The organism is Citrobacter sp. CK198, assembly GCF_030333295.1.
GTDB lineage: Bacteria > Pseudomonadota > Gammaproteobacteria > Enterobacterales > Enterobacteriaceae > Citrobacter_B > Citrobacter_B koseri.
Genome location: NZ_JAOWGE010000036.1, coordinates 119,140 through 176,810 on the forward strand (window position 1 = coordinate 119,140; position 57,671 = coordinate 176,810).

The 57,671-nt window shown below is 55.2% G+C and carries 48 protein-coding genes and 2 tRNA genes (1 of these 50 running past the window's edge); 30 read left to right on the forward strand and 20 right to left on the reverse strand.

The features are described from left to right. Positions 1-95 precede the first annotated feature (95 nt). From OGY62_RS21575 to mutH, 4 genes are all read right to left on the reverse strand, one after another. Positions 96-1,136: an NADP(H)-dependent aldo-keto reductase gene (locus tag OGY62_RS21575; protein WP_047461513.1), complete on the reverse strand. Its 1,041-nt coding sequence runs from the start codon at positions 1,134-1,136 to the stop codon at positions 96-98. Between the two features lie 119 nt (positions 1,137-1,255). Then, positions 1,256-1,474, reverse strand: a complete 219-nt coding sequence (gene ygdR, locus OGY62_RS21580) for a lipoprotein YgdR (RefSeq protein ID WP_012134951.1) — start codon at positions 1,472-1,474, stop codon at positions 1,256-1,258. Between the two features lie 145 nt (positions 1,475-1,619). Beyond that, positions 1,620-2,333, reverse strand: a complete 714-nt coding sequence (locus OGY62_RS21585) for a TerC family protein (RefSeq protein ID WP_012134949.1) — start codon at positions 2,331-2,333, stop codon at positions 1,620-1,622. Positions 2,334-2,411: 78 nt separating this feature from the next. Beyond that, complete coding sequence (gene mutH, locus OGY62_RS21590) at positions 2,412-3,104, reverse strand: DNA mismatch repair endonuclease MutH (protein ID WP_047461516.1); 693 nt, start codon at positions 3,102-3,104, stop codon at positions 2,412-2,414. Positions 3,105-3,290: 186 nt separating this feature from the next. Between mutH and OGY62_RS23445 the strand changes: the two genes are divergently transcribed. From OGY62_RS23445 to recD, 13 genes are all read left to right on the forward strand, one after another. Then, positions 3,291-3,437, forward strand: a complete 147-nt coding sequence (locus OGY62_RS23445; RefSeq protein WP_047461519.1) for a hypothetical protein — start codon at positions 3,291-3,293, stop codon at positions 3,435-3,437. Positions 3,438-3,788: 351 nt separating this feature from the next. Beyond that, entirely contained in the window at positions 3,789-4,319 is a 531-nt protein-coding gene (gene rppH / locus OGY62_RS21595) for an RNA pyrophosphohydrolase (RefSeq protein WP_024130909.1), read from the forward strand. A gap of 13 nt (positions 4,320-4,332) precedes the next feature. Continuing rightward, entirely contained in the window at positions 4,333-6,579 is a 2,247-nt protein-coding gene (ptsP, locus tag OGY62_RS21600) for a phosphoenolpyruvate--protein phosphotransferase (protein ID WP_012134945.1), read from the forward strand. 462 nt (positions 6,580-7,041) lie between these two features. Further along, complete coding sequence (lgt, locus tag OGY62_RS21605) at positions 7,042-7,917, forward strand: prolipoprotein diacylglyceryl transferase (protein ID WP_071257899.1); 876 nt, start codon at positions 7,042-7,044, stop codon at positions 7,915-7,917. A gap of 6 nt (positions 7,918-7,923) precedes the next feature. Beyond that, on the forward strand, positions 7,924-8,718 hold the full coding sequence (thyA, locus tag OGY62_RS21610; protein ID WP_012134943.1) for a thymidylate synthase: 795 nt from the start codon (positions 7,924-7,926) through the stop codon (positions 8,716-8,718). 184 nt (positions 8,719-8,902) lie between these two features. Next, on the forward strand, positions 8,903-9,373 hold the full coding sequence (locus OGY62_RS21615; RefSeq protein WP_058668041.1) for a prepilin peptidase-dependent protein: 471 nt from the start codon (positions 8,903-8,905) through the stop codon (positions 9,371-9,373). Beyond that, complete coding sequence (locus OGY62_RS21620; protein WP_286460532.1) at positions 9,364-9,927, forward strand: prepilin peptidase-dependent protein; 564 nt, start codon at positions 9,364-9,366, stop codon at positions 9,925-9,927. Before OGY62_RS21615 ends, OGY62_RS21620 begins: the two co-directional genes overlap by 10 nt. After that, complete coding sequence (locus OGY62_RS21625; protein WP_153257821.1) at positions 9,924-10,331, forward strand: DUF2509 family protein; 408 nt, start codon at positions 9,924-9,926, stop codon at positions 10,329-10,331. The genes OGY62_RS21620 and OGY62_RS21625 overlap by 4 nt, the downstream gene beginning before the upstream one ends. Next, positions 10,316-10,639: a prepilin-type N-terminal cleavage/methylation domain-containing protein gene (locus OGY62_RS21630; RefSeq protein ID WP_286460533.1), complete on the forward strand. Its 324-nt coding sequence runs from the start codon at positions 10,316-10,318 to the stop codon at positions 10,637-10,639. Before OGY62_RS21625 ends, OGY62_RS21630 begins: the two co-directional genes overlap by 16 nt. Positions 10,640-10,651: 12 nt before the next feature. Further along, entirely contained in the window at positions 10,652-14,020 is a 3,369-nt protein-coding gene (recC, locus tag OGY62_RS21635; RefSeq protein ID WP_286460534.1) for an exodeoxyribonuclease V subunit gamma, read from the forward strand. A 181-nt stretch (positions 14,021-14,201) separates the two neighbouring features. After that, positions 14,202-17,090: a pitrilysin gene (gene ptrA, locus OGY62_RS21640; RefSeq protein ID WP_286460535.1), complete on the forward strand. Its 2,889-nt coding sequence runs from the start codon at positions 14,202-14,204 to the stop codon at positions 17,088-17,090. After that, entirely contained in the window at positions 17,083-20,628 is a 3,546-nt protein-coding gene (gene recB, locus OGY62_RS21645) for an exodeoxyribonuclease V subunit beta (RefSeq protein ID WP_286460536.1), read from the forward strand. Before ptrA ends, recB begins: the two co-directional genes overlap by 8 nt. Further along, positions 20,625-22,451, forward strand: coding sequence for an exodeoxyribonuclease V subunit alpha (gene recD / locus OGY62_RS21650; RefSeq protein WP_058668037.1), 1,827 nt, complete (start codon positions 20,625-20,627; stop codon positions 22,449-22,451). The genes recB and recD overlap by 4 nt, the downstream gene beginning before the upstream one ends. 93 nt (positions 22,452-22,544) lie before the next feature. Here recD and argA read toward each other — a convergent pair whose 3' ends face one another. Then, entirely contained in the window at positions 22,545-23,876 is a 1,332-nt protein-coding gene (argA, locus tag OGY62_RS21655) for an amino-acid N-acetyltransferase (protein WP_024130906.1), read from the reverse strand. Between the two features lie 233 nt (positions 23,877-24,109). Between argA and amiC the strand changes: the two genes are divergently transcribed. After that, positions 24,110-25,363, forward strand: a complete 1,254-nt coding sequence (gene amiC / locus OGY62_RS21660; protein WP_024130905.1) for an N-acetylmuramoyl-L-alanine amidase AmiC — start codon at positions 24,110-24,112, stop codon at positions 25,361-25,363. A 72-nt stretch (positions 25,364-25,435) separates the two neighbouring features. Here amiC and OGY62_RS21665 read toward each other — a convergent pair. Continuing rightward, a tRNA-Met gene (locus OGY62_RS21665) sits at positions 25,436-25,512 on the reverse strand. Positions 25,513-25,663: 151 nt separating this feature from the next. Then, positions 25,664-25,740, reverse strand: a tRNA-Met gene (locus OGY62_RS21670). 208 nt (positions 25,741-25,948) lie between these two features. Between OGY62_RS21670 and mltA the strand changes: the two genes are divergently transcribed. Continuing rightward, positions 25,949-27,046 (forward strand): murein transglycosylase A, encoded by a 1,098-nt coding sequence (gene mltA / locus OGY62_RS21675; RefSeq protein WP_012134931.1) that lies wholly within the window; start codon positions 25,949-25,951, stop codon positions 27,044-27,046. Between the two features lie 139 nt (positions 27,047-27,185). Continuing rightward, entirely contained in the window at positions 27,186-27,992 is an 807-nt protein-coding gene (gene tcdA, locus OGY62_RS21680; RefSeq protein WP_012134929.1) for a tRNA cyclic N6-threonylcarbamoyladenosine(37) synthase TcdA, read from the forward strand. 77 nt (positions 27,993-28,069) lie between these two features. Here the strand turns inward: tcdA and csdE are convergent, their stop codons facing one another. After that, entirely contained in the window at positions 28,070-28,516 is a 447-nt protein-coding gene (csdE, locus tag OGY62_RS21685; RefSeq protein ID WP_115614460.1) for a cysteine desulfurase sulfur acceptor subunit CsdE, read from the reverse strand. Next, the gene (gene csdA, locus OGY62_RS21690) at positions 28,516-29,721 is read right to left on the reverse strand and encodes a cysteine desulfurase CsdA (protein ID WP_058668035.1); all 1,206 of its coding nucleotides are present in this window, start codon (positions 29,719-29,721) and stop codon (positions 28,516-28,518) included. The genes csdE and csdA overlap by 1 nt, the downstream gene beginning before the upstream one ends. 198 nt (positions 29,722-29,919) lie before the next feature. Between csdA and OGY62_RS21695 the strand changes: the two genes are divergently transcribed. The 4 genes from OGY62_RS21695 (at position 29,920) to rlmM (ending at position 32,921) form a co-directional block, all read left to right on the forward strand. Further along, a complete protein-coding gene (locus OGY62_RS21695; RefSeq protein WP_024130904.1) occupies positions 29,920-30,147 on the forward strand; it encodes a YgdI/YgdR family lipoprotein in 228 nt (75 codons plus the stop codon). 349 nt (positions 30,148-30,496) lie between these two features. After that, a complete protein-coding gene (gene gcvA / locus OGY62_RS21700; protein ID WP_012134925.1) occupies positions 30,497-31,414 on the forward strand; it encodes a glycine cleavage system transcriptional regulator GcvA in 918 nt (305 codons plus the stop codon). Positions 31,415-31,432: 18 nt separating this feature from the next. After that, on the forward strand, positions 31,433-31,828 hold the full coding sequence (locus OGY62_RS21705) for a DUF423 domain-containing protein (RefSeq protein WP_012134924.1): 396 nt from the start codon (positions 31,433-31,435) through the stop codon (positions 31,826-31,828). Continuing rightward, on the forward strand, positions 31,821-32,921 hold the full coding sequence (rlmM, locus tag OGY62_RS21710; RefSeq protein ID WP_104868247.1) for a 23S rRNA (cytidine(2498)-2'-O)-methyltransferase RlmM: 1,101 nt from the start codon (positions 31,821-31,823) through the stop codon (positions 32,919-32,921). The genes OGY62_RS21705 and rlmM overlap by 8 nt, the downstream gene beginning before the upstream one ends. Before the next feature lie 82 nt (positions 32,922-33,003). On the opposite strand, the gene fucR is transcribed toward rlmM, so the two are convergent. The 5 genes from fucR to fucP all read right to left on the reverse strand — a co-directional run bounded on the left by fucR (position 33,004) and on the right by fucP (position 38,848). Next, positions 33,004-33,726, reverse strand: a complete 723-nt coding sequence (gene fucR, locus OGY62_RS21715) for an L-fucose operon activator (RefSeq protein WP_012134922.1) — start codon at positions 33,724-33,726, stop codon at positions 33,004-33,006. Between the two features lie 58 nt (positions 33,727-33,784). After that, positions 33,785-34,207, reverse strand: coding sequence for an L-fucose mutarotase (gene fucU, locus OGY62_RS21720; protein ID WP_012134919.1), 423 nt, complete (start codon positions 34,205-34,207; stop codon positions 33,785-33,787). 1 nt (position 34,208) lies between these two features. Beyond that, the gene (fucK, locus tag OGY62_RS21725; RefSeq protein ID WP_286460537.1) at positions 34,209-35,627 is read right to left on the reverse strand and encodes an L-fuculokinase; all 1,419 of its coding nucleotides are present in this window, start codon (positions 35,625-35,627) and stop codon (positions 34,209-34,211) included. Between the two features lie 103 nt (positions 35,628-35,730). Next, positions 35,731-37,506, reverse strand: a complete 1,776-nt coding sequence (gene fucI, locus OGY62_RS21730; RefSeq protein ID WP_112001597.1) for an L-fucose isomerase — start codon at positions 37,504-37,506, stop codon at positions 35,731-35,733. 31 nt (positions 37,507-37,537) lie between these two features. Next, positions 37,538-38,848 carry an L-fucose:H+ symporter permease gene (gene fucP / locus OGY62_RS21735; protein WP_012134914.1) on the reverse strand — a complete coding sequence of 437 codons (1,311 nt, stop codon included), beginning with the start codon at positions 38,846-38,848 and terminating at the stop codon, positions 37,538-37,540. Positions 38,849-39,403: 555 nt separating this feature from the next. On the opposite strand from fucP, the gene fucA reads away from it, so the two are divergent. Beyond that, positions 39,404-40,051, forward strand: a complete 648-nt coding sequence (gene fucA / locus OGY62_RS21740) for an L-fuculose-phosphate aldolase (protein ID WP_012134912.1) — start codon at positions 39,404-39,406, stop codon at positions 40,049-40,051. 25 nt (positions 40,052-40,076) lie between these two features. Then, the gene (gene fucO, locus OGY62_RS21745) at positions 40,077-41,225 is read left to right on the forward strand and encodes a lactaldehyde reductase (protein WP_047461569.1); all 1,149 of its coding nucleotides are present in this window, start codon (positions 40,077-40,079) and stop codon (positions 41,223-41,225) included. A gap of 80 nt (positions 41,226-41,305) precedes the next feature. Here the strand turns inward: fucO and xni are convergent, their stop codons facing one another. The 5 genes from xni to queF all read right to left on the reverse strand — a co-directional run bounded on the left by xni (position 41,306) and on the right by queF (position 47,841). Next, complete coding sequence (xni, locus tag OGY62_RS21750; RefSeq protein WP_058668031.1) at positions 41,306-42,061, reverse strand: flap endonuclease Xni; 756 nt, start codon at positions 42,059-42,061, stop codon at positions 41,306-41,308. A 170-nt stretch (positions 42,062-42,231) separates the two neighbouring features. After that, on the reverse strand, positions 42,232-43,599 hold the full coding sequence (sdaB, locus tag OGY62_RS21755) for an L-serine ammonia-lyase II (protein WP_012134908.1): 1,368 nt from the start codon (positions 43,597-43,599) through the stop codon (positions 42,232-42,234). Between the two features lie 60 nt (positions 43,600-43,659). After that, complete coding sequence (sdaC, locus tag OGY62_RS21760) at positions 43,660-44,949, reverse strand: HAAAP family serine/threonine permease SdaC (RefSeq protein WP_049009488.1); 1,290 nt, start codon at positions 44,947-44,949, stop codon at positions 43,660-43,662. Positions 44,950-45,513: 564 nt separating this feature from the next. Beyond that, entirely contained in the window at positions 45,514-46,878 is a 1,365-nt protein-coding gene (gene ppnN / locus OGY62_RS21765) for a nucleotide 5'-monophosphate nucleosidase PpnN (protein WP_024130903.1), read from the reverse strand. Positions 46,879-46,992: 114 nt separating this feature from the next. Further along, positions 46,993-47,841 carry an NADPH-dependent 7-cyano-7-deazaguanine reductase QueF gene (queF, locus tag OGY62_RS21770; RefSeq protein WP_058668030.1) on the reverse strand — a complete coding sequence of 283 codons (849 nt, stop codon included), beginning with the start codon at positions 47,839-47,841 and terminating at the stop codon, positions 46,993-46,995. Between the two features lie 68 nt (positions 47,842-47,909). Here queF and syd point away from each other — a divergent pair, with 68 nt between their 5' ends. The 8 genes from syd (at position 47,910) to OGY62_RS21810 (ending at position 56,404) form a co-directional block, all read left to right on the forward strand. Continuing rightward, a complete protein-coding gene (gene syd / locus OGY62_RS21775) occupies positions 47,910-48,455 on the forward strand; it encodes a SecY-interacting protein (RefSeq protein WP_047461575.1) in 546 nt (181 codons plus the stop codon). Positions 48,456-49,088: 633 nt separating this feature from the next. After that, entirely contained in the window at positions 49,089-49,418 is a 330-nt protein-coding gene (locus OGY62_RS21780) for a YqcC family protein (RefSeq protein ID WP_071257913.1), read from the forward strand. Next, positions 49,418-50,200 carry a tRNA pseudouridine(65) synthase TruC gene (gene truC / locus OGY62_RS21785; protein WP_012134901.1) on the forward strand — a complete coding sequence of 261 codons (783 nt, stop codon included), beginning with the start codon at positions 49,418-49,420 and terminating at the stop codon, positions 50,198-50,200. The genes OGY62_RS21780 and truC overlap by 1 nt, the downstream gene beginning before the upstream one ends. 18 nt (positions 50,201-50,218) lie before the next feature. Continuing rightward, positions 50,219-50,668, forward strand: coding sequence for a flavodoxin (locus OGY62_RS21790; RefSeq protein WP_012134900.1), 450 nt, complete (start codon positions 50,219-50,221; stop codon positions 50,666-50,668). Between the two features lie 456 nt (positions 50,669-51,124). Next, positions 51,125-52,477 (forward strand): galactarate/glucarate/glycerate transporter GudP, encoded by a 1,353-nt coding sequence (gene gudP / locus OGY62_RS21795; RefSeq protein WP_012134898.1) that lies wholly within the window; start codon positions 51,125-51,127, stop codon positions 52,475-52,477. 2 nt (positions 52,478-52,479) lie between these two features. Continuing rightward, positions 52,480-53,820 (forward strand): enolase C-terminal domain-like protein, encoded by a 1,341-nt coding sequence (locus OGY62_RS21800; protein ID WP_012134897.1) that lies wholly within the window; start codon positions 52,480-52,482, stop codon positions 53,818-53,820. Between the two features lie 19 nt (positions 53,821-53,839). Beyond that, a complete protein-coding gene (gudD, locus tag OGY62_RS21805; RefSeq protein ID WP_024130902.1) occupies positions 53,840-55,180 on the forward strand; it encodes a glucarate dehydratase in 1,341 nt (446 codons plus the stop codon). 81 nt (positions 55,181-55,261) lie between these two features. After that, on the forward strand, positions 55,262-56,404 hold the full coding sequence (locus OGY62_RS21810) for a glycerate kinase (protein ID WP_047461590.1): 1,143 nt from the start codon (positions 55,262-55,264) through the stop codon (positions 56,402-56,404). 88 nt (positions 56,405-56,492) lie between these two features. Here the strand turns inward: OGY62_RS21810 and barA are convergent, their stop codons facing one another. Next, on the reverse strand, positions 56,493-57,671 hold the end of the coding sequence (barA, locus tag OGY62_RS21815; RefSeq protein ID WP_049009494.1) for a two-component sensor histidine kinase BarA. The gene runs 1,578 nt beyond the window's last position; 1,179 of the gene's 2,757 nt are visible here — the last part of the coding sequence; its start codon lies beyond the right edge, outside the window; it ends in the stop codon at positions 56,493-56,495.

Sequence of the window (57,671 nt, forward strand, 5' to 3'; positions counted from 1 at the left end):
ATGGCGGCGCAGGCGCCTTATCCGGCCTACGGTATGGTGCTGCCGGTAGGCCTGATAAGCGCAGCGCCATCAGGCAGAAGTGCCGGATGAGCGCATTACGGTGCCGGGTAGGTATAAACCTGATGCACCGCTTCGATCTCCGCCAGCACCTCTTCGCTTAACTCCAGATGCAAACTCTCAACGTTGGTTTTTAACTGCGCCATCGTCGTTGCGCCCAACAGGGTGCTGGCGACGAACGGCTGACGACGCACAAACGCCAGCGCCATCTGGGCCGGATCGAGGTTGTGGCGTCTGGCGATGTCGACGTAGGCCGCAACCGCCTTTTGCGCCTGCTCGCCGCTGTAGCGCGTAAAGCGGCTAAACAGGGTGTTGCGCGCGCCAGCGGGTTTGGCGCCATTCAGATATTTACCGGTCAACGTACCGAATGCCAGGCAAGAGTAGGCCAGCAGCTCGACGCCTTCATACTGGCTGACTTCCGCTAATCCCACCTCATAACTGCGGTTCAGCAGGCTGTAAGGATTCTGGATAGTAACAATGCGCGGCAGGTCATGTTTATCCGCCAGATGCAGATAGCGCATGACGCCGAAGGCCGTTTCGTTAGAGACGCCGATGTAGCGAATTTTGCCCGCGCGCTGGAACTCCGTCAGCGCATCCAGCGTTTCGAGCAGCGTGACAACCGGTGCCGAATCCGTCCAGCTGTAGCCCAGCTTGCCGAAGCAGTTGGTCGGGCGCTGCGGCCAGTGAACCTGATACAGATCCAGATAGTCGGTTTGCAGGCGTTTGAGGCTGTCGTGTAAGGCCTCACGGATATTTTTACGATCCAGCGCCTGATTGGGGCGAATTCCGCTGTCGTTATTACGCGATGGGCCGCTTACCTTGGAAGCGATAACCAGCTTCTCACGGCTGCCGTGTTTAGCAAGCCAGTTACCGACATAGGTTTCCGTTAGTCCCTGGGTTTCCGGGCGTGGAGGCACCGGATACATTTCGGCGACGTCGATCAGGTTAATGCCCTGATCCACGGCGTAATCGAGCTGTGCATGTGCGTCGGCTTCGCTGTTTTGTTCACCAAACGTCATTGTGCCCAGCCCCAGTGTACTTATTTCAAGCGAGCTGTGGGGTATACGGTGATAGTGCATAGCCGTTTCCTTCTTATTATGAAGTCAGTAAATCCCGACAAAGGAATATAAAAATGGCAGAGGGAAGAGAAAAGGGAAAGAGAAAATTCTAAGGCCAGCAGGGCTGCTGACCTCAACAATTAGCGTTCAATGATCTGAGAGACTTCGTCACGATTGATTTGCATCGCGTTGCCTTGCTGATCGTGGTAGCTCACCAGACCCGTATCATCGTCAATTTCTGGTTTACCGTCGGTCAGAATCATCCGACCATCTTTGGTCGCCATTACATAATCGCTGCTACATCCAGAAACAGCAAAAGCCAGTCCTACAGCGGAAATCACAACTGCCCATTTTTTCATCCATTTATCCTCACGTGGCCTGCGTCTGATAATAGTCTAGTAATAACCTGAAGTTATGTCTGATAAAAGCAGTAAAATCTTAAACTGTGAGGAACGGGAGCGGCATTGCGGGTATTCGCTCCCCTTACAGGGAGCGAAGAGTGAATCAGAGAGGGTTCTTTTTATTGCGCATCAGGTTCAGGCTCTCTACGGCGATAGAGAAGAACATGGCGAAGTAGATGTACCCTTTCGGAACGTGTACATCGAAACTTTCCAGAATCAGGGTAAAGCCGACCAGAATCAGGAAAGAGAGCGCCAGCATTTTTACGGAAGGGTGGCGGTCAACAAACTCGCCGATAGGGCGCGCCGCGAACATCATTACGCCGACGGCAATCACAACTGCCGCCATCATGATAAACAGATGATCCGAGAGGCCCACCGCCGTGATGACGGAATCAAGGCTGAAAATAATATCCAGCATCATGATCTGGACAATTGCGCCCAGGAAGGAGGAGACGCGCGTTTTCAGCCCTTCTTCCTCGCCTTCAATCGATTCGTGAATTTCTTTACTGGCTTTCCAGATCAGGAACAATCCACCCAGCAGCAGGATCAGATCGCGGGCGGAAATCGCTTCGCCGAAAATCTCGAACAGCGGGTTTGTCAGGCGTGTGACCCAGGCGATAGAAGCCAGCAAAGCCAGACGCATCACCATCGCCGCCGCCAGCCCAAGGCGTCGGGCGTGATTCCGTTGCGCTGTAGGAAGTTTCGCCACCACCAGAGAGAGGAAAATAATATTGTCGATCCCAAGAACGATCTCCAGCAGCGTCAGCGTACCGAGCGCGAGCCAGGCGTTAGGATCGGTTACCCATGCAAATAACATCGAACAAAGTCCTGCCAAAAAAAAGAAGCGCTAATTATAGGCGCGCAATGCGGCAGGTGAAAGTCCAGTCTGTGCCTGTTAGCCTTGTAACAGGAAATGGCGGGCCAGCAGCGTGCGAGTGAAGTTCTTTTTCAGATAAAAGCCGCGCGGCAACGTCAGAATGGTCTCTCCCTGCGCGCCAATTGCTTCGGTAAGGGCTTTGGCATTCGCCGCTTTTGGCCGCAGTTGTAAAAATTCGCCATGCCGGGCGGTGATCCGCTCAACCTGACCCAGCACAATCATGTCCATCAACTCTTCCCAGTCGAGGCGAAGCTGCTGATCTTCTTCTTCATTTGGGCTCCACAGCAGTGGGGAACCGACGCGCCGATCGGCTAACGGAATACTGCGATCCCCCTCTACGGGGACCCATAACACGCGTTTTAATTTGTGGCGGACGTGACTTGTTTCCCACGTCACGCCGCTGTTGCCGGTTAGCGGCGCGACGCAGACAAACGTGGTTTCCAGCGGGCGGCCAAGGCTATCGACGGGAATGGTTTTCAGCTCCACGCCAAGCGCGGCGAAATCTTGTTCCGGTTTGCTACCGGCGCTGGCGCCGAGCCAGATCTCCAGCAGCACGCCAATCCAGCCTTTATCCCGTTTCAAATCTTTAGGGGCCACTAAACCGGCCAGCGCCGCCAGTTCGCCCAGCGAGTAACCTGAAAGCTGCTGCGCCTGGGCAAGCAAAAGGGCTTCAGATGCTGGCGGAGAAAGTAGCGGGCGGAGTCCGGGCATGACGTTATACCTTAGGCGAAAAAGTGAACAATGATTTTATACCGTATGAACAGAGTTTAACGATTTCCACACGCGATGTTCAATCGCATGATTTATATTGGTTTTTAGGATCTGATCCTGCAAGTTGCGCAACAGAGAAATGGGTTTTCCAAATCTGGTCACTGAAAATAAACAGGATCTTACACCATGTTATCCACAGAAAGATGGGATAACTGTGAAAAACCGCCACTACTGTTTCAATTTACAGCCTTGACGTGCGACGAAAATCGAATTTTTACACAAATTGTGCCTAACTTATTGGCACAATCTGTGGATAAAAGCGACGGTGGTTGATCTTTCATCAGCCTGACGATCTTCAATGTGATGGCTGTCACGATTTAGCACGAATGGTCGCAGGTTTTGCATTTAACTTAATGAATTTACGAGGCTATTTTTTGATGGTGTTTGCCGCCCAATTCAGACTGTTCCGGGTTTTCCCGTAGTAATTCCGTACTTCTTCACAACTATATCCACAGAAAAGGTGAATAAAATCGTCTGTGAACACACCTCTCTGTTTATAACTCGGCTATTTGCTGTGAGTTATTCAATTGTTATTAGTAGCGCGTACGCCTAACAGAGTGGTTTACCGTCTCTCTGGAGTGTGAAACAATCATTCATATATAAGGTTTATGTTGAGGTAGTCCGGTGATTGATGACGATGGCTACCGCCCAAATGTAGGTATCGTAATTTGTAATCGCCAGGGGCAGGTTATGTGGGCCCGGCGATTTGGTCAGCACTCCTGGCAATTCCCGCAAGGCGGGATAAATTCAGGGGAGTCAGCAGAACAAGCGATGTACCGGGAACTGTTTGAAGAAGTCGGGTTGAGCCGTAAAGATGTGCGGATACTTGCTTCTACTCGCAACTGGTTGCGTTACAAGTTACCGAAACGTTTGGTGCGTTGGGACACAAAGCCGGTTTGTATCGGCCAGAAACAAAAATGGTTTCTTCTGCAATTGATGAGCGCTGATGCGGAAATCAATATGCAAACCAGCAGCACCCCTGAGTTTGATGGCTGGCGCTGGGTAAGTTACTGGTACCCGGTCAGGCAGGTGGTGTCATTTAAACGCGATGTCTACCGCAGGGTGATGAAAGAGTTCGCAAGTGTCGTGATGGCGCTTCAGGAGAGTACGCCGAAGCCACAAAACGCACCTGCCTGGCGACGTAAAAGAGGTTAAAGCTACGCAAATTATGCTCACCCGCCTGCGCGAAATAGTGGAAAAGGTGGCCAGTGCGCCGCGCCTTAACGAGGCGCTGAATATTCTGGTCACTGATATCTGTCTTGCGATGGATACAGAGGTCTGTTCGGTCTATCTGGCCGATCACGACCGACGTTGTTACTACCTCATGGCGACGCGAGGGCTAAAAAAACCGCGTGGCCGTACTGTCACACTCGCATTTGATGAAGGTATCGTCGGCCTGGTTGGCAGGCTGGCGGAACCGATCAACCTTGCCGATGCGCAGAAACACCCCAGCTTTAAATACATCCCGTCAGTAAAAGAGGAGCGTTTCCGCGCTTTTCTGGGCGTGCCGATTATTCAGCGCCGCCAGCTACTGGGGGTGCTGGTGGTACAGCAGCGTGAACTGCGCCAGTACGATGAAAGCGAAGAGTCTTTCCTCGTTACGCTGGCGACCCAGATGGCGGCTATCCTTTCTCAGACGCAGCTAACCGCGTTATTTGGTCAATACCGCCATACGCGCATCCGTGCGCTGCCCGCCGCGCCCGGCGTGGCGATAGCGGAAGGCTGGCAGGATGCAACGTTGCCGCTGATGGAGCAGGTCTACGAAGCCTCCACCCTTGACCCGGCGCTTGAGCGCGAGCGGCTGACCGGCGCGCTGGAAGAGGCCGCTAACGAATTTCGTCGTTACAGTAAGCGCTTTGCCGCTGGCGCGCAGAAAGAGACGGCGGCGATCTTCGATCTGTATTCACACCTGCTTTCTGATGCCCGACTGCGTCGTGAACTGTTTGCCGAAGTCGATAAAGGCGCGGTGGCGGAGTGGGCCGTCAAAAAAGTCATCGAAAAGTTTGCCGAGCAGTTTGCCGCCCTGACGGATGGCTACCTCAAAGAGCGTGCCGGAGATTTACGCGCGCTGGGCCAGCGTCTGTTATTCCACCTGGATGACACCATTCAGGGGCCGAACACATGGCCCGAGCGTTTTGTGCTGGTGGCGGACGAACTCTCAGCCACCACGCTGGCGGAACTGCCGCAGGACAGACTGGCCGGCGTCGTGGTTCGCGACGGCGCGGCTAACTCGCATGCGGCGATTATGGTGCGCGCGCTCGGTATTCCGACCGTGATGGGCGCGGATATTCAGCCTTCGGTTCTTCATCACCGCACGCTGGTGGTGGATGGCTATCGCGGGGAACTGCTGGTCGATCCTGAACCGGTATTGTTGCAGGAATATCAGCGGCTTATCAGCGAAGAGAATGAACTAAGCCGGCTGGCGGAAGATGATGTCAATCTGCCCGCGCATCTGAAAAGCGGCGAACGCGTTAAGGTGATGCTTAACGCAGGGTTAAGCCCGGAACATGAAGAGAAGCTGGGCAGCCGTATCGACGGTATCGGGCTTTATCGCACCGAAATTCCGTTCATGTTGCAAAGCGGTTTCCCCTCGGAAGAAGAGCAGGTGGCGCAGTATCAGGGGATGCTGCAAATGTTTAACGACAAACCGGTGACTCTGCGTACGCTGGATGTCGGCGCGGACAAGCAACTGCCCTATATGCCGATCAGCGAAGAAAACCCGTGCCTGGGCTGGCGCGGCATTCGTATTACGCTCGATCAGCCGGAGATCTTCCTGATCCAGGTGCGCGCGATGCTGCGCGCCAACGCCGCGACCGGCAACCTGAGCATTTTACTGCCGATGGTCACCAGCATTGATGAAGTGGATGAAGCGCGACGCCTGATTGAGCGTGCCGGACGTGAAGTCGAAGAGATGATCGGTTACGCGATCCCCAGACCGCGCATTGGGATCATGCTGGAAGTGCCGTCGATGGTATTTATGCTGCCGCAACTGGCGAACCGGGTCGATTTTATCTCCGTTGGCACCAACGATCTGACGCAGTATATCCTGGCGGTTGATCGCAACAATACGCGTGTGGCCAGTATTTACGACAGCCTGCACCCGGGGATGTTACGTGCGCTGGCGATGATCGCTCAGGAAGCCGAAAAACAGGGGCTTGATTTGCGGTTATGCGGTGAAATGGCGGGCGATCCGATGTGCGTGGCGATCCTGATAGGCCTGGGATTCCGCCATCTGTCGATGAACGGTCGCTCCGTCGCGCGGGTGAAATACCTGCTGCGGCACATTGATTATGAAGACGCGCAAACGCTGGCGCAGCGCAGTCTGGAAGCGCAAATGGCGACGGAAGTGCGTCATCAGGTGGCGGCGTTTATGGAGCGCCGTGGCATGGGGGGCCTGATACGCGGGGGGTTGTGACAGGCGCAGTGCCCTTGATTGCCGGATGGCGGCGCACGCGCCTTATCCGGCCTACGGCGCGGTGCCGTCTGTTGACCTGATAAGCGTAGCGCCATCAGGCAAAGGTGTTGCGCCGTCTGTAGGCCTGATAAGCGTAAGCGTCATCAGGCAAAGGTGTTGCGCGGTCTGTAGGCCTGATAAGCGCAGCGCCATCAGGCAAAGATGTTGCGCGGTCTGTAGGCCTGATAAGCGTAAGCGCCATCAGGCAAAGGTGTTGCGCGGTTCGTAGGCCTGATAAGCGTAAGCGCCATCAGGTATTCCTGGGATTGTCATTGATAGCCTATACAGATCTTTTACATCTTCCCGGCATCACCGATGCACCCCTTGTGCTATCATTCGCTCCTTTGGAGCGCCTGTGAACGGCTGGCGCGCATATCAATTGCTGTCTATTTTCAGCGAAATAACAAGAACTTGTGGTGACAGATGACCAGTAGCTATCTGCATTTTCCGGAATTTGATCCGGTCATTTTCTCAATTGGGCCCGTTGCGCTGCACTGGTACGGCATGATGTACCTGGTCGGTTTTGTCTTTGCAATGTGGCTGGCGATTCGCCGGGCAAACCGTCCGGGCAGCGGCTGGACCAAAAACGAAGTTGAAAACTTACTCTATGCCGGTTTTCTCGGCGTTTTCCTCGGTGGCCGTATTGGTTACGTCTTGTTCTACAACTTCCCGATGTTCCTGGAAAATCCGCTCTATCTGTTCCGCGTCTGGGATGGCGGCATGTCCTTCCACGGCGGCCTGATCGGCGTCATTCTGGTGATGGTGATCTTCGCCAGACGCACTAAACGTTCTTTCTTCCAGGTATCCGATTTTATCGCGCCGCTGATTCCTTTTGGTTTAGGCGCTGGGCGTCTGGGGAACTTTATCAACGGCGAGCTGTGGGGGCGTGTCGATCCAAGCTTCCCGTTTGCCATGCTGTTCCCGGGCTCTCGTGCGGAAGATATCGCGCTGTTGCCGTCAAACCCGCAGTGGCAGTCGATCTTTGATACCTATGGTGTTCTGCCTCGCCATCCGTCCCAGCTGTATGAGCTGGTGCTGGAAGGTATCGTGCTGTTCATTATTCTTAACCTGTTTATCCGCAAGTCGCGCCCGATGGGGGCTGTCTCTGGCCTGTTCCTGATTGGCTATGGCGCGTTTCGTATCATTGTTGAATTCTTCCGCCAGCCGGATGCGCAGTTTACCGGCGCATGGGTACAGTACATCAGCATGGGGCAGATTCTCTCTATCCCGATGATTGTCGCTGGTGTGATCATGATGGTTTGGGCTTACCGCCGCAGCCCACAGCAACACGTTTCCTGAGGAACCATGAAACAGTATTTAGAACTGATGCAAAAAGTGCTGGATGAAGGCACACAGAAAAACGACCGTACCGGAACCGGAACGCTTTCCATTTTTGGTCATCAGATGCGTTTTAACCTGCGGGAAGGATTTCCGCTGGTGACGACGAAGCGCTGCCATTTACGCTCCATCATTCACGAGCTGTTGTGGTTCCTGCAAGGCGATACCAACGTCGCTTACCTGCATGAAAACAATGTGACGATCTGGGACGAATGGGCCGATGAAAACGGTAATTTAGGCCCGGTATATGGCAAACAGTGGCGCGCATGGCCTGCGCCGGACGGTCGCCATATTGACCAGATCACCACGGTCATGAACCAGTTGAAAAATGACCCGGACTCCCGCCGTATTATTGTTTCCGCCTGGAACGTCGGCGAGCTGGATAAAATGGCGCTGGCGCCGTGTCATGCGTTCTTCCAGTTCTATGTTGCGGACGGCAAGCTCTCCTGCCAGCTGTATCAGCGCTCCTGCGACGTCTTCCTGGGGCTGCCGTTTAATATCGCCAGCTATGCGTTACTGGTGCATATGATGGCGCAACAGTGCGACCTGGAAGTGGGCGACTTCGTCTGGACCGGCGGCGACACGCACCTGTACAGCAACCATATGGAACAGACGCACCTACAGTTAAGCCGCGAACCGCGCGCGCTGCCGAAACTGGTGATCAAACGTAAGCCTGACTCTATCTTCGACTACCGTTTTGAAGATTTTGAGATTGAAGGCTACGACCCGCATCCTGGCATTAAAGCGCCGGTCGCTATCTGACCTGAGCTCATCCTGTCATAACCGACGCCCTTGCGCGTCGGTTTTTTTTATCCCGTACGCCATTCTTCGGCGCTGATTCCCGAATTTTTGCAACGTGCTGTAATACGATAACTATTTCTCGTAACGCGCCGAATAATCTGCATTCTTGCCTCGTCATTTTCTCCGCCCCCGGCATACTGCCGCTATGAAAAAACAACAGGGCTATACGCTCATTGAAACAATGGTCGCAATGCTTCTTATGGTTAGCCTTAGCGCCACAGGGCTCTATGGCTGGCAGCGTTGGCAACAGCAGCAACGGTTATGGCAAACCGCCAGCCAGCTGCGGGATTATTTGCTGCAACTGCGTGAGGATGCGAACTGGCACAACCGGGATCACATTGTTCAGGTCATCAGAGAACGCGGCGGCTGGTGCTTTGTCAGCGCTGCTGCGGCGCAAGGTGCCTGTACGCCAGACGCGCCGTTCGTCTTTATTCCAGCATGGCGCGATATCGACATGGTGGAGATCACCCCCTCGCTGGCGTTTTTTGGTCTGCGCAATACCGCCTGGGCCGGGCATATCCGCCTGAAAAACGCTGCGGGCGAATGGCGTCTGGTGGTTTCGTCCTGGGGGCGAATCCGGCTCTGTGAGGGACGCGAGGCCGAAGCATGCCGATGAACGAGCGCGGTTTTTCTCTACTGGAGGTACTTATCGCGATGGCGATAAGCAGCATGCTACTGCTCGGCGCGGCACGATTTTTACCCGCGCTACAGCGTGAGATTCTACAGACCACGCGGCAGCTGTTGCTGGAAGATGAGATCTGGCAGCGTGCTTATACCGTGGCAAAACACCTGCAACGCGCGGGATATTGTCGGGGAAACTGCACAGGGAAAGGACTGGTGATTGCCGGGCAGGGGGAGTGCGTTATCGTACAGTGGGACGCCAATAATAACGGGCGCTGGGAGACTGCGCCGGGAAAAGAGGCCGAACAGACCGGGTTTCGTTTAAACAATAAAACGCTGGAAACACTGCGTGGGGCAACATCATGCGCAGATAAAGGGTGGGATAAAATGACCGATCCCGATACGGTACAGATTGAGGCATTTAACGTTGAGCGTCAGGAGATGCCCGGTTTTGCGCCGGTACTGACGCTGTCTCTTCAGGGGCGCAGTAAAGCGGCTTCTAAAACCGCTGTTAAGGCGCAATACAGCGTCACCGGGTTTAATCTGTGAAGCGTGAACGGGGTGTGTCTTCTCTGGCGATGGTGCTTTTGCTGCTGGTATTGGGCAGCCTGCTGCTTCAGGGGGCAAACCAGCAGCAGGCGAGTTTTTCCACTCTGGTGGCGACAGAAAGCCGGGCCTTGCAGCGTCAGGCGGTGGCGCAGTCGGCGCTGGAATGGGGAAGGATGCAGTCATGGTCGGCGCAGGCTGCGGTTGAGTGTCGGCAATACACCACGCCGAATGCCCGCGTTTGCCTGCGCCTGCTCGCGAACAACACCGCTTTATTGATTGCGCAGTATGATGGCGCATCGGTCTGGCGTCTGGGAGCGCGGGAGGAAAGCGGCGTTGTATTTTCTCCGCATGGATGGAGCGATTTTTGCCCGTTGAGTGAGGTGGCGTTATGCCAGATACCCTGAACAGGCAGCGTGGTTTTAGTCTGCCGGAAGTGATACTGGCGATGGCGCTGCTGGTGATAACCGTCACCGCGTTATCGGGTTATCAGCGGGCGTTGATGACGAGTCTTGTCGTCAGGGCGCAATATCAACAGCTCTGGCGGTACGGCTGGCAGCAAACGACGCTGTATTCATTTTCACCTCCCGAAAGCTGGCAGGCCAACCGAATGCAGACAACACAAGCGGGATGTGTCAGCATCAGCGTTAAACTCATTTCCCCTTTGGGCAGGCAAGGCCAGATGTCGCGCTTACACTGCCCGAAAAGTCAGTAGTCAGGAGTTGCTATGTTAAGGGTCTACCACTCCAACCGTCTGGACGTGCTGGAAGCGTTAATGGAATTCATCGTTGAGCGCGATCGGCTTGACGATCCCTTTGAACCCGAAATTGTGTTGGTTCAAAGTACCGGTATGGCGCAGTGGCTGCAAATGACCCTTTCGCAGAAATTTGGTATCGCCGCGAATATCGATTTTCCGCTACCCGCGAGTTTTATCTGGGATATGTTTGTACGCGTGCTGCCTGATATCCCGAAAGAGAGCGCGTTCAGCAAGCAAAACATGAGCTGGAAGCTGATGACGCTGCTGCCGCAACTGCTGGAGCGTGAGGATTTTACGCTACTGCGCCACTATCTGACGGACGACGCTGACAAGCGCAAGCTATTCCAGCTTTCCTCGCGTGCCGCCGATCTTTTCGATCAGTATCTGGTCTATCGCCCCGACTGGCTTACCCAGTGGGAGGCGGGGCAGATGGTTGATGGGTTAGGGGAGGCTCAGATCTGGCAGGCGCCGCTGTGGAAGGCGCTGGTGGAATACACGGCTGAACTGGGGCAGCCGCGCTGGCACCGTGCGAATGTGTATCAGCGTTTTATCCAGACGCTGGAAAATGCGACAACCAGCCCGACGGGGCTACCTTCGCGCGTCTTTATTTGTGGTATTTCCGCGCTGCCGCCGGTGTATCTCCGGGCCTTACAGGCGCTGGGAAAGCACATCGAAATCCATCTGCTGTTCACTAACCCCTGCCGTTATTACTGGGGGGATATCAGAGATCCTGCCTGGCTGGCAAAACTGGTGGCTCGTCAGCGTCGTCACAGCTTTGAGGTGCGCGACTTACCGCTGTTTCGCGATAACCAACGCGCCGGGGAGTTATTTAATAGCGACGGCGAGCAGGATGTCGGGAACCCGATGCTGGCGTCCTGGGGGAAACTGGGGCGGGACTACATCTACTTGCTTTCCGAACTGGAAAACACACAGGAACTGGATGCGTTTGTCGATATTCCCCCGGACAATCTGCTTCATAACATTCAGGCGGACATCCTTGAGCTGGAAAGTCGCGCCGTGGCTGGGGTGAACCTCGAAGAGTACGCCCGAAGCGACAACAAGCGTCTGCTTGACCCGAATGACGCCAGCGTGACCTTTCACGTATGCCATAGCCCGCAGCGTGAAGTGGAGATCCTGCACGATCGTCTGCTGGCGATGCTGGAGGCCGACCCGACGCTGATGCCGCGCGATATTATCGTCATGGTGGCGGATATCGACAGCTATAGCCCCTTTATTCAGGCCGTATTTGGCAGTGCGCCTGCCGAACGCTATTTACCTTATGCTATCTCCGATCGCCGGGCGCGTCAGTCGCATCCCGTTTTGCAGGCGTTTATCAGCCTGCTGTCGTTGCCGGACAGCCGTTTTGTCTCTGAAGATGTGCTGGCGCTGCTGGACGTACCGGTTCTGGCGGCTCGATTTAACATCAACGAAGAAGGGCTGCGCTATCTTCGCTTATGGGTCAATGAGTCGGGTATCCGCTGGGGGATTGATGACGACAACGTGCGCGAGCTGGCGCTTCCTGCAACGGGGCAGCATACCTGGCAATTTGGCCTGACGCGTATGCTGCTGGGTTACGCGATGGAAAGCGCGCAGGGCGAATGGCAGTCCGTGCTGCCTTATGACGAGTCCAGCGGGCTGATTGCGGAGCTGGTCGGGCATCTGGCGTCCCTGCTTATGCAGTTGAACCTCTGGCGTCGCGGGCTGGCGCAGGCGCGTCCGCTGGAAGAGTGGCTCCCGGTTTGCCGCGACATGCTCAATGACTTTTTCCTGCCCGATGCGGAAACGGAAGCCGCAATGACCCTTATCGAGCAGCAATGGCAGGCTATTATCACCGAAGGGCTTGAGGCGGAGTATGGCGATGCGGTGCCGCTGTCTCTGTTACGGGACGAGCTGGCGCAAAGGCTGGATCAGGAACGCATCAGCCAGCGTTTTCTGGCGGGGCCGGTAAACATCTGTACGCTCATGCCTATGCGTTCTATCCCCTTTAAGGTTGTGTGTCTCCTTGGTATGAATGACGGCGTCTATCCGCGTCAGCTGGCGCCGCTCGGTTTTGACCTGATGAGTCAGAAACCGATGCGCGGGGATCGTAGCCGTCGCGATGATGACCGCTACCTGTTCCTTGAGGCCTTAATCTCTGCGCAGCAGACGCTCTATATCAGCTACATCGGGCGCTCTATTCAGGATAACAGCGAACGTTTCCCGTCAGTCCTGGTGCAGGAACTGATGGATTATATCGGGCAAAGTCACTATTTGCCGGGAGATGAAGAACTGACCAGCGATGAGAGCGAGGCCCGCGTGAAAGTGCATATCGCTCGCCTGCACACGCGGATGCCGTTTGATGCGCAAAACTATCTTCCCGGTGAACAGCAAAGCTACGCGCGCGAATGGCTGCCTGCTGCAAGTCAGTCAGGCGAGGCCCATTCTGATTTTGTGCAGCCGTTGCCCTATGAACTCCCTGAGACGTTGACGCTGGAAAAACTTCAGCGCTTCTGGGCGCATCCGGTGCGGGCGTTTTTCCAGATGCGGCTACAGGTGAATTTTCGCGCGGAAGAGAGTGAAATTCCCGATACGGAGCCGTTCATTCTGGAAGGGCTAACCCGCTATCAGCTTAATCAGCAGTTGCTTAATACGCTGGTCGAAGAAGAGGATGCCGGGCTTTTATTCCGTCGCTTCCGGGCGGCGGGCGATCTCCCGTATGGCGCTTTTGGCGAGATCCTCTGGGATACGCAGCGTCAGGAGATGCAGTCGCTGGCGGACAGGATTATCGCGTGTCGTCAGCCGGGGAAAAGTATGGAAGTTGATCTGCTCTGCAATGGCGTGCAGATCACGGGGTGGTTGCCGCAGGTGCAGGAAGACGGTTTGTTGCGCTGGCGCCCATCTTTAATAAGCGTTGCGCAGGGAATGCAACTTTGGCTGGAACACCTTGTCTATTGTGCCTGTGGCGGAAAAGGCGAAAGTCGTTTGTTCCTGCGTAAAGAGGGAGAGTGGCGCTTCCCGCCGTTAGAGGCTGAACAGGCGTTAACTTACCTCGCACAGCTGATTGACGGTTATCGGGAAGGGATGTCATCCCCACTGCTGGTTCTTCCTGAAAGCGGCGGCGCATGGATAAAAGCTTGTTATGACGCGGCGAATGATGCCATGTTAGATGATGCTGACACGCTGCAAAAAGCCCGGACGAAGTTCTTACAGGCTTATGAAGGTAACATGGTGATACGCGGAGAAGGGGATGATATCTGGTATCAACGGTTGTGGCGACAGCTGGAGCCGAAGACGATAGAGAGCATTATTTCTCAGTCTCAACGTTATCTGTTACCGCTATTTCGTTTTAATCAGTCGTGAGGATTGTATAAAAATTGCGCAATTAAATGGCTTCATTTATGATGCGTTTTCTGTCACGGACTGATTTTACAATAAGAGATGCTGACTCGTTTAGCACACAGTTTTGTCCTGCTCAATAAGCGCCAGCGTCGCGCTCGCGCTTCACCTGAGCGGGAAAGAAAGTTAATGATGAGGTTCGTGAATGCCCCGCAGCACCTGGTTCAAAGCGTTATTGTTGTTTGTCGCCCTTTGGGCACCCTTAAGTCAGGCAGATACCGGTTGGCAGCCTTTGGCGGAAACCATCCGTAAAAGCGAGAAAGATACGCGTCAGTATCAGGCGATTCGTCTGGACAATGACATGGTGGTTTTGCTGGTATCCGACCCGCAAGCGGTGAAATCGCTTTCCGCGCTGGTGGTGCCTGTTGGATCGCTGGAGGACCCCGATGAACATCAGGGGCTGGCGCACTATCTCGAACATATGAGCCTGATGGGGTCTAAAAAATATCCCCAGCCTGACAGCCTTGCCGAATACCTTAAAATGCACGGCGGCAGCCATAATGCCAGCACCGCGCCGTATCGTACCGCCTTCTATCTGGAGGTGGAAAACGACGCCCTGTCAGGTGCGGTCGATCGCCTTGCCGATGCCATTGCCGCCCCGTTGCTGGATAAAAAATATGCTGAGCGTGAGCGCAATGCGGTCAATGCCGAACTGACGATGGCGCGTACGCGAGACGGTATGCGTATGGCGCAGGTCAGCGCAGAAACCATCAACCCGGCGCACCCGGGTTCGCGCTTCTCTGGCGGCAATCTGGAAACCTTAAGCGACAAACCGGGCAATCCGGTTCAGCAGGCGTTGCAGGCGTTTCACGAAAAATATTATTCAGCGAACCTGATGAAAGCGGTGATTTACAGTAACAAACCGCTGCCGGAACTGGCGCGTATTGCGGCTGAAACCTATGGCCGGGTGCCGAATAAAAATATCAAAAAGCCGGAAATTACCGTGCCGGTAGTAACGGACGCGCAAAAGGGCATCATCATTCATTATGTGCCTGCTCTGCCGCGTAAAGTGCTGCGCGTAGAGTTTCGTATTGATAACAACAGCGCGCAGTTTCGCAGCAAAACCGACGAACTGGTGACCTACCTGATTGGCAACCGTAGCCCGGGAACGCTCTCCGACTGGCTGCAAAAACAAGGATTAGTGGAAGGCATTCGTGCGGACTCCGACCCGGTGGTTAACGGTAACAGCGGCGTACTGGCCATTTCCGCTACCCTGACGGACAAAGGGCTGGCGAACCGGGACGACGTTGTCGCCGCCATCTTCAGCTATCTCAACCTGTTACGTGAAAAAGGCGTGGATAAACGCTACTTCGATGAGCTGGCGCATGTGCTGGATCTCGACTTCCGTTACCCCTCTATCACCCGTGATATGGATTACGTCGAATGGCTGGCGGATACGATGATTCGCGTTCCGGTGGAACATACGCTGGATGCGGTGAATATCGCCGATCAATACGATGCGGCGGCGGTGAAATCACGCCTGGCGATGATGACGCCGCAGAATGCGCGTATCTGGTACATCAGCCCGAAGGAACCGCACAACAAAACGGCCTATTTTGTCGACGCGCCTTATCAGGTGAATAAAATCGACGACAAAACGCTCGCCGACTGGCAGCAAAAAGCGCAGGGCATTGCGCTGTCATTACCGGAGCTTAACCCCTATATTCCAGACGATTTCACGCTGCTCAAACCGGAGAAGGAATATCCTCACCCGGAGCTGATTGTCGATGAACCGGATTTGCGCGTGGTTTATGCGCCGAGCCGTTATTTTGCCAGCGAGCCTAAGGCGGATGTCAGCGTTATTCTGCGTAACCCGAAAGCAATGGACAGCGCCAGAAACCAGGTGATGTTTGCGTTAAACGATTATCTCGCGGGGATCGCGCTCGACCAGTTAAGCAACCAGGCATCGGTCGGCGGGATTGGCTTTTCCACCAACGCCAACAATGGTCTGATGCTTAACGCGAACGGTTACACGCAGCGCTTGCCGCAGCTTTTCCAGGCATTGCTGGAAGGGTATTTCAGCTACACCGCGACGGAAGAACAGCTGGAACAGGCGAAATCCTGGTATGCGCAGATGATGGATTCCGCAGAAAAAGGGAAGGCCTACGATCAGGCGATTATGCCGGTACAGATGCTTTCTCAGGTGCCTTACTTCCAGCGTGATGAACGCCGTAAGCTGTTGCCTTCGATCACGCTGAAAGAGGTCATGGCTTACCGCGATACGTTAAAAGCAGGCGCGCGACCGGAGTTTCTGGTGATTGGCAATATGCGCGAAGCGCAGGTGAAAACCATGGCGCGGGATATCCAACAGCAGCTTGGCGCCAACGGTTCAGAGTGGTGTCGCAATAAAGACGTACTGGTGGATAAAAAGCAGTCGGTCATCTTTGAGAAGGCGGGAAGCAGCACTGACTCCGCGCTGGCGGCGGTATTCGTTCCAACCGGTTACGATGAATATGCCAGTTCAGCCTACAGCGCGATGTTAGGGCAAATCGTTCAGCCGTGGTTCTATAATCAGTTGCGTACTGAAGAACAGTTAGGTTATGCGGTGTTCGCTTTCCCGATGAGCGTCGGGCGTCAGTGGGGGATGGGTTTCTTGCTGCAAAGCAGCGACAAGCAACCGTCTTATCTCTGGGAGCGTTACAAAGCATTCTTCCCAACGGCGGAAGCGAAGCTGCGGGCGATGACGCCGGAAGAGTTTGCGCAAATTCAGCAGGCGATCATCGCGCAGATGTTGCAAGCGCCGCAAACGCTGGGCGAAGAAGCGTCGAAATTAAGCAAAGATTTCGATCGCGGCAATATGCGCTTTGATTCACGTGATAAAATCGTGGCTCAGATTAAACTGCTGACGCCGCAAAAACTTGCCGATTTCTTCCATCAGGCGGTGGTTGAGCCGCAAGGCATGGCGATACTGTCACAGGTTTCCGGCAGTCAGAACGGGAAAGCAGAGTACGTGCGCCCGGAAGGCTGGAAAGTGTGGGAGAACGTCAGCGCGTTGCAGCAAACCTTACCCCTGATGAGTGAAAAGAATGAATGATGCCGCTGAGTCCCTTGATCCTTTACGCTTGCCCCTTACGGGCGAGCGTCTGATTGAAGCCTCTGCGGGCACTGGCAAAACGTTTACTATCGCCGCGTTGTATCTGCGCCTGCTGCTCGGATTGGGCGGCTCTGCCGCCTTTCCCCGACCGCTGACCGTGGAAGAACTGTTGGTCGTGACGTTTACCGAGGCGGCCACCGAAGAGTTACGCGGCCGCATCCGCAGCAACATCCATGAACTGCGCATCGCCTGTCTGCGTGAAACTACCGATAACCCGTTATATGCTCGCCTGCTGGAAGAGATCGAGGATAAAAAGCAGGCGGCGCAGTGGTTACTGTTGGCGGAAAGACAGATGGATGAGGCGGCAGTATTCACCATCCACGGTTTTTGCCAGCGCATGCTCAGCCTGAATGCGTTTGAGTCCGGCATGCTGTTCGAGCAGCAATTAATCGAAGATGAATCCCTTCTGCGCTATCAGGCCTGCGCCGACTTCTGGCGGCGTCACTGTTATCCGCTGCCACGCGAAATTGCCCAGGTTGTCTTTGAAGCGTGGAAAGGCCCCCGGGCGCTACTGAAAGATATCGATCGTTATTTGCAGGGCGAAGCGCCGGTCATCAAAGCACCGCCGCCGTCAGACGAGACGCTGGCGTCTCGCCACGAACACATTTTGTCGCGTATTAACGCCCTGAAGCAACAATGGTGCGCGTCCGTTGATGAACTGGATGGGGTGATAGAGTCGTCGGGAATCGATCGCAGAAAATTCAATCGCGGCAACCAGACGAAATGGATCGAGAAGATCACGGCGTGGGCGCAGGCGGAAACGCAAACCTATCAATTACCCGACGCGCTGGAGAAATTCTCCCGGCGATTCCTGGAAGAGAGAACCAAAGCGGGCGGCATAACCCCGCAGCATCCGCTGTTTGTCGCCATTGAGGAACTGCTGGCTGAACCGTTGACGATAAAAGATCTGCTGATTACCCGTGCGCTGGCAGAAATCCGCGAGACGGTTGCGCAGGAAAAACAACGCCGGGGTGAATTAGGTTTCGACGACATGCTGAGTCGTCTGGATGTTGCGCTGCGTAGTAATAGCGGCGATGCGCTGGCAAGCGCAATTCGTGGCCGTTTCCCGGTGGCGATGATTGATGAATTTCAGGATACCGACCCGCAGCAGTACCGCATTTTCCGCCGCATCTGGCGGCATCAGCCGGACACCGCGCTGTTGCTGATTGGCGATCCGAAACAGGCGATTTATGCGTTTCGCGGCGCGGATATCTTCACCTACATGAAAGCCCGCAGCGAGGTCAGCGCCCATTATACGCTGGATACCAACTGGCGTTCCGCACCGGGCATGGTCAACAGCGTGAATACGTTGTTCAGTCAGATGAACGACGCCTTTACGTTCCGCGAAATTCCATTTGCGCCGGTTAAATCGGCCCAGAAGAACCAGTCGCTGCGCTTTGTGCTGAACGGCGAGACGCAGCCCGCCATGAACATGTGGTTGATGGAAGGGGAAAGCTGCGGCATTGGCGACTATCAGAGTTACATGGCGCAGGTGTGCGCGACGCAAATTCGTGACTGGCTGAAAGCCGGGCAAACTGGCGATGCGCTGCTTGTTAGCGAGAAAACCTCACGCCCGGTTCGAGCCTCGGATATCAGCGTGCTGGTGCGAAGCCGCCAGGAAGCGGCGCAAATTCGTGATGCGCTGACGCTGCTGGCGATTCCGTCCGTTTATCTCTCCAACCGCGACAGCGTATTTGAGACGCTGGAAGCGCAGGAGATGCTGTGGATCTTACAGGCCGTCATGACGCCTGAGCGTGAAAATACGCTGCGTAGCGCGATGGCGGCCTCGATGATGGGGCTGACCGCGCAGGACATCGAAACGCTGAATAACGACGAAAATGCCTGGGATACGGTGGTCGAAGAGTTCGACGGCTATCGTCAAATCTGGCATAAGCGCGGCGTCATGCCCATGCTGCGCGCGCTGATGTCAGCGCGGAATATTGCCGAAAACCTGCTGGCGACGGCGGGAGGCGAGCGCCGCCTGACCGATATTCTGCACATCAGCGAATTGTTGCAGGAAGCCGGTTCGCAGCTGGAAAGCGAGCATGCGCTGGTGCGCTGGCTGTCGCAGCATATTCTTGAGCCGGACAGCAATGCCGCCAGCCAGCAACTGCGGCTGGAAAGCGATAAACATCTGGTGCAAATCGTCACCATCCATAAATCAAAAGGACTGGAATACCCGCTCGTCTGGCTGCCTTTTATTACCCATTTCCGCGTGCAGGATCAGGCGTTTTATCACGATCGCAATTCGTTTGACGCGGTGCTGGATCTCAGCCACGCCGAGGAGAGCGTTGAACTGGCGGAAGCAGAGCGTCTGGCGGAAGACCTGCGTTTGCTTTATGTGGCGCTGACCCGTTCGGTGTGGCATTGCAGCCTCGGCGTTGCGCCGTTGGTGCGTCGTCGCGGAGATAAGAAAGGCGATACCGATGTACACCAGAGCGCGCTCGGGCGTCTGCTGCAAAAAGGTGAGCCGAAAGATGCCGCCGGGCTTCGCGCCTGCATTGACGCGCTTTGCGGGGAGGATATCGCCTGTCGGACGCCAGACGAACCGGACAGCGAACGCTGGCAGGTAACGGAAGCGTCGCGTGCGGCGCTAAGCGCCAGAGCGTTACGCCGAACGCCTGCCGACAACTGGCGAGTAACCAGTTATTCCGGCTTACAGCAGCAAGGCCATAGCGTCGCCCAGGATTTAATTCCGCGTCTGGATGTGGATGCCGCTGGAGTGGGGGACGTGGTGGAAGAGCCGGAGCTGACGCCGCACCAGTTCCCGCGAGGGGCATCGCCGGGTACATTCCTGCATAGCCTGTTTGAAGACCTCGACTTTACGCAGCCCGTTGACCCGGCCTGGGTGCGGGAAAAACTGGAGCTTGGCGGTTATGACGCGCACTGGGAGCCGGTTTTAACGCAGTGGCTGGACGCTGTTTTGCAGGCTCCCCTGACCGAACGCGGCGTGAGTCTGCGTCATCTTTCCGCCCGTGAAAAACAGGTGGAGATGGCGTTTTATCTGCCGATCGCACAGCCGCTTATCGCCAGTCAACTGGATGCGCTGATTCGCCGGTTTGATCCGCTCTCGGCGGGCTGCCCGCCGCTCGACTTCATGCAGGTTCGCGGCATGCTGAAAGGGTTTATCGACCTGGTGTTTCGCCATGAAGGGCGGTATTACCTGCTCGATTACAAATCAAACTGGCTGGGCGAAGACAGCACGGCCTACACTCAGGAGGCGATGGCCTCAGCGATGCAGACGCATCGCTATGACCTGCAATATCAGCTGTATACGCTGGCGTTGCACCGCTATCTGCGCCATCGCATCGCCGATTATGACTATGAACGTCATTTCGGCGGCGTGATCTACCTTTTCCTGCGCGGCGTTGACCGTGAATATCCACGGCAGGGCATTTTCTCGACCCGGCCGGACGGCGAACTGATTGCGTTAATGGATGAGATGTTTGCAGGCGTTGTAGCGGAGGAGGCGCAATGACAATTCAGAAGCGATTACTGGAGGCCGTAGAACAAAAGCTGTTGCGGCCATTAGACGCTCAGTTTGCGCTGGCGGTTGCCGGGCAGGACGATCCATGCGTGACGCTGGCCGTTGCATTGCTCAGCCGCGATGCGGGGGAAGGGCATGTCTGTATGCCGCTTTCGCGCCTGGCGATAACGGAAGAGTCGCATCCGCTACTGGTCTCCTGGTTTAGCGAGAGGGACGCGCCTGAAGACTGGGCATCGTGTCTGCTGGCTTCCGGGGCGGTCAGTCGGGGAGAGCGGCCAACGCCGTTGATTCTGCATGAAGATCGCCTTTACCTGAACCGGATGTGGAGTAACGAGCGCACGGTAGCCCGCTTTTTTAGCGAGGTTAACCAGGCGATCGCGGTAGATGAACAGCAACTGGCCCGCACGCTGGATGCGCTTTTCCCGCCGACGGATGACGTCAACTGGCAAAAGGTGGCGGCGGCCGTGGCGTTGACGCGCCGTATTTCCGTCATTTCCGGCGGGCCTGGCACCGGTAAAACCACTACCGTGGCGAAGCTGCTGGCCGCGTTGATTCAGATGGCGGACGGCGAGCGATGCCGTATACGACTGGCGGCGCCGACGGGGAAAGCGGCGGCGCGTCTGACCGAGTCGCTTGGCGCGGCATTGCGCCAGCTTCCGCTCACGGATGAGCAAAAAAAACGCATCCCGGATGACGCCAGTACGTTGCACCGGCTGTTGGGCGCACAGCCCGGTAGCCAGAGGCTGCGCCATCATGCGGGAAACCCGCTGCATCTGGACGTGCTGGTGGTGGATGAGGCATCAATGATCGATTTGCCGATGATGTCGCGGCTAATTGAGGCGCTGCCGCCGCACGGACGCGTGATTTTTCTCGGCGATCGCGATCAGCTGGCTTCCGTTGAGGCGGGGGCGGTGCTGGGCGATATCTGCGCCTGGGTAAATGCCGGATTTACCGCCGGGCGCGCGCAGCAGCTGAGCCGACTGACGGGAAGCCCCATTCCTGCGGGCGCAGGCACGGAGGCGGCCTCTTTGCGCGATAGCCTGTGTTTGCTGCAAAAAAGCTATCGCTTCGGGCATGATTCCGGCATTGGTCAACTGGCGGCAGCCATTAATTGCGGCGATAAAGCGGCGATGAAAACGGTCTTTCAGCAGGGATTCAGCGATATTGAAAAACGAACGCTACAGAGCAGCGAGGATTACGCCGCCATGCTCGATGAGGCACTGGCCGGTTATGGGCGTTATCTGGCGCTTGTTCGCGAGGGCGCGGAGCCGGGGGCGATTATTCAGGCTTTCAATGAGTACCAGTTGCTGTGCGCGCTGCGTGAAGGGCCGTTTGGCGTTGGCGGTCTGAATGAACGCATCGAACAGGTTATGCTGCAAAAGCGCAAAATTCAGCGTCACCCGCACAGCCGCTGGTATGAAGGGCGTCCGGTAATGATTGCGCGCAATGACAGCGCGTTGGGGTTGTTCAATGGCGATATCGGCATTGCGCTCGATCGCGGCCAGGGGTTGAGGGTGTGGTTCGCCATGCCGGATGGCAGCATTAAGTCGGTGCAGCCCAGCCGTTTGCCGGAGCATGAAACAACCTGGGCGATGACGGTGCATAAATCGCAGGGATCGGAGTTCGATCATGCGGCGCTGATTTTACCCAGCCAGCGCTCGCCGGTTGTGACCCGTGAGCTGGTGTATACCGCCGTGACGCGCGCACGTCGTCGCCTGTCTCTCTATGCCGATGAACGGGTTTTGAGCGGGGCAATTGCGACGCGCACGGAGCGACGTAGCGGACTGTCCGCGTTTTTTAATAACGGGCTGTGAGGCAAGTTGCCGGATGGCGCCTGCGCTTATCCGGCCTACAGCATCCCCGTAGACCCGATAAGACGCTTTAGCGTCGCCGTCAGGCAAAATGGGTTATCCCAAATCTGCCATCAACACCTTTGAACGACGCTGATAGTTGTACATCTCTTTTTTGCTCTCGGGCAGCAGTTCGATATCCACCGGCGTAAACCCACGTTCCTGGAACCAGTGAATACTGCGCGTTGTCAGCACAAACAGCTTGCTGAGGCCCATCTGTCTTGCCTGCACGGCGATCCGCTCCAGCAAGACTTCGCCACGCGATGAACTGCGATAATCTGGATGTACCGCCACGCAGGCCATTTCGCCGATTTTTTCTTCGGGGAAAGGGTACAGCGCGGCGCAGGCGATGGTCAGATTATCTCGCTGGATAATCGTGAATTTGTCGATCTCCATCTCCAGTTGTTCACGGGAGCGGCGCACCAGAATCCCCTGTTGTTCCAGCGGGCGAATCAACTCCAGGATCCCGCCGATATCGTTAATGGTGGCGCGGCGAATCTGCTCGGCGCTCTCCATCACGATTTGCGTCCCGATCCCGTCGCGTGAGAACAGCTCCTGCAATAGCGCGCCGTCTTCCTGGTAGCTAATCAGATGGCAGCGACGCACGCCGCTGCGACAGGCTTTCACCGCGCCGCGCAGGAACCGCACGGTGCCTGAATTGTAATCGCCTTTTTCTTCCTGCGCTTCAACGCGTGCCTGCGCTTCGTTCGGGAAAAGTTCGGAAACGATGTCGCCTTCGTCGTTAGTTACCCCTTGCGACGAACAGAAGCCGATCATCTTCTCCGCCTTCAGTTTGATGGCGAGCTGCGTGGCGATCTCTTCTGAGGTCAGGTTAAAACTTTCGCCTGTGACGGAAACCGCGACCGGCCCCATCAGCACAATTGCGCCGCTGTCTAACTGGCGATGAATCGCCTCTTCATCAATACGGCGAATGCGTCCGCTGTGGCAGTAATCCACGCCGTCATCCACGCCCAACGGCTGTGCAATAATAAAATTGCCGCTGACGACGTTGATGTGCGCGCCCTGTAAGGGGGTGTTGTTCAGGCTCATCGACAGACGGGCGGTGATATCCAGCTGCAACGTGCCTGCCGCTTGCTTAACCAGTTCCAGCGTTTTGGCGTCCGTCACGCGGGTATTTTTGTGGTACAGCGGCTCATGATGATGTGCGGCAAGGTTCGCGTCGATTTGCGGACGCGCGCCATACACCACCACCAGGCGAATGCCCAGACTGTGCAGAAGCCCGATGTCATTGACGATACTGGAGAAATTTTCATGCTCAATGGCCTCACCGCCAAGCATAATGACAAACGTTTTTCCCCGATGGGTATTGATATAGGGAACAGAATGGCGGAATCCCTGTACCAGTTCGGTTCTACGTTCCTTCACCACGGCACACCCTCATTGCATGATTATTCGAAATTAATGTATTTTTATTCTGTTTTTCCGTCGTGCGCAAGCGCAAATTTTAATCCCGCTGAAGTTTTCTCTCAGTAATACCGTGAATACAAAAAGAAAGTTTACCCTTTTATAGATGACAGATTATGCGTCATTCGCTAAAGTTTCCGGTCAATTTAGACGTTTTGTACATCAGCACCGTTAAGTTTGTTTTGCTCGGGAGAAGCATGTCGGGATCCAACTCAGCAATCAGTCGCCGTCGTTTACTACAAGGGACGGGCGCCATGTGGCTATTGAGCGTAAGTCAGGTCGGTTTGGCTGCCGTCAGCCAGGTCGTCGCGGTACGCATCTGGCCTGCGTCCAGCTATACCCGCGTCACGGTGGAATCGAACCGTCTGCTGAAATACAAACAGTTTGCCCTGAGTAACCCTGAGCGCGTGGTGGTGGATATTGAAGGCGTGAATCTGAACTCGGTGCTTAAAGGCATTGGCGCGCAGATCCGCGCGGACGATCCGTATATCAAGTCAGCGCGAGTGGGGCAGTTTGATCCACAGACGGTGCGGATGGTGTTTGAGCTGAAGCAAAACGTGAAACCGCAGCTGTTTGCCCTTGCGCCTGTGGCGGGCTTTAAAGAACGCCTGGTGATGGATCTCTACCCTGCCAATGCGCAGGATATGCAGGACCCGTTGCTGGCGCTGCTGGAAGATTACAACAAAGGCGATCTGGATAAGCAGGTGCCGCCTGCGCAGAGCGGGCCGCAGCCGGGCAAGGCGGGGCGCGATCGCCCGATCGTGATCATGCTCGATCCCGGTCATGGAGGAGAAGATCCCGGCGCCGTGGGGAAATACAAGACGCGCGAAAAAGACGTGGTGTTGCAGATTGCCCGCCGCTTGCGCGCGTTAATTGAGAGAGAAGGCAATATGAAGGTCTACATGACGCGTAATGAGGATATCTTCATTCCGCTGAAAGTGCGCGTGGCGAAAGCCCAGAAGCAGCGCGCCGACCTGTTTGTCTCTATCCATGCGGACGCGTTTACCAGCCGACAGCCCAGCGGTTCATCCGTTTTTGCGCTCTCGACGAAGGGCGCGACCAGTACGGCGGCAAAATACCTCGCGCAAACTCAGAACGCCTCGGATTTGATCGGCGGCGTGAGTAAAAGCGGCGATCGCTATGTCGATCACACCATGTTCGACATGGTGCAATCGTTGACCATCGCCGATAGTCTGAAGTTCGGTAAAGCGGTGCTCAACAAGCTGGGAAGGGTTAATAATCTGCACAAAAATCAGGTTGAGCAGGCCGGCTTTGCGGTGCTGAAAGCGCCGGATATCCCCTCTATTCTCGTGGAAACCGCCTTTATCAGTAATATTGAAGAGGAGCGTAAGCTCAAAACGGCGAAGTTCCAGCAGGAAGTGGCGGAGTCGATTCTGGCGGGTATTAAAGCCTACTTTGCCGATGGGGCGACGCTGGCGAGAAGGGGATAATAAAAAAGCGCTGAAAGGCGCTTTTTTTACGGACCGCAGAAACGAAAAAACACCCGTTAAGGTGTTTAATATTGGTTGCGGGGGCCGGATTTGAACCGACGACCTTCGGGTTATGAGCCCGACGAGCTACCAGGCTGCTCCACCCCGCGTCCGTCTTTCTGCTTCGTATTTCAAACCACATCTGCGTTGGCTTTCCTCGTTCACCTCAGTCACTTACTGAAGTAAGCTCCTAAGGATTCACTGCGTCGCCGCCTTGTTGTGATTCGAACTACTTTGCAAAATATTACATCAGATTTTAATTGGTTGCGGGGGCCAGATTTGAACTGACGACCTTCGGGTTATGAGCCCGACGAGCTACCAGGCTGCTCCACCCCGCGTCCGTGGATGCGCACTATACTCTGCTAACATTTTCATGCAACCCTTTTTTCACCCGGATCACGAAATTGGGGTGATTGTGTGCAAAAACAACGCGCTTTGGTACGTTTTTTGTGCGTAATTTGCGTCAGGGGAGCGCTTCGCATTTCATTAGGTTCGGGGGTTTGTTATCTTCATAGCGCAAGATTTACAGCTAAAAGACGAGAACTCATGAAAGGACGTTGGGCAAATTACCTTCTTATGGGGGCGGTGGTTGCAATGCTTGCCGCCTGTTCCTCTAAACCGACCGATCGCGGCCAGCAGTATAAAGACGGGAAGTTTACCCAGCCTTTCTCACTGGTGAACCAACCTGACGCCATTGGGGCGCCTATCAACGCAGGCGATTTCGCCGAGCAGGTCAACCAAATCCGCAGCGCGTCGCCGCGTCTGTATGGCAACCAGAGTAACGTCTATAACGCCGTGCAGGAGTGGTTACGTTCCGGTGGCGATACGCGAATGATGCGCCAGTTTGGTATTGATGCCTGGCAGATGGAAGGGGCGGATAACTACGGCAACGTCCAGTTCACCGGTTACTACACGCCGGTTATCCAGGCGCGCCATACCCGTCAGGGCGAGTTCCAGTACCCTATTTATCGCATGCCGCCAAAACGCGGCCGCTTACCGTCTCGTGCCGAGATCTATTCCGGCGCGCTGAGCGACAGCTACATTCTGGCGTACAGCAACTCGCTGATGGATAACTTCATCATGGACGTTCAGGGCAGCGGCTATATTGATTTTGGCGACGGCAGCCCGCTGAATTTCTTCAGCTATGCCGGGAAAAACGGCCATGCTTACCGCAGTATCGGCAAAGTGCTGATCGATCGCGGTGAAGTGAAGAAAGAAGATATGTCGATGCAGGCCATTCGCCACTGGGGAGAAACCCACAGTGAAGCGGAAGTGCGCGAGCTGCTGGAACAAAACCCGTCATTCGTCTTCTTTAAGCCGCAATCTTTTGCCCCGGTGAAAGGCGCCAGCGCCGTGCCGCTTATCGGCCGTGCGTCTGTGGCTTCCGATCGCAGTATTATCCCGGCAGGAACAACCCTGCTGGCGGAAGTCCCGCTGCTGGATAACAACGGCAAGTTTAACGGCCAGTACGAATTGCGCCTGATGGTGGCGCTGGACGTGGGCGGCGCGATTAAAGGCCAGCACTTTGATATTTATCAGGGGATTGGCCCGGACGCCGGGCACCGCGCAGGCTGGTATAATCACTATGGGCGCGTCTGGGTGCTGAAAAACGCCCCGGGAACCGGTAACGTATTTAGCGGCTGATTGCCTGATGGCGGCTTCGCTGAAGATTTAAATCGTAGGCCTGATAAGCGTAGCGCCATCAGGCAAATCATGCCGGATGGCGTCGCAAGCGACGTATCCGGCCTACGATCGTATTACCCCTTTTTAATTCTGAGGTCGTATGTCTGTTGTAATTAGTGATGCCTGGCGCCAGCGTTTTGGCGGCACCGCCCGTCTGTATGGTGAAAAAGCGTTGCAGCTGTTTGCCGGTGCGCATATTTGCGTGGTCGGGATCGGCGGCGTCGGCTCCTGGGCGGCAGAGGCGCTGGCGCGTACCGGCATTGGCGCGATCACGCTCATCGATATGGATGACGTATGCGTCACCAACACCAACCGGCAAATTCATGCGCTGCGCGATAACGTCGGTCTGGCGAAAGCCGAGGTGATGGCCGAGCGTATTCGTCAGATCAACCCGGAGTGCCGGGTGACGGTGGTGGATGACTTTGTCACGCCGGATAACGTCGCGGAGTATATGAGCGCAGGGTTTTCGTATGTCATTGATGCCATCGACAGCGTGCGGCCAAAAGCCGCGCTGATTGCCTGGTGCCGCCGAAATAAGGTTCCGTTAGTCACCACCGGTGGGGCGGGTGGGCAGATAGACCCGACCCAGATTCAGGTAACGGATCTGGCGAAAACCATCCAGGACCCGCTGGCGGCGAAACTGCGCGAACGGCTGAAAAGCGACTTTGGCGTGGTGAAAAACAGCAAGGGCAAACTGGGCGTGGACTGCGTGTTCTCAACGGAAGCGCTGGTTTATCCGCAGGCTGATGGTTCCGTATGTGCGATGAAAGCGACGGCGGAAGGGCCGAAACGAATGGATTGCGCCTCTGGATTCGGCGCAGCCACGATGGTAACTGCGACCTTTGGCTTTGTTGCTGTGTCTCATGCGCTGAAGAAGATGATGGCGAAGGCGGCGCGTCAGGCTTGATTGTGTCGGATGGCGCTATGCTTATCCGACCTACGGTTCGTGCGGTGTTGTAGGCCGGATAAGACGCATCAGCGTCGTCATCCGGCTTGCTGGGCAGCCTCAATAATCGCGTTATTCAGCGCATGCAGCCCCTGGCTGCGCGATGCGCTAAGTTGTATTGTTAAGCCTAACTCATCAAACAACCCCAGCGGCGAGTGCGCCAGCAGTTCCGCCGGGGTCTTTCCCTCTACCGCCGTGAGTAAAACCGCCAGCAAACCGCGTACAATACGCCCTTCGCTGTCACCGAAAAAGTGCAGCGTTCCCTTCTCTGACAGGGTATGCCCCAGCCAGACGCGGTTCTCACATCCTGCGATCTCTTTTGCCTGCGTTTTTAGCTCATCCGGCAATGCCGGGAGTTGCTTACCCAACAGAATAAGCTGGCGATACTTGTCCTCCCACTGCGAGAGCGGGATAAAGAGAGCGCGTAACGTCTCTTCCGTTACGGTCGTGCCAAACGGGTGTCCGGCAAAAAGAGGGCTTGTCATTAATCCACCAGTATTTCCAGCGCGCGGTCAACGGCGCTGACCAACGCATCCACATCATGCTTTGTATTATACGGCGCAAAAGAGGCGCGCAGGGTGCCCGTTACGCCAAGCGCCGCCAGTAGCGGCTGCGCGCAGTGCTGCCCGGCGCGCAGGGCGATACCGTATTCGGCCAGTAACGTCACCATATCGCTGTGATGAACGCCGGCAAAATCGAAGGCCAGCAGGCTGGAGTCCTGGCAACGGAAAGAACGGAAACCCGGGCGCTTCGCCAGCGCGTCTTCCGCCAGCGTCGCCAGACCGCGACTCCAGCTTTCGGCCTGCGCCATATCCACTTCCGCCAGCCACTCCAGCGCGGCGCTAAGGCCAATAACCCCAGCCACGTTTGGCGTGCCGGCTTCCAGACGCCAGGGAACGGCCTGGGTTGTGAATCCTTCAAAATTGACTTCAGCGATCATCTTACCGCCGCCGAGCCACGGGGACATCTCTTCCAGTAAGGCCGGTTTACCGTACAGCGCGCCGATGCCCGTCGGGCCGTACAACTTGTGGGCGGAGAAGGCATAAAAATCAATATCCAGCTGCTGTACATCGGCGGGGAAATGCACCGCGCCTTGCGCGCCGTCAACCATCACCACCATCCCTGCCGCGTGCGCCAGCGTGATAGCGCGCGCCAGGTCCGGGCAGCCGCCCGTGACGTTCGACATCTGTCCCAGCGCCAGAATCCGGCTGCGTGGCGTGATGAGTTCAGGCAGACGCTCCACGTCGGGGAGGAAAAGGGCATTCAGGGGCAGTTTGACGATTTTTGCGCCCGTCTGCTGAGCGACCATCAGCCAGGGAACGAGATTCGCGTGATGCTCCGCTTCACTGACGATTATCTCATCGCCGGGTTGCAGGCGCGGGCGGGCATAGCATTGCGCCACCATATTGATGGCTTCCGTGGTGCCGCGTGTCCAGACAATCGATGCATCATCAGGCGCGTTCAGCCACTGCGCCACTTTGCCGCGCGCCGCTTCATAGCGTGCGGTTAGTCGCTGTGCCTCGGCGAACTGGCTGCGATGGACGTTTCCGGCGCTCAGGCTGTAGAACTGATGCGTGGCGTCGATCACGGCCTGAGGCTTAAGCGCCGTCGCGGCGCTGTCGAGATAAACGCCCGCATCGGTAAGGGCAGGAAATTGCGCGCGAAACTGCGCAGGATTGAAAGCGTTCATGGTATTCCTCAATTCAGTATACCGATCGTGGCGCAAAAAGGGCTGTGATACAAGGTTTGTCCTAACCATCGGAATTGTCTGGTTATCCTGGTGAAGTCAGGGAAGCAGGTTATGCTAAATAGTGTTAGGCGAATGTTTTTGCCTGTTACGGAACCCGTTTTATTTAGCATAAACAGCTTTAAGGAGAAGAAGATGAAAATGAAAAAGACTGCCGCAATGATCTCTGCATGTATGCTGACTTTTGCCCTGAGCGCCTGTTCCGGTCCGAATTATGTGATGCACACAAATGATGGCCGTACTATCGTGTCAGACGGTAAGCCAAAAACCGATGATGAAACCGGCATGATTTCTTATAAAGACGCTAACGGCAACAAACAGCAGATCAATCGTACTGACGTTAAAGAGATGGTCGAACTGGATCAGTAACCGGTCGGTCATGGACAAAAAAAAGCACCGCAATTGGCGGTGCTACATTAATCACTATGGACAGACAGGGTAAATGTACAGGAAGTGAAAAAGGGTAGCTTCGCTACCATGGTCTGAATCGCAGACCAATTGCAAACACAACAACACAACATCACAACCGTAAGCCAAAAGCCCATCAGAACACGCATTCCGATAAAACTTTTCGTTCCGGCTCAGGAAGTGTCGCCACTATAGGTATTTGCTGGTAGAACCTCAACGGACAAATTATAATGGCTCAGATTAAAAAAACTAATAGGTTACACAAGGTTACCTAATTGTTAAATTTATTTAACATCAAAGTCTAAAAGCCATGTCAAAACGATTACCACCCTTAAATGCATTACGTGTTTTTGATGCCGCAGCGCGGCATTTAAGCTTCACTCGCGCAGCAGAAGAGCTTTTTGTGACACAGGCCGCAGTAAGTCACCAAATCAAGTCACTTGAGGATTTTTTGGGGCTAAAACTGTTCCGTCGTCGCAATCGTTCGCTTTTGCTAACGGAAGAGGGGCAGAGCTATTTCCTCGACATCAAAGAGATTTTTTCGCAATTAACCGAAGCGACGCGTAAACTTCAGGCGCGGAGTGCAAAAGGCGCGCTTACGGTCAGTTTATTGCCCAGTTTTGCGATCCAGTGGCTGGTTCCTCGACTCTCAAGCTTTAACTCAACTTATCCGGGAATCGATGTCAGAATTCAGGCTGTGGACCGTCAGGAAGATAAGCTGGCTGATGATGTCGACGTCGCTATTTTTTATGGGCGTGGCAACTGGCCGGGCTTGCGCGTTGAAAAATTGTACGCAGAATATTTACTGCCGGTGTGTTCACCGTTATTACTGACGGGCGATAAGCCGTTAAAGACGCCGGAAGATCTGGCAAAACATACATTACTGCATGATGCTTCGCGAAGAGACTGGCAGACCTATACGCGTCAGTTGGGGCTGAATCATATTAATGTGCAGCAGGGACCTATTTTCAGCCATAGCGCAATGGTGCTACAGGCTGCCATCCACGGACAGGGGGTTGCGCTGGCGAACAACGTCATGGCGCAATCAGAAATTGAAGCCGGGCGTCTTGTCTGTCCCTTTAACGACGTTCTGGTCAGTAAAAATGCTTTTTATCTGGTTTGTCATGACAGTCAGGCAGAACTGGGTAAAATAGCCGCCTTTCGTCAGTGGATTCTGACCAAAGCGGCCGCTGAACAAGAAAAATTCCGCTTTCGTTACGAACAATAATTTATTTAGGGTACTACCATGACCAGCCGTTTTATGCTGATTTTTGCCGCGATAAGCGGCTTTATCTATGTTGCTCTGGGTGCCTTTGGGGCGCATGTCCTGAGCAAAACTCTTGGTGTGGTTGAAATGGGCTGGGTCCAGACCGGCCTGCAATATCAGGCGTTTCATACGCTGGCCATTTTTGGCCTGGCGGTTGCGATGCAGCGACGCATTAGCATCTGGTTTTACTGGAGCAGCGTTTTTCTGGCGTTAGGTACGGTGCTGTTTAGCGGCAGCCTGTATTGCCTGGCGCTGTCTCATTTACGCCTGTGGGCGTTTGTTACTCCTGTCGGCGGCGTGAGTTTCCTGGCAGGCTGGGTGCTGATGTTAATTGGCGCCATCCGTTTGAAACGTAAGGGCGTTGGTCATGAATAAGGTTGTATTGTTGTGTCGCCCTGGTTTTGAAAAGGAGTGCGCTGCCGAAATGACGGATAAGGCGGCGCGTCGGGAAATCTTTGGCTTCGCTCGTGTTAAAGACAATGCCGGATACGTCGTCTTTGAGTGCTATCAGCCGGACGATGCTGAAAAAATAGTAAAAGAGTTGCCTTTTTCCTCGCTCATTTTTGCGCGTCAAATGTTCGTCGTCGGCGAGCTGCTGCGCGACCTGCCGCCGGACGATCGCATTACGCCGATTGTCGGGATGCTACAGGGCGTTGTGGAAAAAGGCGGCGAGCTGCGTGTTGAAGTCGCAGACACCAATGAAAGCAAAGAGTTGATGAAGTTTTGCCGTAAATTTACGGTGCCGCTGCGGGCCGCGCTGCGCGACGCGGGGATTCTGACAAACTATGAAACGCCAAAGCGTCCGGTGGTGCATGTTTTCTTCATCGCGCCGGGCTGCTGTTATACCGGGTATTCGTATCCTGACAACAACTCGCCGTTCTATATGGGGATTCCGCGGCTGAAATTCCCGGCCGATGCGCCAAGCCGTTCGACGCTGAAGCTGGAAGAAGCGCTGCATGTTTTTATTCCGGCCGATGAGTGGGATGAACGTCTGGCGAACGGGATGTATGCCGTGGATTTAGGCGCCTGCCCTGGCGGTTGGACCTACCAGTTAGTGAAGCGCAACATGTGGGTTTACTCTGTCGATAACGGCCCAATGGCGCAGAGCCTGATGGATACCGGGCAGGTGACCTGGCTGCGCGAAGATGGATTCAGATACCGTCCGAACCGTAACAACATCTCGTGGATGGTGTGCGACATGGTGGAAAAGCCTGCTAAGGTTGCCGCGCTGATGGCGCAGTGGTTAGTAAACGGCTGGTGTCGCGAGACGATCTTCAATCTCAAGCTGCCGATGAAAAAACGCTATGAAGAGGTGTCGCAGAACCTGGCGTATATTCAGGCGCAGCTTGATGAACACGGCATTAACGCGCAAATTCAGGCGCGACAGCTGTATCACGATCGTGAAGAAGTGACCGTGCATGTCCGTCGGCTGTGGGCCGCCGTGGGCGGGCGTCGCGACGAGCGGTAATACGATGAATTGCCGGATAGCGGCGTAAATGCCTTATCCGGCCTGCGCCTGTTATTTGTTGGCCTGATAAACAGCAACGCCATCAGGCGTGAATCACCCCCTGGCGCTCATCGGAAATGATGTGCGTCACATCATCCAGATGCCCGATGCAGGCCTCTCCCGAGCGGTTGAGCTTACTTTTGTCGATCAACAATAAAGACTGCGATGCGCGCTTAAGCAGCGTGGATTTGAAATCCGCGTTGATCGTATTTGAGTCCCAGAGCGCGCCGCCGCGGTCAATCCCTTCGCAGGAAAAAATAAACAGGTCAATGTCGAGCGGCTTAAGCTGAGAAATAAGCGACGGATTGACGTAGCAGCCATATTTACGCTCAAGCTGGCCGCCGGAACTGATGAGCTGAATATGTTCGCGTTTGCCCAGCTCCTGGCAAATCGGGTGACTGTTGGTAAAGACGTGAATATCAATGTCCGGCAACTGGCGGGCCAGATACCAGCAGGTTGAGCTGGCGTCCAGAGCGATCACCATGCCCGGTTCTATCCATGCCAGCGCCTCCCTGGCGATATCCGCCTTATGCGCATAGTGGCTTTTCAGCCGGATGTGGAACGGGTCGCCGCTGTCCTGGTTTTCCCGGTGAATATACTTGGCGCGCCCGTGATTGCGCAGCACTTTTCCCTGCGCCTGTAGCTCGCTGAGATCGCGGCGAATGGTCTCTTTGCTGACGTTAAGCTGTACTGACAGCGCCTCGGTGGTCAGACTTTTATGGTTGATCAGCAGGTCTACTATCGCTTGTTGGCGTGCCGCTTTCATCTTTTCTCACCCCATCATTCGATGAACGCCCGCATCATGCGGGCGCACCGGCAAGAGATTACGGCGTTACCCCTTTTTTTAAAAGAATATTCCCGTACTTCGCGCACTCTCCTGTGATAACGATCGCAAAGGCTTTTTGCGCCCGCTCATAAAACGCATAGCGGTCGATGCGGACAATCTCCGGGCACGGCGTCTGTAATGAGAGCGCATCGCGATAACGCGCTTCAACCGTCGGGTCGAGCGAATCGCCTTCTACGGCGGCCATCATCACCAGCGGCGGCGCGTAGCTGTCCAGTTCAAACAGCGGGATAATTGCCCGGAGCAGATCGCTGACTTTCAGACCATCTGCGCGAATAACCTGCGGTCCCATGCTGTGCGCGGGAAAGTGGGCATCGGAAAAAATAATCTCATCCCCGTGCCCCATTTCAGCCAGCACTTTCAGTAACTCAGGGGATATTAATGGCGAAATAGTTTTTAGCATCTCACACTCCCTCAATAAATTCGGGTTCAGTTTGCGGCCAGAAATAGCGGTACTGATAGCGCACCTGGGCTCGGGCCTGTTCCGGGCTGGCAAATTCGCCCACGCCATACCAGCCGAACATGGCGGCCCCGGCGACGGTGGTTTCCGCGTCATCCAGCACCTTAATCGGTATATCAAGCAGATTGGCTTTGATTTGATTCCACAGCGCGTTGCGGCTTCCGCCGCCAACCAGCAGAAGCTCAGTTGCCTGGAAGTGACCAATCTTTTCCAGCGTTTGCAGATTACGTTGCAGTTGCGCCGTGAGCCCTTCCAGCGCGGCGCGGTAAAAATGACCACGCGTTGTGTTCAGCGTCACCCCCTGCCAGCCCGCGTTTTGACAGGTGAGGAGATCGCACTGCATCTTCACGCCTTCAGCTCCCGGCGGAATGGCGTGCGCCTCGTCAATCAGCGTCTGCCACGGCGTTTCTGGCGTCCAGAGCAGTTTGCGCACCCATTCGAGCACGCCGGAAGCCAGCCACTGCATGCCTGGGTTATAAAGTCCGGCCTGGCTGTCCAGTTCACAGGTGGAACCGGCGTAATGGCTGAGCAGCGGCGTGTTCACCTGCGCGCTGCGTACCATCAGGATTTCCCACGTACCGGACGAGAGTACCGGTTCATCCTGTTCTGCGCCGGCGCCAAAGAGGGCAAACTGCGTGTCATGCCCGGCGGAGATCACCGGAATACCCGCCTCAAGCCCAAGCAGGTTTGCGGCGTCGTTTTGCAGCGTGCCAATCCGTTCGCCCGCTTCAACTAACCGTGGAAACAGACGGCGGGGTAAACCCGTGGCCTGTAAAATCTCCGGGCTGAAATCCCGCTGGTGGATATCCAGCATCTGGCTGGTGCCCGCCATAGTAATATCGGTGGTGAATTCACCGGTTAAATGGTGGTTGATCAGTGATGAAATAAACAGCCAGGCGTGCGCCTGTTCGAGCAACTGCGGGTGGTTCTCTTTCAGCCACACCAGTTTATACAGCGTATTAAAGGCGAATGCGCCGACGCCGGAGATCGCCTGCAACTGCTGCGGCGGCATAAAGCGGCCGATGTTTTCCATGACGGCAAGGGTGCGGGGGCATTTCCAGCTGATGACCGGATAGCGTAACTGACCCTGTTCATCAACCAGCGCGCCGTCTACGCCGAACGTCGTGACGGTGATGCCGCGAACCCGGCAGGCCGCCAGTTCCGTCTTCAGTTGCTGACAGCAGTCCGAGAAGCGTTGCAGAATGGCCGCCAGCGACCACTGATGCCAGGCGCTATTTTCCGTGGCGATGTCGCTGGCATTCGCTGTTGATGCGCGGGCGACAATGTTTCCCTGACGGTCAACGGCCATTGCCCGTACGTTGGTGGCGCCGCAGTCGAGAACCAGAATGACGTCTTGTTTCATAGTAGCTCCGAAACGTTGCCGGATGGCGCTGCGCTGATCCGGCCTACAAAATGCGAAATTGTAGGCCCGGTAAGCTTACGCCACCGGGCAAAGAAGTGACGCATTAACGTTTGTACAGCGGCCCGTAGTTCTGGCAGGCGCGATAATCCTGGCCTTCAATATCCATACCGTGCGCAGCCCAGGCGGAAGGACGGTAGATTTTCGCATCGTCCACGTTGTGCATGCAGACCGGAATACGCAGCATGGCGGCGAGCGTGATGAAGTCAGCGCCGACGTGGCCGATGGTCAGTACGCCGTGGTTAGCGCCCCAGTTCGCCATCACCGAGTAAACGTCGGTGAACGGGCCTTTACCGGTAAGACGAGGCGCAAACCAGGTGGTCGGCCAGGTCGAGTTGGTGCGGGCGTCGAGCTGATCGTGCATCTCTTTCGGCAGTTCCACGCTCCAGCCTTCAGCGATTTGCAGTACCGGCCCCAGACCCTTGATGATGTTCACGCGGGTCATGGTGAACGGCACGCCGCCTTCGGTCAGGAAGCGAGAGGAGTAGCCGCCGCCACGGAAGTATTCGTGGATCGCCGGGCACCATTCGGTGGCGGCCAGGCAGGCGTCCGCTTCCTGTTGGCTGATTTCCCAGTGCGGCTTCATGGTCGGTTTGCCTTCGCTATCGCGCTGCTTGCAGGAGCCGTCCAGCGCCGCAGAGCCGGAGTTGATCAGGTGAATGATGCCGTGCTCCGCAAGGCCGGTGAGCGGCTGGCCTGTGACGCGCTCTACCGCTTCCGGCGACCAGTAGGTTCGCACGTCGGCAAAGACCTGCGCGGTTCCGGTGAGTTGGTGGCCCAGCAGCATCGCTACGCCGTTGAGGCTGTCGTTTTCGGTAGCGACGACAAACGGTTCGCGCACGCCGTTCCAGTCAAAGGAGCTGTTCAGCAGCGCTTCGGCGGTGTCGCCGTTCGGGTATTGATCGGTCCAGTGGCGCTGGCCCTGGAAGCCTGCCGCAATGGCGTTATATCCCAGCGACTCTTCGACCAGCCCTTTTTCCGCCAGCTTGTTGTTGCCCTGCATCATGTCGCGAATGCACATCGCCATCAGCAGGCTCTCTTTCAGCACCGCGCGGCTTTGTTCTTCATTACGTTTGTACTGCTGCGCGTTCTGATCCTCGCCATAGCGGAAGTTTTTATCCGCCCACGCCAGCGCCATCTCCAGCTCGGCTTCGTCATAGATTTTCTGGTCGATGCGACGGCGCAGCTCGGTCATGTCCACCGCCTGCACTTTCATCCCCAGCCAGGACTCAAAGAAGTTGTGATCGACGATGGAACCGGCAATCCCCATTGAGACACCACCCACAGAGAGGTAGCTTCTGCCTTTCATGCTGGCGACCGCCAGACCAGCGCGCGCAAAGCGCAGCAGTTTTTCTTCAACGTCGGCAGGGATCGAGGTGTCGTCGGCATCCTGTACGTCATGACCATAAATAGAGAATGCCGGAATGCCTTTCTGGCTGTGCGCGGCCAACGCGGCTGCCAGATAAACGGCGCCGGGACGTTCCGTACCGTTGAAGCCCCAGATGGCTTTCGGGCGCATTGGGTCCATATCGATGGTTTCGCTGCCGTAGCACCAGCACGGTGTCACGGTAATGGTTACGCCAACATTCTGGCTGCTGAATTTCTCTTCACAGGCGGCGGATTCCGCCATTCCGGCAATGCAGGTATCCGCAATCACGCACTCAATCTGCGCGCCGCAGGCATGGCGGAGTTTTTCGGTGATAAGCGCAGCGGTGGCTTTCGCCATATTCATGGTCTGTTCTTCCAGCGACTCGCGTACCCCCATGCGACGTCCATCAATAACCGGGCGAATGCCAATTTTCGGTAAGCTGATTTTTTTCATTACAGGTTCCTCACGTTATTCGGAAAAATGTTCAGTTAGTTGCCGCTTGTGAACGGAAACGGGCAAAGATGAAGATGACGGCAAAGCAGAGCGCCGGGACCAGCTCAGCCGTTGGGATGTTGCCCGCCGCATCGCTGACAAAACCCATGACCGGCGTGACGATGCCGCCGCCAATGATGGTCATGACGATGAACGACGAGCCGTATTTGGTGTCCTGTCCCAGATTTTTAATACCCAGCGAGAAGATAGTGGGGTACTGAATCGACATAAATGCGCTGCACAGCGTCAGGGCCAACAGACCGATATGGCCGCCGCTAAAGGCTGAAACCAGACACAGGATCATGGAGAGCAGGGCATAGGCCGCCAGCACTTTATGCGGCGCAAAGCGGCTGATAAGCCAGGTGCCGGAGAAGCGGCCAATAAAGAAGCACACCATCGTGCCGGTCAGGTAGTTGGCGGCAAAGCCAGGCGTCATGCCGGGGATCTCTTCGATAGCGTAACGGATCAGGTAGCTCCAGCAGGCGGTTTGCGCGCCAACGTAGCAGAACTGCGCCAGCACCGCCCAGCGCCAGTGGCGAATACGCACCAGGCGGGCAAGCGAAGCGGTGAATGAACTTTGTTGGGCGTCACTGTGATCGTCGCTCTGTAGCGCCGGGAATTTGGTCAGCATGATCAGCAGGGCAACCAGTAAAACGATAGCCACGATGATCATATAAGGCGTCTGTACCGACAAAACCAGGCTGTGTTTATACGTACTCAATTGCTCAGGCGTCATTTTATCGAGCACGTCCTGAGATTGATGTGGGACGTTAGACAAAATAAGACTTTGCCCGAACACCACGGCGATAATAGCGCCGAAAGAGTTAAATGTTTGCGCCAGATTGAGACGGAAATGGCCACCGCTTTCTGGCCCTAATACCGTAACAAAAGGGTTCGCGGCGGTTTCAAGACAACCAAGTCCTGCGGCAATAATAAAAAGACCAATCAAAAACAAGGTGTAATTCATCACTTCAGCAGCCGGCCAGAATAATGCTGCGCCAAAAGCATATAAGAATAGTCCGGTAATTATCCCCGCTTTATAACTCAGCTTTTTCATCAAAATACCCGCGGGGATGGGAATAACAAAATAGCCGAAATAAAAAGCAGACTGAATCAAACCTGCCTGAAAATTAGTTAACGTAAAGGCTTGCTGAAATTGTGGTAATAAAATGTCATTCAGGTTATTGGCAACCGCCCAAAGGAAAAACAGTGAGCAGAGTAAAGCGAACGGAATGATATAGCGTTTGCTTTGCCCTGTATCCACCGCACGAAAACTCTGCGTCTGTATTGTTGTGTTTCCCATAGCATCCTCATTGGCTCAGAAGCGTGTTCAACATTTTAGAAGTACGACCGGTGTTTCTCACCAGATCGACAAACCAGGCGAGTTCCTGTTATCTGCCAGAGAAAATTGGCTGTTGATGGTGAACTCATGAATTCATTTTCAAATAAAAAACGCTGTTTAATATGATGGTGGTCACATTTAGCACCTGGAGGGTGGCTTTATGTGATTATCATCACTTTAATTTCTGAAAAATGATGCCCGTTTGAGTGAATAAAATTAAAAACCCACAGCGTTGATGACCGATTTAATTTATTACTGCGAAAACGGGCATTTGTTACAAATATTATGAAAATGCCCGTTTGGATAAATAATATTAAGAGCGGTCATTTTGGCGAGAGTGAATCCGGCGAAAACGGTATTTAACTGACGTGATTAATTGATGCGTATCACAAAATAAAGTCATGTAAATTCCTTTATCGCTATTCAATATGATGATGGTTACCAAATGTTCAATTAATTCAGCAGAGCAACGTGCTGTTCTGTTGTCGCGTTTTGAATGACTGAGAGAGGTAACTAATGGAACGAAACACACTGGCCCGCCAGATTATCGACACCTGCCTGGAGATGACCCGGCTGGGGTTGAACCAGGGGACCGCAGGCAATGTGAGCGTGCGTTATCAGGGCGGGATGCTGATCACGCCAACGGGCATTCCGTATGACAAACTCACCGAATCACATATCGTCTTTATTGATGCAGAGGGTCAGCATGAGCAGGGAAAATTGCCTTCCAGCGAGTGGCGTTTTCATATGGCGGCCTACCAGACGCGCCCGGATGCTAATGCTGTCGTCCATAACCATGCCGTTCACTGCACGGCGGTGTCGATCCTCAATCGTCCTATTCCAGCCATTCATTACATGATTGCGGCGGCGGGGGGGAACTCCATTCCGTGTGCGCCTTACGCCACGTTCGGCACGCGTGAACTTTCTGAATACGTTGCCGTTGCGCTCAAAAATCGCAAAGCGACCCTGCTACAGCATCATGGGTTGATCGCCTGCGAAGAGAACCTGGAAAAAGCGCTGTGGCTGGCGCATGAAGTGGAAGTGCTGGCGCAGCTGTACCTCAGTACGCTGGCGATTACCGATCCGGTGCCTGTACTGGATGATGAGGCTATCGCCATTGTGCTGGAAAAATTCAAAACCTACGGATTACGTATCGAAGAGTAATTTCGCACAGCGAAGGAGACGGGCTATGGCGAACAGAATGATCCTGAACGAAACGGCATGGTTTGGCCGGGGGGCGGTGGCGGCGTTAACCGATGAGGTTCAACGCCGGGGCTATCGCAAGGCGCTAATTGTCAGTGACAAAACGCTGGTGCAGTGCGGTGTGGTCAGAAACGTCACGGATAAGATGGATGCCGCAGGGCTGGCATGGGCGATCTACGATGGCGTGATCCCAAATCCAACCATCGGCGTGGTGAAAGAGGGGCTGAACGTATTTCAACAAAGCGGGGCAGACTACCTGATTGCCATCGGCGGCGGCTCCCCGCAGGATACCTGTAAGGCGATCGGTATTATCAGCAATAACCCTGAGTTTGCTGACGTGCGCAGTCTGGAAGGTCTGTCGCCGACCCGTTATCCGAGCGTGCCGGTGATGGCGATCCCGACCACTGCGGGAACCGCAGCGGAAGTGACCATTAACTATGTGATCACCGATGAAGAAAAGCGGCGTAAATTTGTTTGTGTCGATCCGCATGATATCCCGCAGGTTGCGTTTATTGATGCCGACATGATGGACGGCATGCCGCCCGCGCTGAAGGCGGCAACCGGGGTGGATGCGTTAACCCACGCGATCGAAGGATACATCACCCGTGCCGCGTGGGCGTTGACGGATGCGCTGCATATTAAGGCCATTGAGATCATCGCCGGAGCATTGCGTGGTTCGGTTGTGGGCGAGCGTGAAGCGGGCGAAGCGATGGCGCTGGGGCAGTACGTTGCCGGGATGGGCTTTTCCAACGTGGGGCTTGGGCTGGTGCACGGGATGGCGCATCCGCTGGGCGCGTTTTATAACACTCCGCACGGCGTTGCTAATGCGATTCTTCTGCCGCATATCATGCGCTACAACGCGGAATATACCGGTGAGAAGTTCCGTGATATCGCGCGTGCGATGGGCGAGAAGGTCGAAGGGATAAGTTTGAGCGAGGCGCGTAATGCCGCCGTGGAAGCGGTATTTACCCTCAACCGGGACGTCGGTATTCCGTTGCATTTACGCGATGTCGGCGTGCGTAAAGAGGATATTCCGGCGCTGGCGCAGGCGGCATTTGACGATGTTTGCACCGGTGGTAATCCGCGTGAAGCGAGTATTGCCGATATCGTCGAGTTGTATCATACCGCCTGGTAATTTTGCCGGATGGCCTTATCCGGCCTACAGGATTGCACGAAATGTAGGTCGGATAAGCGTAGCGCCATCCGGCAACACAGCTACCGCGTCAGCCGTAGCTGCTGCAAGTTCCCGTCGATATGGAGATCCGTTTGCAGGCGCGCGATATCGCGGCACAAAAATGCCATCTCTTTATGCGCTTCAAGCTTCTTGCGCCACTTTTCCGCCACCTCGTCGAGGTGCGCATAAATCCCTTCCAGAGTCTGAAACTGAACCAACAATTGAGTCGCGCTTTTGGGGCCGATACCCGCCACGCCGGGGACTTTTGAACTGCTGATCCCCGCCAGCCCCCAGTAGTCCGGCAACTGTTGGGGAAGGACGCCGAACTCTTTCTCAATGAATGGCGCATCCAGCCAGCGTTTCTGGAAATAATCGCGGATACGCAGCGTCGGGGAGAGCAACTGACAGTAGCCTTTGTCGGTAGAAACGATAGTGGCCTGATGCCCGGCCTGTGTGACCTTGACCGCCAGCGTGGCGGCTAAATCATCCGCCTCATTGCCGCTGGAAACCCAGCATTGCACGCCGCGCTGTTCGAAGGCGGCGCGTATTGCGGGCATCTCATTGTGCAACTCGTCAGGCATGGGAGGACGACCGGCTTTGTAGTCCGGGAGACGCTGATGACGCCAGCCGCTGTTGCGCGCGTCATCGTCAAATACGGCGACGGCGTGCGTCGGCTGACTGTGTACAATCAACTGCTCAAGCGCATGCAGGCAGGTCTCCGCGCAGGGCGAGCCTTGAACCGCATGAATACGGCGAATTAAATTCAGTGCATCGACGATAAGCAGATGGACGGCCACGGTGTTCTCCCTGACAAATTTGGGGACAGGGTAACATCCAGGGCGACAGGAGGCGAGTGTTGCGAAATAGCGCGATCCGTAGGCCTGATAAGCGAAGCGCCATCAGGCAATAAATGCCGGATGGCGGCGAGCGCCTTATCCGGCCTACAGATCCTGAAACGTGGTAGGACTTAATCGCAGGCGACAATCTTCATCGCCAGGCCGCCGCGGGAGGTTTCACGGTACTTGGCGTTCATGTCTTTACCGGTTTCGTACATGGTCTCAATAACTTTATCAAGGCACACGCGCGGCTCGCTGGTACGACGCAGCGCCATACGCGCGGCGTTGACCGCTTTCACGGAGGCAATCGCGTTACGCTCAATGCACGGTACCTGTACCTGGCCCGCAACCGGGTCGCAGGTCAGACCCAGGTTGTGCTCCATGCCGATTTCCGCAGCGATGCACACTTGCGTCGGACTGCCGCCCAGCAGCTCTGCCAGACCCGCCGCCGCCATAGAGCAGGCCACGCCGACCTCACCCTGACAGCCCACTTCCGCACCGGAAATGGAGGCGTTCATCTTGTACAGAGAGCCGATCGCGCTGGCCACCAGCATGTAGCGAGCCAGTGAGTTGGCGTTAACTTCGCGGATAAACTTGTCGTAGTACGCCAGTACCGCCGGAACGATGCCGCATGCGCCGTTGGTTGGCGCAGTCACGACACGCCCGCCCGCCGCGTTCTCTTCGTTGACCGCCAGCGCGAACATGTTGATCCAGTCGACAACCGCCATCGGGTCGGTCGTGGTTTTATCCTGGCTGACCAGCATACGACGCAGCGCCGCGGCACGACGTGGAACGCGCAGTTTCCCCGGCAGTACGCCTTCCGTCGTGATGCCGCGTTCAATACCGCCACGCATCACTTCCCAGACGTTGGCAAAGTGCTGTTCCAGCTCTTCTTTGCTGTGTAGCGCCAGCTCGTTTTGCATCATCAGGCCGGAAAGCGACAGACCGGTTTCCTGGCAGTGTTTTTGCAGATCGGCTGCGGATTTGTACGGATACGGCACGTTGACCGGCGCACTGTTCGACAAACCGAAATGTTCTTCATCAACGATGAAACCACCGCCAATGGAGTAGTAAGTTTGGCTGTAGAGGACCTTATCGCCCGCCAGCGCGCTAATACGCATCCCGTTCTCATGCAGAGACAGGTTGTCGGCATGGAAATTCATGCACTTATCGACCGGAAACTCCACTTCATGCTGACCATTCGCCAGCAGTAAACGTCCGTGGGTATTCACGTCCTGAATAAAGAACGGAATGGCGTCGATGTCGACGGTATCTGGCAGATTTCCCGCCAGACCCATAATAATGGCAATGTCAGTGTGGTGACCTTTACCGGTCAGCGACAGTGAACCATAGACATCCACCACGACGCGGGTGACATCGGTCAGGATATTGCGGGCAATCAGATCATCCGTGAATTGTTTGCCTGCTTTCATTGGCCCGACGGTGTGAGAGCTGGAAGGGCCAATGCCGATTTTGAAAATATCGAATACGCTAATCATAGGGCATCCATTGCTTAAATCTCAGGGAGGAAGCGCCGCCCGAAAGCGGCGCTATAAAACTTAGCTGAACAGGGAGTAGAAAATAGCGGAGATAGCGATCAGACCCATAACAACAACGAATACGTTGCTGATGTGGCCGCTGTACTTACGCATTGCCGGGACTTTCTGGATGGCATACATCGGCATCAGGAACAGAATCATCGCGATGATTGGGCCGCCCAGGGTTTCAATCATTCCCAGGATGCTTGGGTTCAGCGTGGCGACAATCCAGGTCGTAACCAGCATGAACAGCGCAGTGATTTTGTTCAGTTTGTTGATTTCGATGGATTTGCCTTTGCCGCGCAGAGACTTGATAACCATTCCGTTGAAACCTTCACGAGCGCCCAGGTAGTGGCCGAGGAAGGATTTCGTGATGGCGATAATCGCGATGATCGGTGCCATCCAGGCGATAACTGGCGCGTTAAAGTGGTTCGCCAGGTAAGACAGAATAGAGATGTTCTGCTCTTTCGCTGCCGCCAGGTCTGCTGGCGTCAGGCTCAGTACGCAACTGAAGACGAAGAACATAACGGTCAGCACCATCATGATGTGAGCGAATGCCAGGATCTTAGAGCATTTCTTCTCAGCCGCATCGCCGTACTCTTCACGCTTCGCGACCGCGAAGGAGGAGATGATTGGAGAGTGGTTGAAAGAGAACACCATTACCGGAATTGCCAGCCACAGCGTCATCCACAGACCATTGCCGGTAGAGGCAGCGGAATCAAAGGAGAGCGTTTCCAGCGCTGCGCCGCTCCACTGAGGGATCAGGTACAGGGCCAGCAGCATCAGGGCCGCAACAAACGGGAATACCAGAATACTCATCGCTTTAACGATCATCTGCTCACCGAAGCGCACGATGGTCATCATGCCGACAATCAGGATCAGAGACAGAATCGCGCGCGGCGGCGGGGTGATGGCCAACTGGTGGGTCATGAAGCTTTCCACGGTGTTGGTAATCGCCACACTGTAAACCAGCAGAATCGGGTAAATCGCGAAGAAGTAGAGCAGGGTGATCAGTTTACCCGCGCCAATACCGAAGTGCTCTTCAACCACTTCAGTGATGTCTTCGCCAGGGTTTTTACCGGACAGCACGAAGCGAGTCAGGCCACGGTGTGCGAAGAAGGTCATCGGGAAAGCGATAATCGCCATGATGATCAGCGGGATCATACCGCCGACGCCTGCGTTAATTGGCAGGAACAGTACGCCCGCGCCGATTGCCGTGCCGTAAAGGCCCAGCATCCACATGGTGTCCGTCTTGCGCCATCCGCTTCGAGAATCAATCGAAGCAATAGTGCTGGTTTGAGTGGTTTCCATCTGTTTCTCCTGGAGGAAGCTAAAAGTCAGGTTTGTGGTCTAATCCAATGAAAAAAGACCTGACCGTAAAATGAAATTCGTTTAATGACGATTTTTATATAATTTTTCGCCGTAATAATTTGCGGGCGGAAAGATACATTTAACTTATGAATGTATCAGTGATCGCGATCCCAAATGCAATAATCCACCTGTTATGTGGATAAATTTGGACCATTAATCTGTTAAAAAAACGTCAAAGCGAATTTACGGGCGCGAAGGCTACCATTAACGACATATGCCCTAAAAGATTGGGGCGCAATATACGGAGGTTTGGCTATAAAAAACAATGTTTTTGGAGGATTGTCGCGACTAATAAGAATTACGGCTGATAAATTACTATTGGCATTGTAAGGTAAACGTTTGCGCGTTAATGCTTTTATTTTGAAATATAAGCGGCATTTATAAACTTAGCTTCACTATGTGACTGGTATCAATGAAAAAACCGGGCGGTGAAAACACCAGACCCGGTCTGAGAAAGCGGACGATCGTCTGACCCGGCGGATGTGCTCCACCGGGCGCTGCGCGTTATGCGCAGATTTCGTAGCAGGGAATGTAAGCCGAGCCGGGCAGTTTCATACGATGCTGCGCGACAAAGCCCTGGAGCAGGTCGTCCATGCGACGCATCATCTCGCGGTCGCCGTGGATTTTATAAGGCCCGAACTCCTCAATCGCACGGATGCCAACCTCCTTGACGTTACCCGCAACGATGCCGGAGAAGGCGCGCCGCAGATCCGCCGCCAGAATTTCAACCGGTTGATCGGGGTAAAGTTGCAGATTCGCCATATTCTCATGCGACGGTTCGAACGGAATTTGCAGGTCCGGCGCGATGCGAATCGACCAGTTGAAGCTGTAAGCGTCGCCAGTGTCGCGGCGATTCTCTTTCACCAGCGGCATCGCTTTTTTCATCAGCCGCGCCACTTCCGTGGCGTCATCAATGATGACGCGGTAGTAACGGCGGGCGTCTTCTCCCAGCGTATGCACGATAAATTCGTCCAGCACGCGGAAGTAATCCGCACTCTCTTTCGGCCCGGTGAGGATCAGCGGCAGCACCTGATCTTTATTCGCCGGGTTCATCAGGATCCCCAGCAGATAGAGAAGTTCTTCCGCCGTACCGACGCCGCCCGGGAAGATGATGATGCCGTGGGCGATACGCACGAAGGCTTCGAGGCGTTTTTCGATATCCGGCATGATGATCAACTCATTGACCAGCGGGTTAGGCGGTTCTGCCGCGATGATGGAAGGTTCCGTCATACCGATAAAGCGGCTGTCTTTGTAACGCTGCTGCGCGTGGCCTACCGCTGCGCCTTTCATTGGCGCTTCCATTGCCCCTGGCCCGCAGCCGGTGCAAATGTTCAGCTCACGCAGACCCAGCTGGGTGCCGACGCGGCGGGCATAGAGATATTCGTTTTCGTTAATGGAGTGACCGCCCCAGCAGACGACCATGTTTGGCGCTTCGCCGACGTGCAGCGCCCGGGCGTTGCGCAGAATCGAGAACACCAGGTTGGTAATATGCACCGAGCTTTCGAGATCCAGATGCTGGAAACGGCCTGCATTGTGAATCTGACCGTTGACGAACAGGATGTCGCGCAACACGGCGAACAGGTTAGCCTGCAAGGCGCGGATGATGCGTCCGTCCACAAAGGCGTCTTCAGGCGGGTTAATCAGTTCGAGCTTCACGCCGCGTTCACGACGCAGCACGTTGATGTCGAAACTTTCAAAACGAGACAGCAATTCTTTGCTGTTATCAGTCAGACTGCCGGAGTTCAGTACGGCAAGCGAACAGTTACGAAACAGTTGATACAAGTCGCTGCTGGCCGTGCGTTTAAGCATATCGACTTCCAGCTGCGACAACATGTCCATTGAGCCAAGCGGGCTAATATGTGTAATCAAGTAAACTCCTTATGGGACGCAAGACGTCATTCCCTGTTGATTACAATAGCGCTGGCTTATGACCTTTCACAACCTTGCGCGCGGAATCAGGCGCGCAAAATTGAGAAAAAAAGATTACTGACGCACCAGTCTGCCCGTCGCAGGCACAAAATCGGTGTTGCTGCGCCACGGGTTGATATCCAGACCGCCACGACGCGTATAGCGCGCGTACACGCTCAGTTTTTCCGGCTGGCAGAAACGCAGAAGGTCGTTAAAAATGCGCTCTACGCACTGCTCGTGGAACTCGTTGTGATGACGGAACGAGACCAGATAACGCAGCAGCTTCTCGCGGTCAATTTTGCGCCCGCGATAACAAATTTGTATGGAGCCCCAGTCCGGCTGGTGGGTGATCAGGCAGTTTGACTTCAGCAGATGGCTGACCAGTGTCTCTTCCACGACTTTTTCGCCGCTGGCGGCATTCTCCAGGTAGTCGGTGCTGAACTGATAGTTATCGATGGTGATATCCTGGTCATCAATGCAGGTGCCGTGAAAATGGGCGACAGGCTGCCCTTCCAGCTCATCAAGACGGTACAGCGCGACGCTGACTTCGCCTTGCGCACAGGCGCGCAGGTCGTTTTCCAGCGTCTGACGCACGGCGTCCCAGGAGTCAAAACGGGTCTGGTTAAAGCTGTTCAGGTACAGCTTAAAACTTTTCGACTCAATCAAATTGACGCTGGTGTAGTCCAGTTCCACATGACCAACGGCGACCTGCGGCACGCCTTTCGCGTTCAGCCATGACAGTTCATACAGCGTCCAGATATCGGCGCCGTGAAAAGGCAGGTTGTCCGCTTTTAAATCCAGCGGATCGCGATTCAGGCTGCGCGGGACGCCCTGTAGCAGGCTGGCGTCATAATTATCCCGGTAATCCGTTGATTTTCCGAGAGTCAGGCCATCAAGCGCCTGATGGTTTTCATAAGAAGACATGTTTCACCGTCATAAACCAGATACACTATGCGTCAAGTGTATCCTGGCTTTTATGAAGAGAGAAATCGGTGGACGAACTGACATCGCAAGCCCTGACGGCATTTACGACGCGTTATTGCGACGCATGGCATGAGAAACACAACAGCTGGCCGCTCAGCGAAGAGCTGTATGGCGTGCCTTCCCCGTGCATTATCTCTTCGACCAGCGATGCCGTTTACTGGCAGCCGCAGCCGTTTGAAGGCGAGGCGAATGTAAACGCGGTTGAACGCGCATTTGATATTGTGATACAACCTGCGGTCCATGCTTTTTACACCACGCAATTTGCCGGGGATATGTACGCGCAGTTCGCGGATGAAAAGCTGACGCTGCTGCAAACATGGAGCGCAGATGACTTCAGACGCGTTCAGGAAAACCTGATCGGCCATCTGGTCACGCAGAAGCGTCTCAAGTTACCGCCTACGCTTTTTATCGCCACGCTGGAAAATGAACTTGAGGTCATTTCGGTGTGTAATCTCTCTGGGGAAGTTTGCAAAGAGACGCTGGGAACGCGCAATCGTACCGTTCTGGCCGCCTCTCTTGCGGAATTCCTGACTCAGCTTAAGCCGCTTCTGTAATCCACTTTGCCAGACACCGTGTGAGAGATCTCTTACATACCCTGTGAGAGATCGCCAGATAATAAGCGAATACTTATTCCATGGTGTTAACTATAATTCCTTTAATATTAATGAGTTGAGTTAACAATCCTGCCTTTCATATGAAAATATCCTTAAGGCATTGTCTGTAAGTGTCTTGTAAGACAAGGCGAAACAGGCGATTCTATACCTGTCGACAAGGAGTCGCACAACGAAGCGAACGTCAGGATGATGGCGCTTCAGCAGGACACGCCAGGATGGTGTTACAAGGACAGGCTTCAGGATGAAGCAAAGTGGAAAACGCCGGATGCGTTAAGGGACACCTCCAGGACGGAGAACGAGAGCCGGGCAGGATGTTCGGTGGGTCAGGATGGCCAGGATACTTCAGGATGAAGTCGATTCGCATCGGGGTGATGTGAGCAGGATGCAAATTGTTCAGGATGAGCAGGTCGCAAGACCACAGGAAAAGTTGTCACGGATGAGCAGGGAGCACCAAAAGTAGCCGGAATGCTGCGAAACGAACCGGGAGCACTGTTTTTACAGTGCTCCCTTTTTTTATTTCGTCTTCACTGATGCTATTCTTCGCGCCAGTTTTTCATCACTGAGGTTAATTTCATGACGACTCATGACCGTGTGCGCCAGCAACTCCACGCGCTGGAAGCCCTGCTGCGTGAACATCATCACTGGCGGATGGACGAGCCGCAGGCCCACCTGTTTACCAGCACGCAACCTTTTTGTATGGATACGATGGAACCGCTTGAATGGCTGCAATGGGTGCTGATCCCCCGTATGCACGCGTTGCTTGATAACGCGCAGCCGCTTCCGCAAGCCTTTGCTGTCGCGCCGTATTATGAAATGGCGCTGACGGCCGATCATCCTCAACGCGAGGTGATCCTGACGACATTGCAGGATCTGGACGCGCTGTTTACGAGCGATAACGTCTGATGCTGGAAATCCTCTATCAGGATGAATGGCTGGTGGCGGTGAATAAACCGTCTGGCTGGCTGGTTCACCGCAGCTGGTTGGATCGCGACGAAAAAGTCGTGGTGATGCAAACCGTACGCGACCAGATTGGTCAGCACGTCTTTACCGCCCACCGACTCGACAGGCCGACTTCCGGTGTCCTGCTGATGGGGCTTTCCAGCGAAGCGGGGCGCCTGCTGGCGCAGCAGTTTGAGCAGCATCAGATTCAGAAACGCTACCATGCGATTGTGCGCGGCTGGTTAATGGATGAGGCCGTTCTGGATTATCCGCTGGTGGAAGAACTGGATAAGATTGCCGATAAATTTGCCCGCGAAGATAAAGGCCCGCAGCCTGCCGTGACCCATTACCGGGGGCTGGCGACGGTCGAAATGCCGGTGGCGACCGGGCGTTATCCGACAACCCGCTACGGCCTGGTGGAACTGGAGCCGAAAACGGGCCGTAAACACCAGCTCAGACGTCATCTCGCGCATTTACGCCATCCGATTATCGGCGACAGCAAACACGGCGATTTACGTCAGAATCGCAGCGCCGCAGAGCATTTTGGTTGCCAGCGCTTAATGTTGCACGCCAGTCAACTGACGCTTACCCACCCCTTTACCGGTGAACCGCTGATCCTGCGCGCCGGTCTGGACGATGTCTGGATGCAGGCGTTATCACAGTTTGGCTGGCGCGGACTTCTCCCTGAGAATGAAAGGGTTGAGTTTAATGCGTTGTCCCGGCAGGATGAAAATAATCAGGCTTAAATCAGGGAGAAAACGTTAATGGCGGAAATTGGTATTTTTGTCGGCACCATGTATGGAAACTCGCTGTTGGTTGCCGAAGAGGCCGAGGCGATCCTTACCGCGCAGGGGCATAAAGCAACCGTCTTTGAAGATCCGCAACTGAGTGACTGGCAGCCGTATCTGGATAAAGTTGTGCTGGTTGTGACATCGACGACGGGGCAGGGCGATCTCCCGGACAGCATTGTGCCGCTGTTCCAGGGAATAAAGGACAATCTCGGTTTTCAGCCAAATCTGCGTTACGGCGTGATTGCGCTGGGCGACAGCAGCTACGTTAATTTTTGCAATGGCGGCAAACAGTTCGATGCGCTGTTGCAGGAGCAAAGCGCGCAGCGTGTTGGGGAGATGCTGTTGATTGACGCCAGCGAACACCCGGAGCCGGAGAGCGAATCCAACCCCTGGGTCGAAAACTGGGGAACATTGCTCTCCTGAGCAAAACCCAGCCGGATGGCGACGTCCGGTCTACATGCGCAGTCTGTTGGCCTGATAAGCGTAGCGCCATCAGGCATTTGCCCTAAAACCCTTTCATACGAAAGGGTTTTCAGAGGCATTTTCATAGGGTCAAGCGACCCGTTTCACACTCCTCTTCTTTTGCTTCTCGCACCCTGTCTGTTTACCTCTTCGTTTTTCATTTCCGTGAAGTGGCTTCCATTGCCCTGGGCTTTTGCCACAAACATACGTGATACGCTGCCGAAATACTGTGTTGTTGCACGGTGAGAGTGCGAGGTGTGCTTTTTATACTTCTCGTGCCAGTTATTAAAAATGCAGTACACAAGGCAAACGACCTCATAAAAAGCTGCAAAAAAACACGAAACGTCATCTCTGATTCCCTACCGGTTGTGCAGTTCAGAGTGAGCGTAGATAACGCGAAAATTCAGGAGTGCAACAATGAGTTCATTAAGTCACGCGGTGAGCGGCGCGGAAAAACGCACCAATGCCCGCTACTGGATAGTGGTGATGCTGTTTATCGTCACATCCTTCAACTATGGCGACCGCGCCACATTGTCCATTGCCGGATCGGAAATGGCCAAAGATATTGGTCTCGACCCGGTAGGCATGGGGTACGTGTTCTCCGCTTTCTCATGGGCCTACGTGATCGGGCAAATCCCCGGCGGTTGGCTGCTCGACCGTTTTGGTTCTAAACGTGTCTACTTCTGGTCCATCTTTATCTGGTCCATGTTTACCCTGTTACAGGGCTTTGTGGATATCTTCAGCGGTTTTGGCATCATCGTGGCGCTGTTTACCCTGCGATTCCTGGTCGGGTTAGCCGAAGCGCCATCTTTCCCCGGCAACAGCCGAATCGTCGCGGCCTGGTTCCCGGCGCAGGAGAGGGGAACGGCGGTGGCGATTTTCAACTCCGCGCAATACTTTGCCACCGTTATCTTTGCGCCAATCATGGGCTGGCTGACCCATGAAGTGGGTTGGTCGCATGTCTTCTTCTTTATGGGCGGTCTGGGGATCGTGATCAGCTTTATCTGGCTGAAAGTGATCCATGAACCAAACCAGCATCCCGGCGTTAACAAAAAAGAGCTGGAGTACATTGCTGAAGGCGGCGCGCTGATCAATATGGATCAGAAAGATACGAAGGTGAAAGTCCCGTTTAGCGTGAAATGGGGCCAAATCAAACAGCTGCTGGGTTCCCGCATGATGATCGGCGTCTATATCGGCCAGTACTGCATTAATGCGTTGACCTATTTCTTTATCACCTGGTTCCCGGTTTATCTGGTGCAGGCGCGTGGCATGTCGATTCTGAAAGCGGGGTTCGTCGCTTCCGTCCCGGCTATTTGCGGCTTCGTGGGCGGCGTGCTGGGCGGCATTATTTCCGACTGGCTGATGCGTCGTACCGGCTCGCTGAACATCGCCCGTAAGACGCCGATCGTGATGGGGATGCTGCTGTCGATGGTGATGGTGTTCTGTAATTACGTCAACGTCGAATGGATGATTATCGGCTTCATGGCGCTGGCCTTCTTCGGTAAAGGCATTGGCGCGCTGGGCTGGGCAGTCATGGCGGACACCGCGCCGAAAGAAATCAGCGGCTTGAGCGGCGGCTTATTCAACATGTTTGGCAATATTTCCGGCATCGTAACGCCAATTGCGATTGGCTACATCGTCGGCACGACCGGCTCGTTCAATGGCGCGCTGATTTACGTTGGCGTCCATGCGCTGGTGGCGGTACTGAGTTACCTCGTGCTGGTCGGGGATATTAAACGCATCGAACTGAAACCTGTAGCAGGACAATAAATATGACAACGCAATCAAGTCCCGTCATTACCGATATGAAAGTCATTCCGGTGGCCGGACATGACAGTATGTTACTCAACATCGGTGGGGCGCATAACGCGTATTTCACGCGCAATATCGTCGTCCTCACCGATAACGCCGGTAACACCGGCGTGGGTGAAGCGCCCGGCGGCGAGGTGATTTACCAGACGCTGGTGGATGCGATTCCGATGGTTTTAGGCCAGGAAGTGGCCCGCCTGAATAAAGTGGTGCAACAGGTGCATAAAGGTAATCAGGCTGCCGACTTTGATACCTTTGGTAAAGGCGCCTGGACTTTCGAACTGCGGGTGAATGCGGTAGCGGCGCTGGAAGCAGCGCTGCTGGATCTGCTGGGCAAAGCGCTGAATGTACCGGTGTGCGAACTGTTAGGGCCGGGCAAACAGCGCGATGCGGTGACTGTGCTGGGCTACCTTTTCTACGTGGGCGATCGCACCAAAACGGATTTACCTTATCTCGAAAAAACGCCGGGCAATCATGACTGGTATCACCTGCGCCATCAGGAAGCGCTCACCAGCGACGCGGTTGTGCATCTGGCGCAGGCGGCGCAGGATCGCTACGGCTTTAAAGATTTCAAACTGAAGGGCGGCGTGTTGCCCGGCGAGCAGGAGATCGACACGGCCCGCGCGCTGAAAAAACGCTTCCCGGATGCGCGAATCACGGTTGACCCAAACGGCGCCTGGCTGCTGGATGAAGCCATCGCGCTGTGTAAAGGGCTGAACGATGTGCTCACGTATGCTGAAGATCCGTGTGGCGCAGAACAAGGATTCTCCGGGCGTGAAGTGATGGCGGAGTTCCGTCGTGCGACGGGGCTGCCGGTCGCGACCAACATGATTGCCACCAACTGGCGTGAAATGGGCCATGCGGTGATGTTAAACGCGGTGGATATTCCGCTCGCCGACCCGCATTTCTGGACGCTCTCCGGCGCGGTGCGCGTGGCGCAATTATGCGATGACTGGGGGCTGACCTGGGGCTGCCATTCGAACAACCATTTCGATATTTCCCTGGCGATGTTCACTCACGTTGGTGCTGCCGCGCCGGGTAAACCGACGGCGATTGACACCCACTGGATCTGGCAGGAGGGCGATTGTCGCCTGACGAAGCAACCGCTGGAAATTAAAGACGGAAAAATTGCAGTGCCGGATGCGCCGGGTCTTGGCGTGGAGCTGGACTGGGAGCAGGTGCAGAAAGCGCATGACGCTTACAAGAAACTGCCCGGCGGCGCGCGCAATGACGCAGGCCCGATGCAATACCTGATCCCCGGCTGGACTTTTGATCGTAAACGCCCCGTTTTCGGCCGTCGCTAATTCATATAAGGACTGAATGATGAGTACACAATTTACGACCCCTGTTGTTACCGCTATGCAGGTTATCCCGGTTGCGGGGCATGACAGTATGCTGATGAACCTGAGCGGGGCGCATGCGCCGTTCTTCACCCGTAATATCGTCATTATTAAAGACAATTCTGGTCACACCGGCGTGGGGGAAATCCCCGGCGGCGAGAAAATCCGCCAGACGCTGGAAGAGGCGATCCCGCTGGTGGTGGGTAAAACGCTGGGTGAGTACAAAAACGTGCTGAATGCCGTGCGTCATCAGTTCGCCGATCGTGATGCGGGCGGGCGCGGCTTACAAACCTTCGACTTACGTACCACCATTCATGTGGTCACCGGCATTGAAGCGGCGCTGCTTGATCTGTTAGGCCAGCACCTGGGGGTCAACGTGGCATCCCTGCTGGGTGAGGGGCAACAGCGTAGCGAAGTGGAAATGCTTGGCTATCTGTTCTTTGTCGGCAACCGTAAAGCGACGCCGCTGCCGTACCAGAGCCAGCCGGATGAGAAATGCGACTGGTATCGTCTGCGTCACGAAGAGGCGATGACTCCTGATGCGGTCGTCCGCCTGGCGGAAGCGGCATACGAGAAGTATGGCTTTAACGACTTTAAACTGAAGGGCGGCGTTCTGGCGGGAGATGAAGAGGCGGAGTCCATTGTAGCGCTGGCGAAACGCTTCCCGAATGCCCGCGTGACGCTGGACCCGAACGGCGCCTGGTCGCTGAACGAAGCAATCCAAATCGGTAAGTACCTGAAAGGCTCGCTGGCCTATGCGGAAGATCCGTGCGGGGCGGAGCAGGGTTTCTCTGGCCGCGAAGTGATGGCGGAGTTCCGTCGCGCGACCGGTCTGCCGACGGCCACCAATATGATCGCCACTGACTGGCGTCAGATGGGGCATACGCTCTCCTTGCAGTCTGTGGACATTCCGCTGGCTGACCCACATTTCTGGACGATGCAGGGATCTGTGCGCGTCGCGCAGATGTGCCATGAGTTCGGCCTGACCTGGGGTTCGCATTCCAATAACCACTTTGATATTTCCCTGGCGATGTTCACGCATGTGGCGGCCGCCGCGCCAGGCAAGATCACCGCGATCGATACCCACTGGATCTGGCAGGAAGGTAATCAGCGTCTGACCAAAGAGCCGTTTGAAATCAAAGGCGGTATGGTGCAGGTGCCTGATAAACCAGGTCTTGGCGTTGAGATTGACATGGATCAGGTGATGAAGGCGCACGAGTTGTATCAGCAACACGGCCTGGGCGCGCGTGATGATGCGATGGGAATGCAGTATCTGATCCCGAACTGGACATTCGACAATAAGCGCCCGTGCATGGTGCGCTGACTGTATTGAACCGGTTTCGTCATGGGGTCGGTTCTTCTCCTGGTGTATGCTTAGTACAGTCAACATGCGTAAGGATGCTTTATGAAAATAGTGATCGCACCGGACTCTTATAAGGAAAGTTTGAGCGCTCTTGAGGTAGCGACCGCCATTGAGGAGGGGTTTCGTGAAATCTGGCCTGATGCGGATTACGTAAAACTCCCGGTTGCTGATGGTGGTGAGGGAACGGTTGAAGCGATGGTCGAGGCCACGGCAGGCCGGATTGTTGATGTTGACGTGACGGGCCCGCTCGGTGACAGCGTGCGGGCATTTTATGGGCTTTCTGGCGACGAGCGTTCGGCCTTTATCGAAATGGCCGCCGCCAGCGGGCTGGAGTTGGTTCCACCGCAATTACGCGATCCGCTAAAAACCACCTCGTGGGGAACCGGCGAGTTAATTCGCCACGCTCTCGATGCCGGGGTGGAACATATTATTATTGGCCTTGGCGGTAGCGCGACGAATGACGGCGGCGCCGGTATGGTGCAGGCGCTGGGGGCGAAATTGCTGGATGCGCAGCACCAGGAGATTACGCAAGGCGGCGCGGCGCTGGAAGCGCTCTCAAAGATTGATATCAGCGGTATTGATAAACGTCTTGCCGCGTGTCGTATCGAAGTCGCCTGCGATGTCACGAATCCGCTGACCGGGAAAGAGGGGGCATCTGCGGTATTTGGTCCGCAAAAAGGCGCCACGCCGGAGATGATTCAACGCTTAGACGACGCGCTGACGCACTATGCCCGGCTGATTTCCCGCGATCTGGATATTAACGTATTCGAACTGGCGGGCGGCGGCGCGGCGGGCGGTCTGGGGGCCGCATTATATGCGTTTTGCGGCGCGGAGTTACGGCGCGGCATTGAGATCGTGACCGATGCTTTGCATCTGGAAGAGTGCGTTGCTGATGCGGATCTGGTTGTTACCGGAGAAGGGCGCATCGACAGCCAAACGATTCACGGCAAAGTGCCTGTCGGCGTGGCAAAGGTCGCGAAACGACATAATAAGCCCGTGATTGGTATTGCAGGTAGCCTGACGGCGGATGTGGGTGTTGTACACCAACATGGGCTGGATGCTGTTTTCAGCGTGATTTATACCATCTGTACGCTGGATGAGGCGCTGGAGAATGCCGCAGAAAATGTGCGTATGGCTGCGCGCAATATCGCCGCCACCCTTAACGTGGGGCAGCATTTACGTTAACTGCCTGATGGCGCTGCGCTTATCAGGCCTACGGTCACGCACCTGTAGGCCGGATAAGACGCGCTAGCGTCGCCATCCGGCATCCCCCTCATCCTAATATTTTCTTTGCTTCGCGCGCGACGTTGTCCATCTCATCAAGCAGCTCCAGAAACTCGGGTTCAAGCTCCTCTTCTTTGGTGCCGCTGCGTAACTGCTGCTCAATTAACTGGCACAAGTTTTTCATGCGCGGCACCCCGCTGTAGCCGCAGCTGCCGTGCAGCGTGTGGATGAGATCCACCAGCCCTTCGGGCGCCTCTCCCACCAGCTGTTCTTCAATTTTGTTACGCACTTCCGGCAGGAAGTCGATGAGCATTTGCAGCAGATCCCGCGCCAGATCGGATTTTCCGGCCGCCTGGCGCAGCGCCAGTTGCCAGTCGAGCGTTGCGTTCGGGTTGACAATAAACTCTGTCGATTCAGCGGCGGGTAATCGGGTCGCTACCACGGCCCCCGGCTTATAGCGTAACAGCAGACTGTGCAGCTTTTCTTCTTCTATCGGCTTGGCCAGATAGTCATTCATCCCCGCGCTCAGCAGCTTCTCTTTCTGACCCGCCATCGCATGTGCCGTCACGGCGATCACCGGCGTTTGCTGCTGATGCGGAAGCTGATGAATCAGCTCACAGGCGCGGATACCGTCCATATCTGGCATCTGAATGTCCATCAGGATCAAATCAAACTGCATCTGTTTGGCCCGCTCCACCGCCTGATGCCCGCTGTCGCAAAGCTCCACATGCTGGACTTTATCCTCCAGCAGCGCGCCGATCAGCTTCAGATTGGCCGGGTTATCGTCGACCGCCATTACCGTCATGGCGATTTTATTCTCATCCGTCAGCAGCGGTTCAACATGCTGATTCAAATGGCAGTATTCCGTCAGCGCAGGCAGTAAACGCGTTGAGGTGAGCGGTTTTAACAGACAGGCCGCCGCGCCGCCTTGCTTGAGTTTTTCGGCGTTAATCTGGGCATGGCAAGGCAGCGCCAGCAGCAGGAAGTCCGTCATGGCGGCGGCTTTTGCCAGCCGTTCTTGCTGCATGGTGAGCGGTTCGTTAAAGGTCACCGGAACGCTGATAAGCAGGATATCGTAGTGATCCAGCGGCAACGCTGAGAACGTCGGGCTGTAGATCACCTCCAGCGGCGTGTCGCTCAGCATATCCAGCGTGCATTGCGCGGCGGTGGCGTTCGGTTCGACGTAGGCCAGCCGTTTTCCGACCAGACAGCGCGTTGGCGGCGCGTC

What these genes read in the sequence shown, in the direction of transcription:
- OGY62_RS21575 (WP_047461513.1), bottom strand. Translation starts at nt 1,136, where the DNA reads ATGCACTATCACCGTATACCCCACAGCTCGCTTGAAATAAGTACACTG.
- ygdR (WP_012134951.1), bottom strand. Translation starts at nt 1,474, where the DNA reads ATGAAAAAATGGGCAGTTGTGATTTCCGCTGTAGGACTGGCTTTTGCT.
- OGY62_RS21585 (WP_012134949.1), bottom strand. Translation starts at nt 2,333, where the DNA reads ATGTTATTTGCATGGGTAACCGATCCTAACGCCTGGCTCGCGCTCGGT.
- mutH (WP_047461516.1), bottom strand. Translation starts at nt 3,104, where the DNA reads ATGCCCGGACTCCGCCCGCTACTTTCTCCGCCAGCATCTGAAGCCCTT.
- OGY62_RS23445 (WP_047461519.1), top strand. Translation starts at nt 3,291, where the DNA reads ATGTTATCCACAGAAAGATGGGATAACTGTGAAAAACCGCCACTACTG.
- ptsP (WP_012134945.1), top strand. Translation starts at nt 4,333, where the DNA reads ATGCTCACCCGCCTGCGCGAAATAGTGGAAAAGGTGGCCAGTGCGCCG.
- lgt (WP_071257899.1), top strand. Translation starts at nt 7,042, where the DNA reads ATGACCAGTAGCTATCTGCATTTTCCGGAATTTGATCCGGTCATTTTC.
- thyA (WP_012134943.1), top strand. Translation starts at nt 7,924, where the DNA reads ATGAAACAGTATTTAGAACTGATGCAAAAAGTGCTGGATGAAGGCACA.
- OGY62_RS21615 (WP_058668041.1), top strand. Translation starts at nt 8,903, where the DNA reads ATGAAAAAACAACAGGGCTATACGCTCATTGAAACAATGGTCGCAATG.
- OGY62_RS21620 (WP_286460532.1), top strand. Translation starts at nt 9,364, where the DNA reads ATGCCGATGAACGAGCGCGGTTTTTCTCTACTGGAGGTACTTATCGCG.
- OGY62_RS21630 (WP_286460533.1), top strand. Translation starts at nt 10,316, where the DNA reads ATGCCAGATACCCTGAACAGGCAGCGTGGTTTTAGTCTGCCGGAAGTG.
- recC (WP_286460534.1), top strand. Translation starts at nt 10,652, where the DNA reads ATGTTAAGGGTCTACCACTCCAACCGTCTGGACGTGCTGGAAGCGTTA.
- ptrA (WP_286460535.1), top strand. Translation starts at nt 14,202, where the DNA reads ATGCCCCGCAGCACCTGGTTCAAAGCGTTATTGTTGTTTGTCGCCCTT.
- recB (WP_286460536.1), top strand. Translation starts at nt 17,083, where the DNA reads ATGAATGATGCCGCTGAGTCCCTTGATCCTTTACGCTTGCCCCTTACG.
- recD (WP_058668037.1), top strand. Translation starts at nt 20,625, where the DNA reads ATGACAATTCAGAAGCGATTACTGGAGGCCGTAGAACAAAAGCTGTTG.
- amiC (WP_024130905.1), top strand. Translation starts at nt 24,110, where the DNA reads ATGTCGGGATCCAACTCAGCAATCAGTCGCCGTCGTTTACTACAAGGG.
- mltA (WP_012134931.1), top strand. Translation starts at nt 25,949, where the DNA reads ATGAAAGGACGTTGGGCAAATTACCTTCTTATGGGGGCGGTGGTTGCA.
- tcdA (WP_012134929.1), top strand. Translation starts at nt 27,186, where the DNA reads ATGTCTGTTGTAATTAGTGATGCCTGGCGCCAGCGTTTTGGCGGCACC.
- csdE (WP_115614460.1), bottom strand. Translation starts at nt 28,516, where the DNA reads ATGACAAGCCCTCTTTTTGCCGGACACCCGTTTGGCACGACCGTAACG.
- csdA (WP_058668035.1), bottom strand. Translation starts at nt 29,721, where the DNA reads ATGAACGCTTTCAATCCTGCGCAGTTTCGCGCGCAATTTCCTGCCCTT.
- OGY62_RS21695 (WP_024130904.1), top strand. Translation starts at nt 29,920, where the DNA reads ATGAAAAAGACTGCCGCAATGATCTCTGCATGTATGCTGACTTTTGCC.
- gcvA (WP_012134925.1), top strand. Translation starts at nt 30,497, where the DNA reads ATGTCAAAACGATTACCACCCTTAAATGCATTACGTGTTTTTGATGCC.
- OGY62_RS21705 (WP_012134924.1), top strand. Translation starts at nt 31,433, where the DNA reads ATGACCAGCCGTTTTATGCTGATTTTTGCCGCGATAAGCGGCTTTATC.
- rlmM (WP_104868247.1), top strand. Translation starts at nt 31,821, where the DNA reads ATGAATAAGGTTGTATTGTTGTGTCGCCCTGGTTTTGAAAAGGAGTGC.
- fucR (WP_012134922.1), bottom strand. Translation starts at nt 33,726, where the DNA reads ATGAAAGCGGCACGCCAACAAGCGATAGTAGACCTGCTGATCAACCAT.
- fucU (WP_012134919.1), bottom strand. Translation starts at nt 34,207, where the DNA reads ATGCTAAAAACTATTTCGCCATTAATATCCCCTGAGTTACTGAAAGTG.
- fucK (WP_286460537.1), bottom strand. Translation starts at nt 35,627, where the DNA reads ATGAAACAAGACGTCATTCTGGTTCTCGACTGCGGCGCCACCAACGTA.
- fucI (WP_112001597.1), bottom strand. Translation starts at nt 37,506, where the DNA reads ATGAAAAAAATCAGCTTACCGAAAATTGGCATTCGCCCGGTTATTGAT.
- fucP (WP_012134914.1), bottom strand. Translation starts at nt 38,848, where the DNA reads ATGGGAAACACAACAATACAGACGCAGAGTTTTCGTGCGGTGGATACA.
- fucA (WP_012134912.1), top strand. Translation starts at nt 39,404, where the DNA reads ATGGAACGAAACACACTGGCCCGCCAGATTATCGACACCTGCCTGGAG.
- fucO (WP_047461569.1), top strand. Translation starts at nt 40,077, where the DNA reads ATGGCGAACAGAATGATCCTGAACGAAACGGCATGGTTTGGCCGGGGG.
- sdaB (WP_012134908.1), bottom strand. Translation starts at nt 43,599, where the DNA reads ATGATTAGCGTATTCGATATTTTCAAAATCGGCATTGGCCCTTCCAGC.
- sdaC (WP_049009488.1), bottom strand. Translation starts at nt 44,949, where the DNA reads ATGGAAACCACTCAAACCAGCACTATTGCTTCGATTGATTCTCGAAGC.
- queF (WP_058668030.1), bottom strand. Translation starts at nt 47,841, where the DNA reads ATGTCTTCTTATGAAAACCATCAGGCGCTTGATGGCCTGACTCTCGGA.
- OGY62_RS21780 (WP_071257913.1), top strand. Translation starts at nt 49,089, where the DNA reads ATGACGACTCATGACCGTGTGCGCCAGCAACTCCACGCGCTGGAAGCC.
- truC (WP_012134901.1), top strand. Translation starts at nt 49,418, where the DNA reads ATGCTGGAAATCCTCTATCAGGATGAATGGCTGGTGGCGGTGAATAAA.
- OGY62_RS21790 (WP_012134900.1), top strand. Translation starts at nt 50,219, where the DNA reads ATGGCGGAAATTGGTATTTTTGTCGGCACCATGTATGGAAACTCGCTG.
- gudP (WP_012134898.1), top strand. Translation starts at nt 51,125, where the DNA reads ATGAGTTCATTAAGTCACGCGGTGAGCGGCGCGGAAAAACGCACCAAT.
- OGY62_RS21800 (WP_012134897.1), top strand. Translation starts at nt 52,480, where the DNA reads ATGACAACGCAATCAAGTCCCGTCATTACCGATATGAAAGTCATTCCG.
- gudD (WP_024130902.1), top strand. Translation starts at nt 53,840, where the DNA reads ATGAGTACACAATTTACGACCCCTGTTGTTACCGCTATGCAGGTTATC.
- OGY62_RS21810 (WP_047461590.1), top strand. Translation starts at nt 55,262, where the DNA reads ATGAAAATAGTGATCGCACCGGACTCTTATAAGGAAAGTTTGAGCGCT.